Consider the following 56,949-nt stretch of genomic DNA (forward strand, 5'->3'; position numbering starts at 1 on the left):
TCGGCGATGTCCGCCATGCCCATAGGTGCACCCGGGTGGCCGGAATTTGCTTTTTGTACGGCGTCCATGCTGAGTGCGCGGATGGCGTTGGCAAGCTCTTTACGAGAGGACATGTTTTACTCCAGAGTGATTACAGTTCAGCGGACAGCATGTCTTCCAGCTTTTGCTGGTCAACGGCGAACAGACGAATACCTTCGGCCAGTTTTTCAACGGCCATGGCGTCCTGATTATGCAGCCAGCGGAATTCGGCTTCGGCCAGCGGGGCAGGTTGGTGGAAGGCTTCGGTGGATGGCGTCAGTTTGCGTTCTACCGGTTGCTCGCTTTGTTTGAGCTGCTCCAGCAGGTTCGGCGCAATAGTCAGACGATCGCAACCGGCCAAAGCCAGGATCTGCTCAACCTTGCGGAAGCTGGCACCCATAATCACGGTCTGATAGCGGTGCTGTTTGTAGTATTCATAAATGTTGCGCACCGATTTGACGCCCGGATCCTGCTCGGCGTCATAGTCTGCAGCAGGCTGTTTGGCCTGGTACCAGTCATAAATACGCCCCACGAACGGGGAAATCAGGAACACGCCGGCTTCGGCACAGGCACGGGCCTGGGCAAAAGAGAACAGCAGCGTCAGGTTGGTGTTGATGCCTTCTTTTTCCAGTTCTTCGGCGGCTTTGATGCCTTCCCAGGTGGAGGCCAGCTTGATCAGAATACGCGACTTATCAATACCCTGTTCCTGATACATGCCGATCAGCTTACGCGCCTTGGCCACGCACATGCCGCGGTCGAAGGACAGGCGTGCGTCCACTTCGGTGGAAATGCGGCCCGGCACGCTTTTGAGAATTTCGACGCCGATGTTCACCGCCAGCTTGTCGCTGGCGTTGATCAGTTGGGTTTCTTTATTGCCACCTTGCTGGCGGGCATAGTTCAGAGCTTCGATGATCAGTGGCTTATATTGAGGCAGCGCAGCGGCTTTCAGAATCAATGAAGGGTTAGTGGTGGCATCCTGCGGTTCGAACTGGCGGATGGATTCGATATCGCCGCTGTCGGCTACCACCGTGGTGAGCTGCTTGAGTGCGTCTAATTGGTTCATTAATAAGCTCCTTGACCAAACGTCAATGTAGGGAAATGAGAACGTTTTTCATCGTAGGCTGAACACACTGCATCAGAAGCCCGATGATTAAAATGCGCTTTTTCTGATTGTTGCGATGGATAAGAACAATGGATCCCGAAACGAGCCAGGTAGGGCGCGGTTTTGCAGCCGCTTACCGCTCCTGCGAAGGCGGTGTCAGTATGGGCTGACCGAGGGGAAAAAGATGTGGCATAGCGCACTCGCAATAAAAAAGGGTTCAGCACCCGGCTGAACCCTGTGGTATTTCCCTTCCTTATTATTTGGTCAAGTTAACGTCAATCGCCTGATAGAAGGCATTGGTCGTATCTGCTACATCCCACACGGCGAGGATGACGTGCGAACCGCTGCGGTCTGCAGGTATGTTGCACTGGTGGGTGACCTGCGCGGCTGGAATCGCACCGCCGTCGTTCTGTTGACAGAACGGCGTCAGGTCAAAGGACGCACGGGTCAGTGGCTGTGACGCATCCCAGTTCGGCTTGGTAATGAAATAACGCCAGCTGGTGGTGCTGTGGCGAGCGGTCAGTCTCCAGGTGAAGGAGTTGGCGCCGGTGTGCAGATTGATCTTGTTCCAACGGGTTGGCGTTTGCTGATCCAGTTCGAAGAAGGTGGATTTGTCGGCACTGGCGATATGCCCGTCAGCCGGACCCGCCTGTGGGAAGCCTTTCAAGCCTTCAACGCTCTGTGGCTCATATTGCACACTGCCGCATTGGGTATTGAGCTGCAGTTTGCACTGATAGGAGCGGCTGGCCGGCGTTTCGACGTAACCGTGGGCGGCGGCCTGTTGTGATACGCCGAACAACGCGGCGCTCAGCAGGCCAAGGGACATAAGGGTACGGGAAGTATTGTTCATAAGTCACTCCTGACTGAAGTTGTATTGTAAGTTGGGTTTATTTTCACCGACAAAAAGAGAGGTTATTAAAAAATTAAAAACATCATTCTTGGCGGCTTGTTTTATTTTTACCCTTAGACTCAGCTGTCAGGGTGGAATGTTTTATAGGCTATTAACTAAAATTATTATGATGATTGTCTTTTATTTCTTGATTGAATTTATTTAAACGCTGCTGTCTAAAAAAACGGCGTCATGATGAATTTTATTTAAAGTGTTGATGAATAGTCTTTCAGATGACGTGCTGCAATATAGAGTATATTGCTTGTGGTTTTGCTTACTCTTGTGTGACTTGAACGACTTTTACGCGCCAACCACTTGGGAATTTAGTGTCATTTTTTTCTTATTTTATGTCAAAGAGGAATTTGTATGACTAGATTATCCCTGGATGCGATTAAAATAATCAGCACCATCAAAAGTACCGGCTCTTTCTCAATGGCGGCGGAGGCGTTGCATAAAACCCCTTCGGCAATATCTTACCGGGTTTCCAATATAGAAAGTAAACTCTGCGTGAAACTTTTTCATCGTAATGGCCCGATGATTACCCTGACGGATGAAGGGGAATTCCTGCTGCAGGAAGGTGGCTGGATTTTAAATGCGGTACAGGATCTGGAAAGTAGGGTAAGAAACATCCCAAAGTTCGATAATAATATCCGCATCGTGGTTGATAATTTCTTTCCGCTGGAAACGCTCACCCAGGATATCCGCGACTATATCCAGCACAGCCCAAACGCCAACATATCCGTGCAGCGTGAAGCGCTGAATGGCACCTGGGATGCGTTGAAGAACAACCGGGCGGATTTGATTATTGCCATCGGCCAGATCCCGGACAGCGTGCAGGCCAAGACGCTGATGCTCGGCAAGCTGAATTTTGTCCTGTGCGTTTCTCCTTCTCATCCCTTTGCGGCGCAGAAAAAGCCGGTGGATAAAAACCAGCGGCTGAACGATATCGTGGTGGGCATTGCCGACAGCAGCCACGAGCTGCCCAAGCGTAACCATGGCGCCATGCCGTTGCAGCGCCAACTGATGGTATGCGACGTCGAGAGCAAATTGGCGCTGTTGAAGCGGGGTATTGGGCACGGCTTCTTGCCGCCGGCGCTGATAGAAAAAGAGCTGGCCAGCGGCGAGTTGGTGACGGTACCGGTCGATATGCAAAAAGGCGATGAAATGATTTGGCTGGCCTGGCATCCGGCCAGCAAAGGGGCCGGTTTTAGCTGGTGGCATGAGCGGCTGACGCGCAAAAGCGACGTCTTCAGTCTGCTGGGGCGGGAAGTAATACGTGATGGGGGTTATCCTTGGTGTAACAACTGAGGGAGTGACCACGAAGGGATGCGAAAATTAAACGTTTAAAGCAGTAAAAACCCCGTCGCCATCAGCCCCGGGGTTTTTTTATGTCGTCGCTGACCGTTACGCCACGCGACCCACTTTCAGCCAGGCGGTATCGGAACCCGGCACGGCAGTGATATAGCCCCACTTGGCCTGCCAGACATAGCCCTGATACGACACCAATGCTCCTTGGTTATAGGTGGTACCGGCAACGTAGGCCGGGGCGCTCATGATTGGCAGATTACCTGGGCCAACGCCGGTATAGCGCAAGCCGGTGCCCATATCCAACTGGCTGTCGTCATAGTCCGGTGCGTTGAAGTAGCGGTCGAGTGAGGCCAACAGATCGCCATTGCGGTTGTCCTGGCCCAGGTGCCAGAACATCACGCCGCCCAGTTGCTGCTGTTTGATGTACTTCGCCTTGTACTTGAAGCTTTCAGCATCGTCATAGGTGACGAACAGGCCATTGGCCGCGTGGTACAGATACGGCGTTTTGGTTTTATCGTTCCACAGGCGCTGATAGCCGTAGTTGCCCAACAGCATTTGCTCCAGCTGGCGGTAAGAGGCGATGCGGGGATCCTTGTCGCGGACGCACTCTTCACAGCCGACCAACCAGTAATCGGTGCCAGGGAAGGGATCTTCCCCCGGCGTGCTGTGGCTGCTGTACTGGCCGCCGTTAGTGGCGCTGACGCCTTTGAACGCCCGGCCGTAGAACGGCACGCCCATGACGATCTTGCTGCTCGGCACGCCTTCCAGCATCAGATGTTGCTGTACGGCGGCGTCTACCGTCAGGCTGAACGGGCTGGGGAAGGCGCGAGTCAGCTCTTCCCAGCTCCAGCCGAGATTGGCTTCACGCAGCGCGTTATAGAAGGTTGGCCCGGCGCTGTCGCCGAACAAGCCTGCCTGGTGGTTGGTGATTTTTTCCCATGGACCGGCCAGATCGTAGGTCATCAGGTTGATGTAATCGAGTGAGGCGACGATCTGCGGCAGTTTGCTGTAGTAGCGCGACAGGAAAAACGCGCCACCTGCACCGGCGATGGTCAGTTGGTAAGGCAGCGCCTGACGGCCGTCGGCCTGGGTTTGCTGATTGAGCAGGGTGCGGATTTCCTGCAGCGCGGCGACAAAACCGTCGACCTCGCTGCTCTGTGGGTATTCCCAGTCAATGTCTACGCCGTCAAAGCCATAGTCTTTCATGATGCGGACGCAGGATTGCGCAAATTTGGTGCGTGCCGCTGGGGTTTTGACCGCGTTGACATAGTTGGCATGGGACACCCCCAGATCGTTGGAGTAATACCAGCCGCCGATAGAGAACATGATGCGCAGATTCGGGTTATGCGCCTTCAGCGCAGTCAAACGGCTAACCACATCACGCGCCTTGGCGTCGTTGGTTTCCGGATCCCAGGCGCACTCCAGATTGCTGTTAATGTCGAGGAACGAGAAATTAATGTGGGTCAGTTGCCTGGCCTTGGCCGGTGTAATATTGGACACCGGGAAAGGTACGATTGAAGTATCGGACTCGGTATAGTGATTAATTTGGTTAGTAGGAATGAAATAATAACCAATAACGGCTTTACGTTCTGACATGGTATTTCTCCAGAGTTAAGGTTTTTGTCATTGAGAGTGAATCTCCCGCCGCTATTAATGTTTATTTATCGGATAAAGAGAAGTCGAAATAAATCACAATAAAGATGAATTTTTTATCGGCTTGCCCAGTTATTTGTCAGGGTGGTGTTGTGCCATGGGTGAGCATGAATGAATTTGACTTTAGAGGCTGTATTTATTCATTTGCTTTGTTATAGCATCCTTAACTAGATTCTGATGGTACCGATATTCCACCGGCCGTGATTGGCGTTTAATTAAAATAAAATAGGAGTGTAGCTATGTCCAGCTTAGAGCCAGACGCTGTTGGCTTAATTATTCAGCGAGCATGTGAATATCTTCAGCCGGTGATGAATGCCATTTTGGCAGGGCTCATGGCGCTATTGCACGGGGCTTATCGCAATGTCGGTATGCGGCGCCGTTTATTAAATGCAGGCATGTGCGCGTTATTGGCCTGGACGGTGCGCGACGCCTTGGCGCTGACCGGGCTGGAATTAAAGTGGGCGAACCTTGCCAGCGTGCTGATTGGTTTTCTTGGGGCTGATTATATCAGCGCATTAATTAAAAGATTTATTGGCAAAAAAACGGGGTTTAAAGATGATAAATGAAATTGAAGACATTCGTTTTACCGCACGCAGCGAGACCAATTTAATGGACGTGCATCCGGATCTGGTGCGGGTGATGCGGCTGGCGCTGCATTATTCGCTGGTGCCTTTTTCCATCACCGAAGGGCGTCGCAGCATGGCGCGTCAGCGTGACCTGGTGCGCGGTGGGCAAAGCCAGACGCTGAAAAGCCGCCATTTGACCGGCCACGCGGTGGACGTGGTGGCCATGCCGGCAGGCGTAGTGTCCTGGGAGTGGGACTATTATGCGCAAATCGCGGTGGCGGTCCGTCGTGCCGCGCGAGAGTGTGCGGTTGCCGTTGAGTGGGGCGGGGAATGGAAGACGCTGAAGGACGGGCCGCACTTCCAGCTTTCCTTTAAGGATTACCCGGCATGAGCGGTTGGCTGAGCAGGCTGGCGCAGGGCGGATTGCTGCTGTTGTTGTTGGTAGCCATCTGCCTTGGCGGCTACAGCTCGCTGTTGTCGCACCGGCTGGAGCTGGCGCGGCAGCAGGCGTTAGAGCAGCAAAAGACCCTGGCGCAGCAGGCGGGGTTGATTGCCACGCTGCAAACTCAGGATGCACAGAATCGTGCGCTGATGGCGGCTCAGCAGCAACAGGAGCAGCAGCTGCGGCAGCAAAGCGATGTTTATCAGAGGAAATACCGTGAAGCGATTAAAAATGACGCCTGCGCTGGGCAGCCTATGCCTGGCGCTGTTATTGAGCTCCTGCGCCCAACCGCCGCAGCCGGCAGTGCCGGTGGTACTGTTGCCCCCTGAAACGGTGTTTATTCCGTGCGAGCAGCCGCAACTGCTGGGCAATACCTGGGGCGATGCGCTGAGTTATACCCTGGCGCTACAAACCTCGTTACAAATCTGCGCAGGCCGGGTGGCCACGCTGAATGCCTGGCGCGCCCAACTGCCAGCGCACTGATGGCAGTGTTTTTCTTCTTCGTCCTGTGGTACTTCTTTTTTTACTTTTATAAAACTATTTCGATCAAGGTTTTGGCCCGCTTCAAAGTTTGTGACGTTTCTCTCACTATACTACAAGGCTGCGTCCTGCCATTGTACGTGAGCGCCAACCCTTCGGGCCGCGCCCCAAAAAACCGTACTTAGCGTTGTCGGGTTTGAACATAGGCACGCTATGTCCAGCATCCTCCGCCTTGATTACGGGCTTTTGGGTCTGCGACGCTGGCACGAAAAATGGCAGGACACAGCTTAATAGCCTTACCTCAACATAAAAGCAAAAAGCATAGGAACCTACAATGGACGAACAGCTCAAACAGAGTGCGCTTGATTTCCACCAATATCCGGTCCCAGGGAAGATCCAGGTATCCCCCACCAAGCCGCTGGCAACGCAACGCGATCTGGCGCTGGCCTATTCGCCGGGCGTCGCGGCACCTTGTCTGGAAATCGCTGCCGATCCGCTGGCGGCCTACAAATATACCGCGCGTGGCAACCTGGTGGCGGTCATTTCCAACGGCACGGCCGTGCTGGGCCTGGGCAATATCGGTGCGCTGGCCGGTAAACCAGTGATGGAAGGGAAGGGCGTCCTGTTCAAGAAATTTTCCGGTATCGACGTGTTTGATATCGAAGTCGATGAGCTAAACCCTGACAAGCTGATCGACATCATCGCCGCGCTGGAGCCGACCTTCGGCGGCATTAACCTGGAAGACATCAAAGCGCCGGAGTGTTTCTACATCGAGCAGAAACTGCGCGAGCGCATGAAGATCCCGGTGTTCCACGACGATCAGCACGGTACCGCGATCATCACGACCGCCGCAGTGTTGAACGGCCTGCGTGTAGTGAAAAAGAATATTTCCGACGTGCGGCTGGTGGTTTCCGGAGCCGGCGCCGCGTCGATCGCCTGCCTGAACCTGCTGGTGGCCCTGGGGCTGCGCCAGCAGAACATTACCGTCTGCGACTCCAAAGGGGTTATCTACAAAGGCCGTGACGCCAATATGGAGCAGACCAAGGCGGCTTATGCGATTGAAGATAACGGCCAGCGTACGCTGGGTGACGCTATCCCTAACGCCGACATCTTCCTCGGTTGTTCCGGCCCGGGTGTCTTGACTCAGGATATGGTGAAAACCATGGCCAGGGATCCGTTGATCATGGCGCTGGCCAACCCGGAGCCGGAAATCCTGCCGCCGCTGGCGAAAGCCGTGCGCCCGGACGCCATTATCTGTACCGGCCGCTCCGATTACCCGAACCAGGTAAACAACGTGCTGTGCTTCCCGTTCATCTTCCGCGGTGCGCTGGACGTGGGGGCGACCACCATTAACGAAGAGATGAAGCTGGCCTGCGTGCATGCGATTGCCGATCTGGCGCTGGCAGAGCAAAGCGACGTGGTGGCGTCGGCCTATGGTGATCAGGATCTGTCATTTGGCCCTGAATACATCATTCCCAAACCTTTCGATCCGCGCCTGATTGTTAAAATCGCTCCGGCAGTGGCCAAGGCGGCGATGGAGTCTGGCGTGGCGACGCGGCCGATCGAAGACTTTGATGCGTATGTCGAAAAGCTGTCTGAATTCGTTTACAAAACCAACCTGTTCATGAAACCGATCTTTGCCCAGGCGAAGAAGGAAATGAAGCGGGTGGTGATGGCGGAAGGCGAAGAAGAAAGGGTACTGCACGCCACTCAGGAATTGGTGTCGCAAGGCTTGGCCTATCCGATTCTGGTGGGGCGCCCGAGCGTGATCGAAATGCGACTGAAAAAACTCGGCCTGCAGCTGACGCCGGGTAAAGACTTTGAAGTGGTGAACAACGAGTCCGATCCGCGTTTCAATGAATACTGGGGCGAGTACTACCAGATCATGAAACGCCGCGGCGTTTCGCAGGAGCAGGCGCGCCGTGCGGTGATCGGCAACCCGACGCTGATTGCCGCCATCATGCTGCATCGTGGCGAGGCGGATGCGATGATCTGCGGCACCATCGGCAGCTATCACGAGCATTACGACGTGGTTGAAAAAGTATTTGGCTTCCGTGAGGGCGCCCATGTCGCCGGGGCGATGAATGCGCTGCTGCTGCCAAGCGGCAACACCTTTATCGCCGACACCTATGTCAATGACGATCCGACGCCGGAGCAACTGGCGGAAATCACCCTGATGGCGGCGGAAACCGTGCGTCGTTTCGGCATTGAGCCGAAGGTCGCGTTGCTGTCCCATTCCAGCTTTGGTTCTTCCGATAACCCGGCAGCCTGCAAGATGCGTAAAACGCTCGAGTTGGTGAATCAGATGGCGCCGGAGCTGGAAATCGACGGCGAGATGCACGGCGATGCCGCGTTGGTTGAGAGCATTCGTAATGATCTGATGCCGGACAGCCCGCTGAAAGGCTCGGCCAACGTGCTGATTATGCCGAACATGGAAGCGGCGCGTATCAGCTACAACCTGCTGCGTGTGTCGTCTTCGGAAGGGGTTACCGTGGGGCCGGTGCTGATGGGAGTAGCGAAACCGGTACACATCCTGACGCCAATCGCCTCGGTGCGCCGCATCGTCAACATGGTGGCGCTGGCGGTTGTGGAAGCGCAGACCGAACCGTTATAAGCCCTCGGCATTAAACCGCCCCCTGACGCCTTGGCGCAGGGGGCTTTTTTATGCCTTGCAGAGTGCCGCGATCTGGCGAATATCCTTTGGCGTAGTCCGGCAGCAGCCGCCAATCAGCCGTGCGCCGATGCGTTGCCATTCTCCTACCTGATCAATCAGGCTGCCGTGCTCGCCGCCGCAGGCGTGCCAGGTTTTGCTCACCGCGTCGTAATGTTCGCCGGAGTTTGGATAGACCAACAGCGGTTTATCGGTCAGCACGGCAAATTGGCGCAGCGCCGGGGCCACATTTTCCAGCGCAATGCAGTTGATGCCAATCGCCAACGCCTGCGGATTGCCGTGCAGCGCTGCCAGCACCTGCGTCAGCGGCGTGCCGTCGCTGAGGTGTTGGCTGTCGCGCAGGGTGAAGGCAAACCAGGCGCCGAGCGTCGGGAATTCTTGCAACAGCGTGAGCAACGCCTGCAGCTCACTGAACGAGGGCAGGGTTTCACAGGCCAACAGATCTACGCCGGCCTCGGCCAACGCACGGATGCGTGGGCGGTGGAAGGCGATCATTTCTTCCTGCGGTAATGCGTAATCGCCGCGATATTCAGAGCCGTCGGCCAGATAAGCGCCATAGGGGCCGACCGAGCCGGCGATCGGCAAGGGGGTTGCCTGCGGGTGCTGAGCCAGAAAGTCGCTGCGCGCCTGTTGCGCCAGGTGCACGCTTTTGGCGATCAGCGCCAGTGACTGCTCGGGATCCAGCCCCCGGCGCAAAAAGCCCTGTGGCGTGGCCTGATAGCTGGCGGTGATGGCGCACTGCGCTCCCGCGTTGAAATAGTCGAGATGAACCTGATAAATCAGCTCGGGGTTTTCGATCAGCACCTTGGCCGACCACAGGGGATCACTGAGGTCACAGCCGCGAGCCTCCAGTTCGGTCGCCAGTGCGCCGTCAAGAATCAGCGTGTTGTGGGTGGCCAACAGCGTGGCGACGGGGTTGTTAACCGACATGATTTTCTCCCAAAGATGTTTTTTGCCCGCTGCGGCGGGTCAGATAATAGGCGGCGTAGCACAGTGCGACGAACGGCAGCCCGCAGTAAAGCGCGATGCGCTGCTCCGGATCGAACGCCAGTCCGATACAGGCCAGCAGGCACAGGGAAAAACCGACGATCGGCGTTAACGGATAGCCCGGCGCGCGGTATTTCAGGCCAGCGATCGGCTGGCCGCTGCGCAGATAGTGGCGGCGGAAAGCGTAGTGTGAGGCGCAGATGCTCAACCAAACCGCCACCACGGCAAAGCCGGAAATGGCCGACAGGGCAACAAACACCGTGTCCGGCGCAATCACGCTGGTTAACAGCGCCAGTACGCCGCCAAGCATGCTGAAGGTCAGCGCATTGATCGGAATGCCTCGTTTATTGACGCGAGAAAAATAGGCCGGCAGGGTGCGCTGGTTGGCCAGCGACCACAGCATGCGGCCCGAAGCGTACAGGCCTGAGTTGGCAGCAGACAGGATGGCGGTCAGGATGACGAAATTAAAAATATCGGCGGCATAGGGCACGCCGATGCGTTCAAACACCAACACAAACGGGCTTTTGACAATCCCGGCCTGATCCATCGGGATCAGCGCAGCCAGAATAAACACCGTGCCGACAAAGAACAGCATCAGGCGGATCACCGTGGTGCGTATCGCCCAGGGCACCACCTTTTCCGGATTTTCGGTTTCGCCTGCGGCAATGCCGATAAGCTCCGTGCCGGAGAAAGCGAAGTTGACCGCCACCATCGTCATCAGGATCGGCAGGGTGCCGTTGGGCAGCCAGCCGGAGGCGGTCAGGTTATGCAGAAAGGGAGCCGGGGTGCCGTCTTTCATCGGCAGCAGGCCAAACATGGCTGCTCCGCCGAGGATGATAAACGCCAAAATAGTGATCACCTTGATCAACGAGAACCAGAATTCGCTCTCCGCGAAGAAGCGAGTGGTGACTACGTTGAGCAGGAAAATGGCCGCGCAGAAAATCAAACACCACAGCCAAACCGGTGACTGTGGGAACCAATACTGCATGCAGAAACCGGCGGCGGTCAGGCTGGAACCGAGTGCGACGGTCCAGGTGAGCCAATAGAGCCAGGCCACGGTATAACCGGTCGCCGGACCAAGATAGCGGGAGGCGTAAACGTGGAAGGCGCCGGTTTCCGGCATCGCCACGGAAAGCTCGCCCAGGCACAGCATGACCAGATAGACCACCAGTGCGCCAATCAGATAGGCCAGCAGGGTACCCAGGGCGCCGGTGGTGGAAATGATATAGCCGGTGTTGAAAAACAACCCGGTACCGATCACGCCACCCAGCGACAGCATCACCAGGTGCCGGGCCTTCATGGTGCGTTTGAATTGCCCTTCGGCGGGGACAGGTGAATGCATGGTATTTTACCCGTATAGACGTCTAAGCTGCTAAATGGCTATTGGTTATACCCGCAATACTTCATGAAATCAATGCGTAGTCAGGGATCCAAAAGTAAAAAAATAGTTATCGATGTCGCAGGAAAGGGGGTTGTCTATATGCAAATGATAATTATTATCTATAATGTCGCCACTTTTTATGACAGGGCAGCATCATGAGACTTTTGATTTTATTGGCCGCGCTGGCGCTCGCCGCCTGTAACCAAACCCCGGTTTCCTCGCCAAAAACTACCCTTGATAGTTTGGGCAAAATTACGGATTTGCGCAGTGGAGAAAGCCTGTCACCTGACCAGCTTCTGGCCCGTTTGGCCGCTCAACCGCGGGTCATTGTCGGCGAAAAACACGATAACCCCTATCACCATCAGATTGAGCTGTGGCTGGTGCAAAACCTGCCGCAGCAGCGTCCCCAGGGTAGCGTGCTGATGGAAATGATTAACCCGAATCAGCAAGACAAGGTTAACCAGGTGAAACAGTGGCTGCAGGGGAACCCCAGCGTTCGCGACGGACGCGTAGCGGAGTTGATCGGCTGGCAGTCGGGGTGGAAATGGTCGCTGTACGGCGATGTGGTAATGGCGGCGATGCGTGCACCCTATCCGCTGTGGTCGGCTAACCTGGATCGCGATGAAATCATGGCTTTTTATCAGCAGCCAAGTTTCCCGCAGGGCCAACTGTCGGTGCGTCCGGTGGTGCAGAAAGCGCTGGAGGAAACTATTCGCACTTCGCACGGCGGCAAGATTGAACCTCAACAATTGCATGCGATGCTGGCGATCCAACAGCAGCGTGACCGCCGCATGGCTGAACGCCTGCTGGCCGCGCCCACTCCCGCGCTGTTGATTGCCGGTGGCTACCATGCCGCCAAATCCGTAGGAGTGCCACTGCACGTGCAGGATTTGCAACCGGCTGCGTTGCCAACGGTACTGATGCTGGCGGAACCCGGGGTGCAGGTCGACAAACAGGTGGCCGATTACCTGTGGATCACCCCGGCCGTAAAATGAATCTGTTAAGGCAGTGAAAAGGACTGTTAATAGTAATTACAAATGATTATCATTAGCAAATGTGATCTGCAATCATTCGCAATTAAGTAATCTAATGTCCCTATGCTAAGTCAGTCTTTCTCATTTTCGGCCCCTGCGATGCCGCAACCACGCTGGGCGCGCGGTTTTGTGTGCGCTATCGCGGCACATGTGGCGCTGGTACTGTTGTTTTACTGGCCGCCACGCTCGCTGCCGCCGATGCAATTGCCGCCTCCGGCGGTAATGATGAGCTGGGCCGCGCAGATTGAAGCGCCGGAAAGTCCCGAACCCTTACCGCTAGGCGTACAGCAGGCGCAGTCGTCTGCTGCACAACCGGCTGAACAGCAAGAACAACCCGACTTACCAAAGCTGGCAAGGGCTGAAAAAACCAAGATTGCCGTGGCCGAAAAGAAGCGAACTGAACAGCGGCCGCCGCAGAAAACTCAGCCGAAGCCCGAGGAGCAGGCAAAAGAGACCAAACACGCTGCGGCCTCCAGCGCCGCGGCACCTAAAGCGTTGAATGTTGCCCGGCAGGCGGCGGCACCGCTGAACAGTGATTCCGCCAGTCAACTGCAGGCCAAGCTGTCGTGGGAAAGTCAGGTTAAGGGGCTGCTGAACCGCATCAAACGCTATCCGTCGGATGCACAGCGCCGCCGCCGTACAGGCATGCCGCAGGTGGTCTTTACGGTGGATGCGCAGGGCCGGGTGTCTGATTTGAGATTGCAGGCGTCGTCAGGCACCGCCTCGCTGGATCGGGAGGCACTGGCGGTGGTGATTCGGGCGCAGCCTTTGCCGCAACCGCCGGTGGAGATGCTTCAGCAGGACAAGGTTCGGGTGACGATGCCCATCGATTTTAATCTGGCGGCGTTGCACGCCGTCCAATAGTTTATGCCGACGGCAGCGGCCTTTTGTTTGCTGAAACAAAAGCAGGCGTTGCCGATGTCAAACCATCGTGAGGGACTATGAAATATCCACTTTTGCCGGGTCGTTGTTGGCGTGCGGCAACCTCTGTCGTGATCTCATTAAGCTTAATGGGCCAGGCCGTTCAGGCGGCACCGCAGGCTCCCAGCGCGGAAATCATCCCGAAAAAGTTGACCGCCCAGGGTGAAACCCGGGTAGATGATTACTATTGGTTGCGCGACGACAGCCGCCAGAATAAAAAGATGCTGGATTATTTGACGGCGGAAAACCGTTATACCGAACAGATGATGCAGCCGTACAAAAAACTGCGCGATACGCTGTACCAGGAAATGCTCGGCCGCATGAGCCCGGAAGATCGCTCGGTACCTTATCAACTGAACGGTTACCGCTATCAGGAAAGCTATGCGGCGGGCAAGGATTTTGCCCTGTACCAGCGTCAGGCCCTTACCGCCGATGCGCCATGGCAAACCTTGCTGGATGCTAACCAGCGCGCGACAGGGCAGGCTTATTACCGTGTTGGCGGTCTGGAGATCAGCCAGGACAATCAGCGGATGGCGATCGCCGAAGATTATCAGGGGCGCAGGCAGTACCGTATTTCGTTGCGTAATGTCGACAGCGAGAAATGGGCCGCGGAAGTGATTGAAAACACCTCTGGCGACATGGTGTGGGCCAACGATGGCAAGACGCTGTTTTATATTCGCAACCATCCGCAAACGCTATTGCCGTATCAGGTTTATCGCCATCAGTTCGGTACGCCGGTCACGGACGATAAACTGGTGTATCAGGAAGATGACGCGGCGTTTTATCTGAGCCTGGCTCATTCCTCTTCCCGCGACTACGTCATTATTACCATCAGCGGCAACACTACCTCTGAGGCGCGGCTGATCGATGCCAACCAACCGCTGAAAGCGCCGGTGCTGTTTGCCGCCCGTAGGAACGGCCATGAATATTACCTCGACCATTATCGCGGCGAGTTCTATTTACGCTCCAATCACCAAAGCCCGCATTTTGGTCTCTATCACACCGCGGCGCTCGATAAACCGTGGCAGACGCTGATTGCGCCGCAGGAAAAGCGCGAGGTCGAAGGTTTCACCTTATTCCGCGACTGGCTGGTGGTGAAAGAGCGTGGCGATGGCCTGGTACAGCTACGGCAAATCAGTTGGGACGGCAAAACCCAGCGCAGCATTCCGTTCGATGATGCCAGCTACATGGCCTGGCTGGGCTATAACCCCGATCCGGACAATCAGCACCTGCGCTACGGCTATTCGGCGATGACCACGCCGACCAGCACCTACGAATGGGATCTTGATAAAGGCACTCGTACCCTGTTGAAACAGCAGGAAGTGAAAGGGGTTGATCCCAGCCAGTACCACAGCGAACGGGTGTGGATCAGCGCGCGTGACGGTGTGAAGGTACCCGTCTCGCTGGTTTACAACCGTGCGATGTTCAAACCGGGGCACAGCCCGCTGCTGGTGTACGGCTATGGCGCCTATGGCATGAGTATGGATCCGGCCTTCAGCGCCAACCGCATCAGTTTACTGGATCGCGGTTTTGTTTATGCGCTGATCCACGTGCGTGGCGGCGGTGAATTGGGGCAGAACTGGTATCAGCAGGGCAAACTGAGCCATAAACCCAACACCTTCAGCGACTTTATCGATGCAACCCAGGCGTTAATCAAACAGGGTTACGGCCAGCCGGGGCGTATCTATGCCATGGGGGGCAGCGCCGGCGGCTTGCTGATGGGCGCGGTGATCAATCAGGCGCCGCAGCTGTATAACGCGGTGGTGGCGCAGGTGCCTTTCGTGGATGTTTTGACCACCATGCTCGACGACAGCATTCCACTGACTGTCGGCGAATATGAAGAGTGGGGTAACCCAAATCAACCAGAAGCCTATGCGCTGATGAAGTCTTATAGCCCCTACGACAACGTACGCAAGCAGGCGTACCCGAACCTGTTGGTGACCAGCGGCCTGTATGATTCGCAGGTGCAATATTGGGAACCGGCAAAATGGGTGGCCAAACTGCGTCGCTTTAAACAGGGCGATTCGCTGCTGCTGCTGGCCACCGATATGACGGCCGGGCACGGCGGAAAATCGGGCCGACTGACGCGGCTGGAAAATAGCGCCTTGGAATACAGCTTTATTTTGGCGGTGGATCAGAAAACGCGGAAATAACCCTTCTGGCCGCCAGGAAATAACCTGGCGGCTTATTAAAACGATAAAGCGTTAATTTTACCGTCGATTTCGGCGGGCTTTGTGCTGGGCATTGTCGGCCATAACATCTTTTTGGTCATTTCTGGGGAACTATGAAAATTAAATTACTGGTAAGCCTGATCGGTGCGGGAATAGCGCTGAGCGGGACGGCGACGGCTGCGCAAGACGGGGCAGACAATGGCAAGGGCAACGTGGTGTTTAGCCCGTTGAACGTTTCGGCTGCGACAGAAAGCGACCGTAGCGAAAAGGAGGCGTTGGAAAAACCGGGTGCCTTCAGCTCACGAGGGGAAAATAAGAATCTCGAATCGGTAGACAGCATTTTGCGCAGCATGCCGGGCACCTATACCCAAATCGATCCGGGCCAGGGATCGGTTAGCGTCAATATCCGCGGCATGAGCGGCTTTGGCCGCGTTAATACCATGGTGGACGGTATTACCCAGAACTACTACGGCAGTTCGCCGAGCGATGCAGCCCATGGCGGGTTACCCACCAGCCAGTTCGGTGCGCTGATCGACCCCAATTTTATCGTCGGCGTTGATGTAGCGCGCGGCAATGCGACGGGCTCCGCCGGAGTGAATGCGTTGGCAGGCAGCGCCAACTTCCGCACCCTGGGTGTGGATGACGTGGTGTTTTCCGATAATCCCTTTGGCGTGCGCACCAAATTTTCCGTGGGCAATAACGGCATTGGCCGCAGCGGCATGATTGCCGTGGGTGGGAAAACCGGCGCCTTTGGTGAAGGCGGCAGCCTGGGCGCGATGGCAGCCATCAGCGGCAGTTCCATCACGTCTAATTACAAAAACGGCTCCGGTTTTGACAGTGAAGAGTTTAACGTTGATAAAACTTATCGACAGAACCCTAAATCCCAGTTATTCAAAGTCGATATTAAGCCAGACGCTTTTAATAGCATCGAATTGTCGGCCAGGACCTACCAGAATAAAATAACCCGCCGTCATATCGACAGTAATGACTTCTATATTAAATATCACTATGCGCCTTTCTCCGAGCTGATTGATTTTAATCTGACAGCCAGTACCAGCCGCGGTGAGCAGAAATTCATGTCTGACAATATGGCAGGGTTTAGCGACAGCAAGGCGAAAAATATCTCGGACGCGCTGGACGTCAATAACACCAGCCGTTTCAGCCTGCAGGAAGTCGATTTTGCCTTCAGCTATGGTGGCAAGCTGATCCGTAACGAATACAAGAAGCACGCATCCGGGCTGGTAACCGACGATAACCAGGCGGAAAGTTCGCCGGTGGGGATCGCGGGTAAACAAAATATCGCCAGCCTTTACAGTGGGCTGCAGCTTAACTACGGCATCTGGCAGAGCAACTTTGATCTGAACTACAGTTCCTATGATATTTCCGGTTATAAACCTGCCTGTGATGAGCGAGTGGCCTGCTTCCCGCAGGGGGCCAGCAATATCAATTTGAAAGAGCACGGTTTTAATCCGTCGGTGCTGTTATCAGCGCAGGTGACGCCATGGTTGCAGCCGTTTGTCAGCTACAGCAAGTCGATGCGCGGGCCGAATATTCAGGAGGTATTCTTCGCCAACAGCGGCGGGCAGTCGATGAACCCGTTCCTGAAGGGCGAAACCGCTGAAACCTACCAGGCCGGCTTCAACGCCAATGCTCATGACCTGTTGTTCAAGCAGGACAGCTTCCATCTGAAGGCGGTGTATTTTGAATCAAAGATCAAAAATTACATTTCCAGCCAAAACTACATGGTGTGCAGCAATCGTCGCAAGTGCAACCGAGCTCAGTCGACGCAGGAAGAGTGGGATAACGCCAATGAGAATGTCGTGATGACCATGTACAGCAATGCTTATGAGCCGGTCAGAATGCGTGGGGTGGAAGTAGAGGCAATGTATGATGCCGGTTTCGCCTACACCAAACTCTCCCTGAGCAAAGAGCACACCAGCCAACCGACCAATCAGGCCAGCAACGAATTCGGTGCCGGTGACATCAGCGAACTGCCGGAATTTTATTTTACTTTAGATTCTGGGGTTCGTTTGCTGGACGAGAAACTGACGCTGGGCGGATTGGTCAAATACACGGGTAAAGCGGTTCGCCTGTCGCCAAATTCGGATCGGGACGAAAATGAGCAATTGCTGAAAGAGCCTGCGCCGCACATCCCGACGATTATCGATCTGTACAGCACCTATCAGTTCAACCGTAACCTGCTGTTGAAATTCAGCGTGCAGAACCTGATGGACAGAGACTATTCCGATGCGTTGAACAAGATGAACTCGATGCCGTCCCAGTCACAGGACTTCACACCGACCAACACCGCCCGCGGCCGAACCTATATCTTCGGCGGGGAGGTGCGATTCTAAGCTGAGTACGGGCGCAATCACTGCGCCCGTTTTGCCTGCTGCAACCACTTGTCCAGCTCGTTGGCGAACTGCTGACGGTCGCGCTGGTTCAGCGTATTCGGGCCGCCGGTCTGGATACCGCTGGAGCGCAGGGTGTCCATAAAGTCGCGCATGTTCAGGCGCTCACGAATGGTGTCCGGCGTATAGCGTTCCCCGCGCGGATTCAGCGCCACCGCGCCTTTTTCGATCACCTCGGCAGCCAGCGGGATATCGGCGGTGATCACCAGATCGCCTTTCTCGCAGCGGCGCACGATTTCGTTATCCGCCACGTCAAAACCGGCCGCCACCTGCAGAGTGTGGATATGCCTGGAAGGCGGCGTTCTCAGCGGTTGGTTGGCGACCAGCGTTACCGACATGGCGGTACGATCCGCCGCGCGGAACAGTACTTCTTTGATCACGTTGGGACAGGCGTCCGCATCGACCCAAATCTGCATTATTCCGGCTCCTTCAACCAATCGCGCACCGGCAGGAAATCACGGTACAGCGCCGCTTCCGGGCTGTCTTCCGCCGGTTGATAGTTGTATTCCCAGCGTACCAGCGGCGGCATCGACATCAGGATGGATTCGGTACGTCCGCCGGTTTGCAAGCCAAACAACGTGCCGCGATCCCAGACTAAATTGAACTCGACGTAGCGGCCACGGCGATACAGCTGGAACTGACGTTGGTTATCGCCCCAACTCAGCGCCTTGCGTTTTTCCACGATCGGCAAATAGGCATCGAGGAAGCCTTCGCCCACCGCTTGGGTAAACGCGAAGCAGGTAGCGAAGTCGGGCGTGTTGAGATCGTCAAAGAACAGGCCGCCGATGCCGCGCGCTTCGTTGCGGTGCTTGATAAAGAAATAGTCATCGCACCACTTTTTGTATTTGGGATACACCTGCTCGCCGAAGGGGGCGCACAGCTGTTCGGCGGTGCGGTGCCAATGAATGGCATCTTCTTCAAAGCCGTAGAAGGGGGTCAGATCAAAGCCGCCGCCAAACCACCACACCGGTTCTTCTCCCGGCTTTTCCGCAATGAAAAACCGCACGTTGGCGTGGCTGGTCGGGATATAAGGGCTGCGCGGGTGGATCACCAACGACACGCCCATCGCCTGGAAGCTGCGGCCGGCCAACTCGGGGCGGTGCGCGGTAGCGGAGGCGGGCAGGGTGGCACCTGAGACGTGTGAGAAGTTGACGCCCGCTTGTTCGAACACCGCGCCGTCGGTCAATACCCGGCTGCGGCCACCGCCGCCTTCTTCCCGCGTCCAGCGGTCTTCGTTGAAAACGGCGCCGCCGTCGGCCTGAGCCAGCTGCGTGCAGATGCGGTCCTGCAGTGCCAGCAGGAAGGATTTTACTTCTGCGATGGTCGATAAACTCATACGGATTAATTCACAGCGTCTGACTGAACAAGCCGCAGAGTATACCTTTATTCACCGTGGCTGGCAGTATCAGCCGGGTTTTCGTTGGTGTGAATCGTAATAGCTGAAGAAACTGATCACGCCGTCGGCGATGGCGCGGGCGATTTTCTCGCGGAATGCGGTGGTGCCAAGCAGGCGTTCTTCCGCCGGATTGGTGATAAACGAGGTTTCGACCAGTACCGATGGAATCGACGGGGATTTCAGCACCGCGAACGCCGCTTGTTCGGTGCTGTTGCTGTGCAGATGATGTACCGGACGGATCTGGCCGAGCACGTGGCGGCCGAGCGTCAGGCTGTTGTTGATGGTATCGGTTTGCACCAGGTCGAACAGCACCTGCTGCAGATAGTTGTCCTGATTTTTGTATTTGCCGCCGGCCACGTCATCGGCGGCATTTTCGCGGTTGGACAGATAACGCGCCATGGCGCTGCTGGCACCGCGATTGGACAGGGCAAACACCGAGGCGCCGGAGGCTTCCGGGCTGGTAAAACCGTCGGCATGGATAGAGATAAACAGATCGGCCTGATGCTGGTGGGCAATCTCCACCCGCTGAAACAGGGGGATAAACTCGTCTTCTTCCCGCGTCAGGCGCACTTCAACGTGTTCCTGTTCGTGCAGAATGCGACGCACGTGGTTGGCAATCTCCAGCACCACGTGTTTTTCCTGCGAACCTTCTCTGCCGACGGCGCCCGAATCGATGCCGCCGTGACCGGGATCGATCATCACCAGCCTTTTGCTGCCGCTGGGTTTGGGCGCCGTTTTAGCGGGTTGCTTGCGCAGCATGCCGCCGGTTTCGGCTTGGGCCGTTTGGCTCTTGCTGCCGAGCAGCACCAGCGCCAGACCCGAAAGCAGTAATTGACGTCGCGTGGGGGAAACGGGGAGCGGTTTAAAATTGAGGAAGGGTTTAACCTGCTTTTTCATAACGCTACGCTCCATCGACAAATTCTATTTTGCGACGTTATATCGTATTGATAATCATTAATCGACCGGATAACTATGTCCATTTATTACGCGAGTTACCGGGGATTTCTGCATTATTGCCCGGGGAAATCGCAGTTTGATATTGCGTAAGTGAATAATCCCGCGATAATCAGATAAACATCTTAATTAACAGCGGCGAACATCGATGGAAATTCGCGTATTTCGACAAGACGACTTTGAAGAAGTCATTACCCTGTGGGAGCGTTGCGATCTGCTGCGGCCGTGGAACGATCCTGAGATGGATATTGAGCGCAAACTGAATCACGATCCGGATCTGTTTCTGGTCGCGGAAGTGGGCGGGGAAGTCGTGGGATCGGTGATGGGGGGATACGACGGTCATCGTGGCTCGGCGTATTATCTCGGGGTGCATCCGGATTATCGCGGACGCGGTATCGCCAATGCGTTGATCAGCCGGTTAGAGAAAAAATTGATCGCGCGCGGTTGCCCGAAGATCCAACTGATGGTGCGGGAAGATAACGACACGGTGATCGAGATGTACGAGAAACTCGGTTACGAGATCCAGAGCATTACCAGCCTGGGCAAGCGGCTGATCGAAGATCAGGAATATTGAGCGATATTTTGGGCGGTGAGGCTTCACCGCCCAAACTGCGCGTTAGGGCAGTTTTTTGATGGTTTTCACGTCGACTTCCACGTTGCTCCAGTCTTTATCCACTTTCCCTTCCAACTGCACTTTATCTTTCGGGGTGATGGTCTGACCGTTCCAGCGTTTTTTGTCGATCTCGACCGTCAGCGTGCCGCTGGCGTCGCGGAAGGTATAGGTCTCGTCGCCGACGCGTTGCTCAATGTTGCCTTGCAGCATCACCCAGGTGTCATCACTCATTGATTTGACCTTGTCGACGGTGGTCAACGCGGCGCTAGGGCCGGAAAATCCGCCTTGCTGCGTGTTTTGGGTGTGCGTTTGCGGTGCCGCAGGATCGAGGAACCCGCCTTGCTGAGCCAGAACCGGTGCGCTGCACAGAGCAATTAATGCTGCCAGGGTATATTTTTTCATCTGAAGCTTCCTTATCTCAATCTAGAATCAAAGCCCTGCCAATCAGGACTGCTGGTTTGATGGGGTTAAGTAAAGCATGAAAATCTTAAGGGGTTCTTAAGCGCGCGCATTGAAAACAATAAACACGGCACCCATTTGAAAAATCATCATGATATTGGCAAGGAATCGATGTTGAAGCCACTTCCACCCCGTTTTTCCCCCGACGATTACGATCAGCACGGTGCGTTGCGTTTGCCGCTGTGGTTTTGGGGCGTACTGATTTTACAGGCCCGTACCTGGATCCTGTTTGTGATGGCCGGGGTTTCGCGCCAGCAGGGGGAAGGCCTGCTATCGCTGTTTTACCCGGACACCCAATGGTTCTGGTATGGCATCGTGCTGGGGCTGCCGGCGGCGTTGGCATTTTTGATTGCTCCGCGTCGTCACCAGTGGCCACGGCTATGGCGTGCCTGGCGCTGGGTATTGATTGCTTCGCTGCTGGCCGCGCTGGGTGGTTCCCTGTTTAGCCTGTGGCAGCAAGACGACAATCCTTCGGCGTTGGACATCGTGCTGGCGTTGCTCGATGCGTTGGCGCTGGCTTACTTGCTGCTGAGTGCGCGTCTTAAGGCCTGTTTCGTGGTACAGGATGAGGCGGGTTAATTGCCGCACAGTGCGGCACTTTTCTCATTTTCCGCACTCCAAGCTCGCAACCGATGGCGATGCGTGGACAGTTGTGAGAGGCTGACACGCAACAAAACGCCAAGTGCGGCAGGGCAGAGCAGGCTGTGCCCCGTCATTGATGTTAAGGAGCTAAAAATGAATGTTCGCCCACTGTTGTTAGGGCTTCCGCTGTTACTGACCGGCTGTTCGACGATGTCCAATTTCTCTTGGTCCAGCCTGTCGCCATTTAACTGGTTTGGCAGCAGCCTCGAAGTCAGCGCCAAGGGCGTTGGCGACCTCAACGCCGGTACCCCGATGTCGGAAAGCGCTATTAACGACGGGTTGAACGGCGATTACCGCCTGCGCGGTGGCATGGCCACCAGCCAGGGCAAGATAGTTTCCTACTACCAGGCGATGGACGGCAACGACGTGAAGCTGGTGATCACCGGGGAACCCAAGGGCCACGTGCAGCGCGTGGACGTGATGGACAGCAAAGTCGCGACCGAGTGGGGCAGCAAGCTGGGCACGCCGTTCAGTGACCTGTACAGCAAGGCGTTCGGTGCCTGTAAACCGGCCGACGGCGACGATGCCGGCAAGGTCGAGTGCGTCGCACAGCAGAGCAAGTACGTCACCTATATCTTCGACGGCAAGTGGGCCGGCCCGCAAGATATCATCCCACCGGATGACACGCTGAAAAGCTGGACGGTCAGCAAGATTATCTGGCACGCCAAACCGCAATAAAGCTTCCCCCCTGGGCGCCCGATCCGCGGCGCCCCTGATTTATCTGGTTTCCATCCCCGCTGAACGTTAAATCACCGCTACTTTTGGGCGAGATTGCCCGGTTATGGGTAACCCTATTTTCTTTGCGCTGATGCAAGGCAATCCCGTTTTCATCGGGTATGATACTGCGCATTCGTAACAGGAAATCTAGACATATACCCTATGGCTTTAAAGTTGCAGCCAGGCTGCCAGCTCGCTCACCCCAGGCGCTTACTTGAGTAAGTAACCGGGGTGAGCGACAAATCTGTCGGGAACAGATTTGAACGCTGCTTGCAGCGGCCCCGAAGGGGCAAGACCTACGGAGGGGTCTTGTAAGCAGGTAACAACGCTGCGACTTTAAAGACGACGGGTATACAGCAGCCTGTTACTCGATTTCGATTTTGAGGATAACGATAATGACCCAGGTTCAGAGCGGTATTTTACTGGAACACTGCCGCTTCGCCATTTTTATGGAAGCCACCGTGCAGGGCGAATTCGCCGATTTGCGCCAGGGCTGCAAGCAGTTTTGCCAGACGTTGACCGAGCTGCAACAGCAGTTTCCCGATGCGCATTTGGGCGCGGTGATCGCCTTTGGCTATGACGTCTGGCACGACCTTTCCAGCGGTCAGGGCGCAAAAGAGCTGAAGCCATTCACCCCGCTGGGCAAAGGGTTGGCCCCGGCCACCCAGCGCGATCTGTTGATCCACATCCAATCCTTGCGTCATGACGTTAACTTTACGCTGGCGCAGGCGGCGCTGGCAGCGTTCGGCAACGCCATCAAGATTGAAGAAGAAACCCACGGATTCCGCTGGGTGGAAGAGCGCGATCTGAGCGGCTTTATCGACGGCACTGAAAATCCGCAGGGCGACAAACGTCCTGAAGTGGCGGTCATCGCCGAAGGTGAAGAAGACGCAGGTGGCAGCTACGTGCTGGTGCAGCGTTATGAACATAACCTGCGTCAGTGGCAGCGCTTTACCACCGAGCAGCAGGAACAGATTATCGGCCGCACCAAGTACGACAGCGAAGAGTTGCCGCCGGAGCAGCGTCCTGACACCTCGCATGTCAGCCGTGTCGATCTGAAAGAAGACGGCAAAGGCCTGAAGATTTTGCGTCAGAGCCTGCCTTACGGTACTGCCAGCGGTAAACACGGGCTGTATTTCATCGCCTATTGCGCCCGCCTGCATAACATCGAAAAACAGCTGCTGAGCATGTTTGGCGATTTGGACGGCAAACGTGATGCGATGCTGCGTTTCAGCCGTGCGGTGACCGGCAGCTATTACTTTGCGCCTTCGCTGACGCGCCTGCTGTCGCTTTAACCTTTCCTCCGGGGTCGGCCATGCCGGCTCCGGATTAACTTCCTCCTCTGCCACACCGCTCTGCCCCTGCCTTATAGCGTTTGATGCTTGAAAATCACTAAACGGTATATAAAAGCGTTACAGCTCCGCACCTAGTTATAAATACACTGGTCAACATCAGGGCGAAAGCCCGGCGGATTGATTCAGCTATAAGGTGCACAATGAAACAAACACGGGTTAAAAATTTCATGCTGAAAGGATGGTTGGCGGCGGCGCTGTTAGCCAGCGGTACCGTTTCGGCCGCTGAGCTGCTGAACAGCTCCTATGACGTTTCCCGTGAGTTGTTTACCGCGCTGAACCCGGGTTTTGAACAGCAGTGGAACCAGCAGCATCCGGGCGACAAGCTGACCATCAAACAATCTCACGCCGGCTCTTCCAAGCAGGCGCTAGCCATATTGCAGGGGTTACGTGCCGACGTCGTGACCTACAACCAGGTGACCGATGTGCAGATCCTGCACGATCGCGGCCAACTGATCCCGGCTGACTGGCAGGCTCGTTTACCGAACAACAGCTCCCCTTTCTATTCCACCATGGCTTTCCTGGTGCGCAAGGACAACCCAAAAGGCATCCATAGCTGGAACGATTTGGTGCGCGACGATGTGAAGCTGGTGTTCCCGAACCCGAAAACCTCCGGCAACGGCCGTTATACCTATCTGGCTGCCTGGGGAGCCGCCAGCCAGGCTGACGGCAACGATCAGGCCAAAACCCGTGCCTTTATGACCCGTTTCCTGAAAAACGTGCTGGTGTTTGACACCGGCGGTCGCGGTGCGACCACTACCTTTGTGGAACGCGGCCTGGGTGACGTGCTGATCAGTTTTGAGTCGGAAGTGAACAATATCCGCAAGCAGTATGGCGAAGACAAGTATCAGGTGATCGTGCCGCCGGTCGATATTCTGGCGGAGTTCCCGGTCGCCTGGGTCGACAAAAACGTGGAAAGAAACGGCACTGAACAGGCCGCCAAAGATTATTTGAATTACCTCTACAGCCCGGCTGCGCAGCAGGTGATCACCAGCTTCTACTATCGCGTGTATGACAAGCAGGCGATGGCGGCCGCGAAGGGCCAGTTCCCGCAGACCAAACTGTTCCGTGTAGAAGATCAGTTTGGTGGCTGGCCACAGGTGATGAAGACGCATTTCTCTACCGGTGGCGAGTTGGATCAACTGTTAGCGGCAGGGCATAAGTAATGTTGTTGTCCAGCAAACGGGTTCTGCCTGGGTTTGGTCTCAGTCTGGGAAGCAGCCTGTTTTACACTTGCCTGATCCTGCTGCTGCCGCTCAGCGCACTGGTGATGCAGCTGGCGCAGATGAGCCTGGCGCAATATTGGGAAGTGGTTTCCAACCCGCAGGTGGTTGCCGCCTATAAGGTCACGTTGCTGGCGGCGGGCGTCGCCAGCTTGTTCAACGCGGTGTTCGGCATGCTGATGGCCTGGATCCTGACTCGCTATCGTTTTCCGGGGCGCACGCTGCTGGACGGCCTGATCGACCTGCCGTTTGCGCTGCCGACGGCGGTGGCTGGTTTGACGCTGGCGGGGCTGTTCTCCACCACCGGGTGGTATGGCCAATGGTTGGCGCATTTTGACATCAAGGTGACGTTCACCTGGCTCGGTATCGCGGTGGCGATGGCCTTCACCAGCTTGCCCTTCGTGGTGCGTACCGTTCAACCGGTGCTGGAAGAGCTGGGGCCCGAATATGAAGAGGCCGCAGAGACCCTGGGCGCAACCCGCTGGCAGAGTTTTCGCCGCGTGGTGATGCCGGAGCTGGCACCGGCGCTGCTGGCCGGTACGGCCATTTCCTTTACCCGCAGCCTGGGCGAGTTTGGTGCGGTGATTTTCATCGCCGGCAACATCGCCTGGAAGACGGAAGTGACCTCGCTGATGATTTTCGTTCGTCTGCAGGAGTTCGATTATCCGGCGGCCAGTGCGATTGCCTCGGTGATCCTGGCGGCTTCGCTGCTGTTGCTGTTCAGCATTAACGTTCTGCAAAGCCGCTTTGGCCGACGCATCGGGGGGCACTGATGGCGGATATCTCTGAGTTCAACGGCGTCGAACGCCCGCGCGTCAATTGGGGCAAGTGGACGCTGATCGGTATCGGCGTGCTGTTTTCGGTATTGCTGCTGGTGGTGCCGATCATTTCGATTTTCGCCGAAGCCTTTTCCAAGGGCGCTGGCGCGATGTGGAGCAACCTGGTCGATCGCGACATGTTGCACGCTATCTGGCTGACGGTGCTGATTGCCCTGATTACCGTGCCGTTCAACCTGGTGTTCGGCACCTTGCTGGCCTGGCTGGTGACGCGGTTCACTTTCCCGGGCCGCCAGCTGCTGCTGACGTTGATCGACATCCCGTTTGCCGTTTCACCGGTGGTGGCGGGGCTGATTTACCTGCTGTTTTACGGCAGCAATGGCCTGCTGGGCGGTTGGCTGGATGCGCACAATATCCAGATCATGTTTTCCTGGCCGGGCATGGTGTTGGTGACCATTTTCGTGACCTGTCCGTTCGTGGTGCGTGAGCTGGTGCCGATGATGCTGAGCCAGGGTAGCCAGGAAGACGAGGCCGCCATTTTACTGGGCGCTTCCGGCTGGCAGATGTTCCGCCGGGTGACGTTGCCGAACATTCGCTGGGCGCTGCTGTACGGCGTGGTGCTGACCAACGCGCGCGCCATTGGCGAATTCGGCGCGGTGTCGGTGGTGTCCGGTTCTATTCGCGGCGAGACCTTTAGCCTGCCGCTGCAGGTCGAGTTATTGCAACAGGATTACAACACTGTTGGCTCCTTTACCGCCGCCGGGTTACTGACCCTGATGGCGATAGTGACCCTATTTTTGAAGAGTGGCCTGCAATGGCGTCTGGAACGTCAGAATGCACGTCTCGAGCGGGAGGAAAGTCATGAGCATTGAGATTAACGGTATCAACAAGTTCTTCGGTCGTACCAAGGTATTGAACGATATCTCGCTCGATATTGCCTCCGGTGAGATGGTGGCGTTGTTGGGGCCGTCGGGCTCCGGCAAAACCACGCTGCTGCGCATTATCGCCGGGCTGGAAAACCAGAGCGGCGGCAAGCTGGGCTTCCACGGCACCGACGTCAGCCATGTGCATGCGCGCGATCGCCGGGTGGGTTTCGTGTTCCAGCATTACGCGCTGTTCCGCCATATGACGGTGTTCGACAACATTGCCTTTGGCCTGAGCGTGCTGCCGCGTCGTGAGCGCCCGAATGCCGCGGCGATCAAACAAAAAGTGACCCAACTGCTGGAGATGGTGCAGCTGGGTCATTTGGCCAACCGCTATCCCTCACAGCTTTCCGGCGGCCAGAAGCAACGCGTAGCTTTGGCTCGTGCACTGGCTGTAGAGCCGCAGATTCTGCTGCTGGACGAACCTTTTGGTGCGCTGGATGCCCAGGTGCGTAAAGAACTGCGCCGTTGGTTGCGTCAGTTGCATGAAGAGCTGAAGTTTACCAGCGTATTCGTCACCCACGATCAGGAAGAGGCGATGGAAGTGGCCGACCGCATCGTGGTGATGAGCCAGGGCAATATTGAGCAGGTAGGTTCGCCGGAAGAAATTGTCCGCGAACCGGCCAGCCGCTTTGTGCTGGAGTTCATGGGCGAAGTGAACCGCCTGAGCGGCGAAATCCGCGGCTCGCAGCTGTTCGTCGGTGCGCACCAGTGGCCACTGTCGTTCCAGCCGATGCATCAGGGCAGCGTGGATCTGTTCCTGCGGCCTTGGGAGATGGAAGTGGGCACCGAGAGCAGCGAACGCTGCCCGTTGCCGGTGCAGGTGCTGGAGGTTAGCCCGCGTGGCCACTTCTGGCAGATGACCGTTCAGCCGATCGGTTGGCACCAGGAACCTATCAGCGTGGTGTTGCCTGACGGCAACGAGCCGCCGGTTCGCGGTGGCCGTTATTACGTCGGCAGCCTGAATGCGCGCCTGTACGCTGGCGATCGGCTGCTACAACCAGTTGCGTTAGCTAAAAGCGCCTGATAGTTTTTACCTCCCAACATCATTTTAAAGGCAACCCTGGGGTTGCCTTTTTACATTACGCACTTCAACACACAGGCAAAGCACGTGACAACGCTCGAACAATGCATCGGCAATACCCCGCTGGTAAAATTACAACGTCTGGCCGCAGGACTGGGCAGCGAGGTTTGGGTCAAGCTGGAAGGCAATAATCCGGCGGGCTCGGTGAAGGACCGCGCCGCGCTGGCGATGATCCAGCAGGCGGAATTGCGCGGTGAGATTAAACCCGGTGACCGGCTGATTGAGGCCACCAGCGGCAATACCGGCATTGCGCTGGCGATGATCGCGGCGTTGAAAGGCTACGCTTTGACGCTGCTGATGCCGGAAAACATGAGTCTGGAACGCCAGGCGGCGATGCGCGCCTACGGGGCCGAGCTGATCCTGGTCAGCCGGGAAGTGGGCATGGAAGGGGCGCGTGACCTGGCGTTGGACATGCAGAATCAGGGGCAGGGCAAGGTGCTGGATCAGTTCAACAATCTGGACAATCCCTACGCCCACTTCACCACCACCGGCCCGGAAATCTGGCAGCAGAGCCAGCAGCGGGTCACCCATTTCGTCTCCAGCATGGGCACCACCGGCACCATTACCGGGGTGGGAGGCTACCTGAAGAGCCAAAATTCGCAGGTGCAGATCATTGGCCTGCAACCGGCGGAAGGCAGCAATATTCCCGGTATTCGCCGCTGGGCACCGGCCTATCTGCCGGGTATTTTCCGCCCGGATCTGGTGGATCAGGTATTGGATATCGAGCAAACCGACGCCGAGCAGACCATGCGTCAGCTGGCGCAGCGCGAAGGCATTTTCTGCGGCGTCAGCTCCGGCGGTGCGGTAGCCGGTGCGTTGCGGATCGCAGCGGCGAACCCGGGCAGCGTGATTGTGGCGATCATCTGCGATCGCGGCGATCGCTACCTCTCCACCGGCGTTTTCGGTTGAGGGTTACTCCCTTTCCAACGCATGTATCGGATCCATCCCGGCAGCGCGTCTTGCCGGGAAGAAGCCAAAAATCACCCCGATCAGCGTCGAACAGATAAACGCGGCGATAATGGACTCGGTGGAATACACCATCGTGAAATTGTCGCTGAATTGACTGAACACCACGCCAATCCCCAGCGACAGCAGAACCCCCAATGTGCCGCCCAGCAGGCACACCAGTACCGCCTCAATTAAAAATTGTTGCATGATGTCGCTGGCGCGGGCACCGACCGCCATACGCACGCCGATTTCGCGGGTGCGTTCGGTCACCGACACCAGCATGATATTCATTACCCCAATGCCACCCACCACCAGAGAAATCAATGCGATCATCGACACCAGCAGCGTCAGGGTGGCGGTGGTTTTCTCAATGGTTTGGCGAATGCTGTCGGTATTCATCACAAAGAAGTCCTTGCCGCCATGGCGCTGGCTCAGCAGACGGGTGACGCCGTCTTCGGCGCTGGTGAGATCGATATCGTCGTTCACCCGCACGGTGATGCTTTTCAGGTAGCTCTGGCCCAGCATGCGTTTCATGGCAGTGGTGTAGGGGATCCAGACGTTCAGATTCTCGTCGCTGCCGAAACCGCTCTGTTTTTTGGCGGCGACGCCGATAATGCGACACGGCAGCGAGCCGAGCAGGATCACTTCGCCAAGCGGGTTGGCGCCGTGAGGAAACAGTTTGTTGCGGGTGTTTTCGTCAATCACCGCTTCCTGCATCAACTGGTCGACGCTATGGCGGTTAAACGCCATGCCGCTGTCGATGCTGTAACCGCGCACCAGAAAATACTGCTCACCGACGCCATTGACCGTGCCGCTGACCGACTGATTGCCATAGCGGAAGGTGGTGCTGCTTGAAACGGTCGGCGTGACGCTGTGCACGTAGCCCTGCTGCGCCAGCGCATCGGCGTCGGTGGCCCGCAGCGTCTGTACTGCAGCAGAACGCATATCGCCGAAATCTTTGCCCGGATAGACCTCCAGCGTGCTGGTGCCCATGGCGTTGATGTTGGCCAGCACCTGCTGCTGAGAGCCTTTGCCCAGCGCCACCACCGATACCACCGAGGCGATACCGATGATAATGCCGAGCATGGTCAGCAGGGTGCGCAGGCGTTGGGAGGCCATCGCCAGCAGCGCCATTTTGAATGCCTCGTACAGGCGATCGCGTTGCGATTGCCAGCGGCTGACGGCGTTATCCAGCGATATCGGTAGGCGTGCCACGGTGTGGGGCGTTGTTTTCCGTCGGTCGGCGACAATCTCGCCGTCGCTAAGCTCAATGATGCGCTGAGCATGTTCGGCAACCTGCATATCGTGAGTGACAATCACCACCGTATGGCCGCGAGCGTGCAGGTCTTTCAGGATGCTCATCACTTCTTGCCCGCTGTGGCTGTCCAGCGCGCCGGTGGGTTCGTCTGCCAAGATTACCTCGCCACCGTTCATCAATGCGCGAGCGATACTGACGCGTTGCTGCTGGCCACCGGAGAGCTGGCTGGGACGATAATTCAACCGTTGCGCCAGGCCGAGCCTTTGCAGCAGATCTGCGGCGTGTTGTTGGCGTGCGCTGCGGGCATGGCCGGCATACACCGCAGGGACTTCCACGTTGCCGTGGGCGCTAAGATCTCCCAGCAAATGATAGCGTTGGAAGATAAAACCGAAATGTTCGCGGCGCAGTTCGGCCAGGCTGTCGCGATCCAGCCGTGCGGTACTGCGGCCGGCCACCTGATAATCCCCTTCGCTTGGGCGATCGAGGCAGCCGAGAATGTTCATCAAGGTTGATTTACCCGAGCCGGAGGCGCCCACGATGGCCACCATCTCGCCTTGGGCAATGCTGAGATTGATCTCCTTGAGCACGGTGACGTTTTGGTCACCGGCCTGAAAACGGCGGCTGATATCGTGCAGTTGCAGTAGGGGTTGTGGGGTCATCATCACATCCCCATCGGTGGCGGGCCCATACGACGGGCGGGGCTTTGGCTCGTGGCATTGGCCTGGCTGACGATCACTTTCTCACCGGCCAACACGCCGCTGATAATCTGTGCGTCGACGTTATTATTGATACCGACCTTGACCGGACGGCGGGCGATATTGCCCTGCTTATCCACCACCTGTACCCAGTCGCCTTCCAGCGCGGTAGCCGGGATCACCACTGCATTTTCCGCTTTGGCCAACACGATATACACCTGCGCAGTCATTGAGATGCGCAGCGCGCCGTCCGGGTTTGCCACATCAAACAGGCCGTTGTAGTAAATTGCGGTGCTGGAGCTGGAAGTGTTGCTGGACGTGCTGGTGCTGGTCGAAGTGGTTTCGTCGTTGATCGAGTCTGGTGCCGGTTCTATGGCCCGCAGCTGGGTGCTATAACGCTTGCCCGGTTCGCCGAGGATGGTGAAATAGACCGGCATGCCGGTTTTCACCTTGACCACATCGGCTTCGGATATTTGCGCTTCGACAGTCATGGTCGCCAACTGAGCGACTTTGACGATGGTGGGGGCGCTTTGGACGGCGTTCACCGTTTGGCCTTCTTCGACCGGTAACGCGACGATGGTGCCGTCGATCGGCGAGGTGATTTTGGTGTAACCGAGGTTAACCTGCGCGGTGTTGACCGCGATTTGCGCCTGAATGATCTGCGCATCCAGCGCGTTGATATCGGCGCGGGTGGCAATCAACGTGGCCTGAGCGCTGTCCAAATCTGCGCGGACCCCGACGCCACGCGCCACTATGGTCTGCTGGCGCTGATAAACCAGTTGATTGTTGTGCAGCGCCGCCATTTTGGACGCGCGCTGTGCCTGAACGTTCTTCAATGCCGCTTCCGCGTCCCTCAGGGCGTTCTGCTGGGTTAAGTCATCAATCTCAGCCACTCGCTGGCCTTTATGCACTTTGTCGCCCAGCGACACGTACAGGGCCTTAATCTGGCCCGATACCTGAGCGCCGACGCTAACCTGTTTTTGCGCTTCTATCGTACCGTCGGCCAACACCGTTTGTTCCAGGTCACGGGTTTGTGCTACCGCTGTGATATACCGGGGCGTTTCTGTAGCGTCGTGGGATCGGAAGTAGAGAAATAGGGCGATAGCGGCCACAATAACAGTGGGCGGCAGATAGCGTTTTAAGCGTTGAAACGATGGCATGAGGAGAAGCTTCCCTGGCATAAAGCGTGGCGAAAATCTGTTGGCACTAATTTAACGCGCCGTCGGCCGGGCTGCGGTTAAGTGGCATTCAGGAATATGTAAGGATTGAGTAAAACCGGCTGCGAAGCAGGCAAATAGGCGTGAAAATGACGAAAATCCGCGAAGGAGTAAGGCATGAAAATTTTATTGGTCGATGATGACCTCGAGCTCGGCACCATGCTGAGTGAATATCTGACTGGCGAAGGTTTCAATGCCACGCTGGTGTTGACCGGCAAAGCGGGCGTGGAAGGCGCGCTGTCTGGCGATTACACCGCAATGATCCTCGACATCATGCTGCCGGACATGAGCGGCATCGACGTGCTGCGCGACGTGCGTAAAAAGAGCCGTATGCCAATCATTATGCTGACGGCCAAAGGCGACAATATCGACCGGGTCATCGGGTTGGAGATGGGGGCCGACGACTACATGCCCAAGCCATGCTATCCCCGCGAACTGGTAGCGCGCCTGCGTGCGGTGCTGCGTCGTTTCGACGAGCGCCCGGAAGAAGTGGACGACGAAATTGCCATTAACTTCGGTGAGCTGACCCTCAATCCATCGACCCGCAGCAGCGAATGGCGCGGTAAACCTTTCGATCTGACCGCTTCCGAATTCAACTTGCTGGAGCTGTTGCTGCGCGCGCCTGAACGCGTGGTATCAAAAGACGAGCTATCGGAAAAAGGGTTAGGGCGCCCGCGCGAAGCCTATGACCGCAGCGTTGACGTTCACATCAGCAACATTCGCCAGAAGTTGGGGGCGTTGACGGATAACGCGCTCAGCATTGAAACGGTGCGCAGCATCGGCTACCGCATTCGGTAATGGCCATGCGCGGAAGACTATTCTGGAAAATCCTGCTCGGTTTCTGGCTGACCTTTATCATCATGACCCAGGCGCTGTGGGTCGCTTTTTCTTTGTATGGCGATCGCTATGAGCCGCCGGAAAACGCGATGGCCCGGCGTGCGGTTACGCTGCAACTGACTTCGGCCGCCACCCAATTGCGCGAGGGCGGACTGCCGGCATTGAATGCCATGCTGAAAGACTGGTCGGATGATGACCGACGCTTGCTGTCCGTAACGCCGATGGCGCAGCCGCCTGCAGCGGAGGAACCGGTATTTGAGGGGCGCCGCAGGTTAAAGGAGGTGACTGCGTGGGTGAAAGATTCGGGTGGCACGGGCTATCTGTTGAGTTACGACATGCGGGCCCTGCGGGAAGAATATAGCCCGAACCGGCGTCCGCACGTGTTCAATATCCCTATGCCGATGCTTTGGGTGGGGGGGCTGGCGGGGCTGCTGTTCAGTACGGTGCTGGCCTGGAACCTGACCCGGCCGATGCGTAAGCTGCGCGATGGTTTTGACCGCGTAGCCCAGGGCGACTTATCGGTGCGTTTGTTCCCGGCGATGCGCCGGCGGCATGATGAACTGTCCGAGGTAGCGCGCGATTTTGACAGCATGGCCGAACGGCTGGAGCTGTTGGTCAGCGCCCGCGAACAGTTGCTGCACGACGTTTCGCACGAGCTTCGTTCACCGTTAGCCCGGTTGCAGTTGGCCATTGGCCTGGCGCGGCAAAATGCAGGCAACGTCGAGAGCTCGCTGCAACGCATTGAGCATGAAGCGGGGCGGCTGGATAAAATGATTGGCGAACTGTTGGCGCTGTCACGTGCCGAGAGCAACAGTCTGCCGGACGAAGAGTATTTCGATCTGTACGGGCTGGTGGATGCGGTAGTGAGCGACGCGCGTTACGAAGCGCAAATCCCTGGCGTCGAGATTGTGCTGCAGGCCAGTTCGGACGTGGAGTACACCGTTAAGGGCAATGCCGAGCTGATGCGGCGCGCGGTGGATAATATCGTGCGCAACGCGTTACGTTTCTCCAGCCATGGTCAGCGGGTGACGGTGGTGTTGACGCGAATCGACCAACTGTTCCAAATAGAGGTCAGCGATCAGGGGCCTGGGGTGGAAGAGACGAAGCTTTCCAGCATCTTTGATCCGTTCGTCAGGGTAAAATCGGCGATGTCGGGCAAGGGTTACGGACTGGGACTGGCGATCACCCGCAAGGTGGTGCTGGCACATGGCGGACAGGTTGAGGCGCGCAACGGCGAACAGGAAGGATTGGTGATTACTCTGCGCATTCCGCGTTGGCAGTAATAATACCCTTCGCCTTTAGAACCGCCGCGTTGTTGGCTGCTTGTGCGCACACCAGTCACTTACTTGAGTAAGCTCCTGGGGATTCACCCGCTTACCGCCTGGCTGCAATTCGAAATTCGTTGGGTATTCTCAGTTGTGCAATAGGCGTTATCGGCGCATGCAGTTTGAAAATGCCTCGGAGCGTACGTGCAGTACGTACTGGTTCAGCCTGGTGACATAAAAAAACGGCGCCAAGGGCGCCGTTCTTATTTCATTCGCAATTACTTCTTGATGCGGATGATTGGGGTCTCACCAACGGTTACGTTACCGGTCAGTTTGATCAGCTCTTTGATCTCGTCCATGTTGGAGATAACCACCGGCGTCAGGATAGACTTGGCTTTCTCTTCCAGCAGGGCCAGGTTGAACTCGATAACGACGTCACCTTTCTTGACGCGCTGGCCTTCTTCAGCGATGCGTTTGAAGCCTTCGCCTTTCAGTTCAACGGTGTCGATACCGAAGTGGACAAACAGCTCGATGCCGCTGTCGGATTCGATAGAGAAAGCATGGTTGGTTTCGAAAATTTTACCGATAGTACCGTCAACCGGGGCAACCATTTTGTTGCCGGTAGGTTTGATGGCAATACCGTCGCCAACGATTTTTTCAGCAAATACTACGTCAGGCACATCTTCGATATTAACGATTTCGCCAGAAAGTGGAGCTACGATCTCGATAGTGCCCGTGTCTTTCTTGTCATCAGAAACCAGAGATTTCAGTTTATCGAACAAACCCATGATCTTCTCCTAAGCATTAAATTGGGCGGCGTTCCAGTGTCGTGGAAGTTTAGCAGAGCGTCTTTTCTTCGATGAATTTATTCACGCAATTCATCAGATCTTGCGCCGTTGGCTGTGCCAAGGCTTGCGCTGCCAACGCCTTCACATCTTCGAAATTAGTATTACGAATAATTTTCTTGATGCGCGGGATTGAAATCGCACTCATGCTGAACTCATCCAGCCCCATGCCCAATAACAACAGTGTAGCACGCTCATCGCCAGCCAGTTCACCGCACATACCGGTCCACTTGCCTTCTGCATGAGATGCATCAATAACCTGTTTGATCAGGCCAAGCACTGATGGGGACATCGGGTTATAGAGATGAGAAATCAGCTCATTGCCGCGATCTACCGCCAGAGTATACTGGGTTAGATCGTTTGTCCCAATACTAAAGAAGTCGACTTCTTTCGCCAGGTGATGAGCAATCACTGCCGCGGCCGGTGTTTCCACCATTACGCCCACTTCAATGGTCTCGTCAAAGGCCTTGGATTCTTCACGCAGCTGCGCCTTAAGCGTCTCGATTTCACCTTTCAGATCGCGGACTTCTTCCACGGAAATGATCATCGGGAACATGATGCGCAGTTTGCCGAACGCGGAAGCGCGCAGGATGGCGCGCAGTTGCGCGTGCAGGATTTCTCTGCGGTCCATGGCGATACGAATCGCGCGCCAGCCGAGGAACGGGTTCTCTTCTTTCGGCAGGTTCATGTACGGCAGGTCTTTGTCGCCGCCGATGTCCATGGTACGGACGATCACGGCCTGTGAGCCCATGGCTTCCGCAACGGCTTTGTAAGCCTGGAACTGCTCGTCTTCAGTCGGCAGTGAATCGCGGTCCATGAACAGGAATTCGGTACGATACAGGCCAACACCTTCTGCGCCGTTGCGCTCTGCACCGGCGACGTCGCGCACGGTACCGATGTTGGCACAGACTTCAACCTGATGACCGTCCAGCGTAATCGCCGGCAGATCTTTCAGCTTGGCCAGATCGTTTTTCTCGGTGACGTACTGGTTCTGTTCGGCTTTCAGCTGATCGATAACGTCAGCGGTCGGGTTAACGTAAATTTTGTTGTTAACCGCATCCAGAATCAGATAGTCGTCGTTCTTCACCTGCTTGGTCACGTCGCTGGTGCCTACGATTGCCGGCAATTCCAGGGAGCGAGCCATGATGGAGGTGTGGGAAGTCCGGCCGCCGAGATCGGTAATGAAGCCCAGCACTTTGTCCAGGTTCAACTGTGCGGTCTCAGACGGGGTCAAATCGGTAGCGACCAGGATAACTTCGTCCTGGATGGCGCTCAGATCGACGATAGCCAGGCCCAGAATATTCTGCAGCAGGCGTTTACCGATGTCGCGTACGTCAGCCGCACGCTCTTTCAGGTATTCATCGTCGAGTTCTTCCAGTGCTTTCGCCTGGCCTTCGATGATGGTGTAGGCCGCAGCGTCTGCAGAAGCCAACTCATCTTTGATTAGGGCTATGATTTCCTGCTCAAGCTCTTCGTCTTCCAACAGCATGATGTGGCCTTCGAAGATAGCTTCTTTCTCTTCGCCGAAGGTTTCGCCAGCTTTGGTCTTGATCGCTTCCAACTGCTCGGACGCTTTGGCGCGGCCGGCAAGAAAACGTGAGACTTCCTGCTCTACATCATCTGCAGAGATTTTCTTCCGGTTGATGACAATTTCATCTTCTTTCAGTAGGAGAGCCTTACCAAAAGCGATACCCGGTGATACTAAAATGCCTGAAATCATAACCCTACCTTACTCTTGACTGGTGTTAACTAAGAAGACGGGCCGATTACTCAAGCTCTGCCATCAGTTTTACCAAGTGCTCAACGGCTTTCTGCTCGTCTTCACCTTCAGCGGAGATGGTCACTACGGTCCCTTGAGTCAGCCCCAGAGTTTGCAGTTTGAACAGGCTTTTGGCGCTGGCGCTTTTCCCGTTAGAGGTCACGGTGATGTCAGAAGTGAAGCCTTTGGCTTCTTTAACGAACTGAGCGGCAGGGCGAGTGTGCAGACCATTCGGAGCGGTAATAGTAACTTCTTGCTGGAACATTGATGTTTCCCCAACTTATTGGTGTGTCGTGGAGCTAAAGTTTAGCCCAAGGGTATGACTTTAGCTTGTCTGGTTAGCGCCTGACTATGGTACAGGGGCGAGCATTGATGCAACAGAAAACGACGAGTTTGGCACTTCAGATCAAAAAATTTGGCTTCCGCCGTCGTTTCAATCCGCGCTTCATTATGCCGTGTTTAACGCATCAGCGACAAATGAGTAAATCGATTCAGCCTAAACAAGAAATGAAGGGCGATTAATTTTGCGCATCGAAATAATGCACCGTTAAATACTAAAGCTGACGGGTAAAATCAATCTTTGACTGCTATAAACTTTGATCCAGCCCACAAAAAAGCACCCCGAAAGGTGCTTTTTTAGCGATTTATGCGCGGCTGGCACTACTGTTGCAATTCTTGCTCGGTGAACAAATCGGCGAACAGGGCGGTGCTCAAATAACGTTCGCCGGAAGACGGCAAAATCACCACGATGGTTTTGTCGGCGAACGCCGGTTCTTCGGCCAATTTCACCGCTGCGGCTACCGCGGCACCGGAGGAAATGCCCGCCAAGATGCCTTCTTCGTCCATCAGGCGGCGCGCCATGCTGATGGCCTCGTCGTTGGTGATTTGTTCCACGCGGTCCACCAGATCGAGATCCAGGTTGCCGGGGATAAAGCCTGCGCCGATGCCCTGAATTTTGTGCGGGCCCGGTTTGATTTCTTCACCCGCCAGCGCCTGGGTGATGACCGGTGAATCGGTTGGCTCCACCGCCACGGTGGTGATCGCCTTGCCCTTAGTGTTTTTGATGTAGCGGCTGACACCGGTCAGCGTGCCGCCGGTACCGACGCCGGAGATGAATACGTCAACTTCGCCATCGGTGTCGTCCCAGATTTCCGGGCCGGTAGTTTGTTCGTGGATCGCCGGGTTAGCCGGGTTGCTGAACTGCTGCAGGATAATGTAGCGGTTCGGATCGGTGGCGACGATTTCTTCCGCCTTGGCGATCGCGCCCTTCATGCCTTTTGCGCCTTCGGTCAGCACCAGGTTGGCGCCCAGCGCTTTAAGCAGCTTGCGGCGTTCGATGCTCATGGTTTCCGGCATGGTCAGCGTCAGCTTGTAGCCACGCGCCGCGGCGACAAACGCCAGCGCGATGCCGGTGTTGCCGCTGGTCGGCTCCACCAGTTCTTTACCGGCGACCAAAATGCCACGTTTTTCTGCGTCCCAAATCATATTGGCACCGATGCGGCATTTAACGCTAAAGCTGGGGTTGCGTGATTCAACCTTGGCCAGAATGCGTCCGTTGCCGATACGGTTCAGACGAACCAGCGGCGTATGGCCGATTGTTAATGAGTTGTCTTCATATATCTTGCTCATAGCCCGTCCTTTAACTCTATGAAAAATGTGGGGAACGTCGAAAGCATACGCTAACAGTACCGGCAGGGAAGTAAAGAATTGGTATATCTATATGTTATTAGGAAATAAGTTTTAAGCACAAGGATAAGGGCGCAAATTGCGCGCCCTGTCGAAGAATTAATCGTAATGCGGCCAATAAAACGGCTCAGGAACGGACGAATTGTGGGCGATAACGATCGACCCACATGGCGGTGGCACCGCAAACCGCGACCGGCAGGATCACCAGATTAAGGATGGGGATCATGGTGAACAGGCTGACCATGGCGCCAAACTGCAGGTTGTCGGTTTTATGCTGGCGCAGCGCGCGACGCATATCGGCGAAGCTTACCTTATGGTTATCGAACGGGTAGTCGCAATACTGGATGGCCAACATCCAGGCGCTGAACAGGAACCACAGCACCGGCGCCACCGTTTGGCCGATGCCCGGGATGAAATAGAGTATCAACAGCACCAGCGCGCGCGGCAGGTAGTAGGCCAGCTTGCGCCATTCGCGCGCCATAATGCGCGGCAGATCTTTCACAATGCCAAAAATGCCGGTATCAGGCAGCGGTTTGCCGGTCAGGCTGCCTTCCAACTGTTCGGCCAGCAAGCCACAGAACGGGGCGGCAATCAGGTTGGTAATGGTGCTGAACAGATAGCTGAACACCAACAGGACGGAGATCACCGCCAGCGGCCACAAAACGTAGCTTAGCCACTGCAACCAGGTCGGCACATGGCTCATCATGCTGGGGATCCAGTCACCAAGCTGACTGAACAGCCACCAGAAGGCGGATCCCATCAACAGCACGTTGACCAGTAACGGCAAGACGACATAGCGTTTAATCCCCGGGCGTGAAATCAGGCGCCAGCCTTCGGCAAAATAATGAAGGCCGCTGGTGGAGTGAGAAGGTGACTGCGAATAGGACATATCTTAAGTTATCTCTTTGTCTGAACAGGCATCGCTATCATATCGGGATGATTTTCTACTGGCTAGGGTGACATTGGCTGAAAAAACAGCAAAAAAAGGCAGAATAATCATCTTTATTGGCATAAAGTTCAGCACGGACTTGCACTTGTGTGCTTGGGCAAATAGAGTTAAAGAGTGAATGTTTGCCGCGGTGGCAATGTATTGGAACAACAGAGATAGCAATGATGCAGGATTTGCGTCTGATATTAATCGTTGTTGGCGCGATCGCCATAATAGCGTTGTTATTGCACGGTCTTTGGACCAGTCGTAAGGAACGCTCATCGCTTTTTCGCGATCGCCCAGCCAAACGTTCCAAAAAGGAACGTGAACAATCCCCGATCGACGATCTCGATGAAGGCGTGGGAGAGGTGCGTGTACGCTCCGCTCACCCGCAAGATGAGCCGTCCTTTGGTCATTTTGATGCCGCTCGCGAAGAACCCGTGGTTGCGCCCAAGCCCGCTCCGGCGGCTGAGCCAGCACCGCGTGCCGTTCAACCGGCTGCTCATCAGTCTCCGCCACCGCTGTCTCAGCGACCGGATTATGATGACATCCTGCTGGACAACTACGCGCAGGATGAAGACGACGAGCCGCAGCAGCCTGCGCCGCGCCGTGAACCGCGCGTTGACGATCTGCCGCCAGTGGCGCATGCAGCGGAGCCGGCGTTCCACGCCGAACCTGCTCATCAGCCACAGCCGGAAGAGAAGCCAGCGGTGGTGCACGAGCCTCAGCCTGCACCTGCTGCCGTCAAACCGGCAAAACTGAAAGAAACCGTACTGGTGCTGCACGTTACCGCACATCAGGGTGGCGTAATCGGCGGCGAAGTTCTGCTGCAGAGCGTGCTGCAGGCGGGCTTCCAGTTTGGCGAAATGGGCATCTTCCATCGCCATATCAGTCCGGCAGGCAGCGGTCCTGTGCTGTTTAGCCTGGCGAATATGGTTAAACCAGGGTCCTTTGATCCTGAGATGATGTCCGATTTCTCGACGCCGGGCGTATCGATGTTCATGATGGTGCCGTCGTATGGCGACGCTAATCAGAACTTCAAGCTGATGCTGCAGTCGGCACAGCGGATCGCCGACGACGTGGGTGGTGTGGTGCTGGACGACGAGCGCCGCATGATGACCCCGCAGAAGCTGGAAACCTACAAAGCGCGCATTCGTGAAGTGTTGGATAACAACGACTAAACGGCTGCTACGCGCACTGAACATCCGTAACAACAAAGCCCCCGCCTGCCGGGGGTTTTTTATCTTTGATGGTGAGCCATGGAATCGATAATCCAACAAATCAATCAACTACGAACCTCACTGCGCCATCACGAATATCAATATCATGTGCTCGACGCGCCGGAAGTGCCGGATGCGGAATACGATCGCCTGATGCGTGAACTGCGCGACCTGGAAAGCGCACATCCTGAGTTGATCACCGCCGACTCTCCCACCCAGCGCGTGGGCGCGGCTCCTTTGGCGGCGTTCGATCAGGTACGCCATGAAGTGCCGATGCTGTCATTGGACAACGTTTTTGACGAAGAGAGCTTCCTGGCGTTCTACAAGCGGGTGCAGGATCGCCTGAAGAGCAGCGAGCCGCTGACCTTCTGCTGTGAACTGAAACTGGACGGCCTGGCGGTCAGTTTGCTGTACGAAGACGGCGAGCTGGTGCGCGCTGCCACGCGCGGCGACGGCACCACCGGTGAAAACATTACCTCCAACGTGCGTACCATCCGCGCCATTCCGCTGCGTCTGACCGGTGACAACATCCCGCGTCGGCTGGAAGTGCGTGGCGAAGTCTTTATGCCGCAGGCCGGTTTCGAGCAGATGAACGAAGAGGCGCGTCGCAAAGACGGCAAAATCTTTGCCAATCCGCGTAACGCCGCCGCCGGGTCGATCCGTCAGCTTGATCCACGCATCACCGCCAAGCGTCCACTGACCTTCTTCTGCTATGGCGTTGGCCTGCTGGAAGGGGGCGAATTGCCGCGCAGCCACTGGCAGCGGCTGATGCAGTTCAAAGCGTGGGGCTTGCCGGTTAGCGATCGCGCCAAATGTTGTACCGGCAGTGACGAGGTATTGGCATTCTATCGTCAGGTTGAGCAAGACCGTGCGCAGCTCGGCTTTGATATCGACGGCGTGGTGGTGAAGATCGACGATATCGATCTGCAAGAAACGCTCGGCTTTGTGGCGCGTGCGCCACGTTGGGCAACGGCGTTCAAATTCCCGGCGCAGGAACAGATTACCCTGGTGCGCGAGGTGGAATTCCAGGTTGGTCGTACCGGGGCGATTACTCCCGTGGCGCGCCTGGAGCCGGTGCTGGTTGCCGGGGTGATTGTCAGCAACGCCACGCTGCACAATGCCGACGAAATTGAACGTTTGGGCCTGCGCATTGGCGACACGGTGATCGTGCGCCGCGCGGGTGACGTGATCCCGCAGGTGGTTGGGGTGATGACCGATCGCCGCCCTGCAGACGCGCGTGAAGTTGTATTCCCGCAACACTGTCCGGTATGCGGTTCCGATGTCGAAAGAGTCGAAGGCGAAGCGGTGGCACGCTGCACCGGCGGGCTCATTTGCGCCGCACAGCGTAAAGAAGCACTGAAGCATTTCGTTTCCCGCAGAGCGTTGGACGTCGACGGCATGGGTGACAAAATCATCGAACAGCTGGTGGAAAAAGAGTACGTCAAGAACCCGGCCGATCTGTTCCGCCTGTCCGCCGGCATTCTCACCGGGTTGGATCGCATGGGGCCGAAATCAGCGCAGAATCTGGTCAACGCGCTGGAGAAGTCCAAGCAAACCACCTTCGCCCGTTTCCTGTATGCGTTGGGCATCCGTGAGGTCGGTGAAGCCACGGCCGCCAATCTGGCCGCGCATTTTGGCACGCTGGAGAAGCTGTTTGCGGCTGACATCGAGGCTTTAAAAGAAGTGCCGGACGTCGGTGAAGTGGTGGCGAAACACACGCGGCATTTCCTGGACGAGGAGCTTAACCAGAAGGTTATCAATGAACTGATCAGCGACGAAATAGGCATCAACTGGCCGGCGCCGGTGGTGATAGTGGCAGACGAAATCGACAGCCCGTTTGCCGGTAAAACCGTGGTGCTGACGGGCTCGTTGAGCCAGCTTTCACGCGATGAGGCCAAAGATCGCCTGACGGCATTGGGCGCCAAGGTCAGCGGCAGCGTCTCGAAGAAAACCGATTTGGTGATTGCCGGGGAAGCCGCCGGTTCCAAGCTGGTGAAGGCGCAAGAACTGGGCATTGCGGTGATCGACGAAGCGGAAATGATCCGCCTGTTGGGTGCCTGATGGAAAAAGAAAACCTGCTGGAAATCGCCAACACCGTGATGCCGTTCGGCAAATACCAGGGGCGGGTGCTGATTGACCTGCCCGAGGAGTACCTGCTGTGGTTTGCTCGCAAGGGGGAGTTCCCGAACGGCAAACTCGGCATGCTGATGGAAATGACGCTGGCGATTAAAATCGAAGGGCTCGACCACCTGGTCAAGCCGCTGAAGAAAAGTTGAGTAGTCGGGCGCGGCAATCGTCGCGCCCGTTTGATTATCCCCGCGCCGTTTCGGCGTTTGGCACCGCCTGTTTTTCCTGCTGTTTCTTTTGATAGCGCCGCGCCAGCACGGCGCAGGTCATCAGCTGTACCTGGTGGAACACCATCAGCGGCAGCACCATAATCCCCACGGTAGCGGCCGGGAACAGGATATTGGCCATCGGGATACCGTTCGCCAGGCTTTTCTTCGAGCCGCAGAACACGATGGTGATCTCATCGGCTTTACTAAAGCCCAGCCAGCGCGCCATGTAAGTGTTCACCACCAGCACGATCGTCAGCAGCACCAGGCTGCCGACGATGATAAACACCAGCGAACCCAACCCGACCTGATGCCAGATACCGTGGGTGACGGCTTCGCTGAAGGCCGCGTAAACCACCAACAGGATCGAAGTCTGATCGGTCTTGCCAATCAGCTTGCGGTTGCGTTCAATCCATTTGCCAATCAGCGGGCGCGACAGGTGACCGGCCACAAAGGGCACTAACAGCTGCAGGACGATGGAACCCACCTGCTGCAGGCTGCCGGTTTCACCGTGAACGTTCATCAGCAGCCCCACAAGCAGCGGCGAAACGAAAATCCCCAACAGGCTTGACGCTGAAGCGCTGCATACCGCCGCCGCCACGTTGCCGCCTGCCAGCGAAGTAAAGGCGATGGCCGATTGCACGGTGGCGGGCAGAATGCACAGATAAATAAAGCCGGAATACAGCTCGGGGCTGACGTTGACCGGCGACCACCATTTAAACAGCACGCCCAGCGCCGGGAAAATAATGAAGGTGCTGAACATCACCCACAGATGCAGCCGCCAGTTGTTGCTGCCAGCCAGAATGGCTTCGCGCGACAGCTTGGCGCCGTGCATAAAGAACAGCAGGGCGATGGCGGCGATGGTCAGTGCATTCAGCCAGCCGACGAACTCGCCGCGCGCAGGCAGGAACGAAGCCAGCAGCACGGTGGCGATCAACGTCAGGGTAAAGCGATCGGGCAAGAATCTCATGGCGGCGTACTCGGATGAAAAATCAATGCGCCCATTGTCGCGCGGCGGGATATAATAATTAAATTGATTTATTTAATTAATTTATGAATAAAAAACATGAATTACTCGATTAAGCAGCTCAAGGTGTTTGTCGCCATTGCCCGCCACCGCAGCTTCAGCCGGGCCGGTGAGGCCATTGGTCTGACGCAGTCGGCGGTCAGCCACAGCGTGAAAGAGCTGGAAGCGGAGGTCGGCGTTCGCCTGCTCGATCGCACCACTCGCGAAGTGGTGCTGACCGACGCCGGGCAGCGGCTGGCCAACCGCGTTGAGCGCTTGCTGGATGAGCTGCAGTCGTCATTGCTGGATGCGCGCAGCTTCGGCGTGCAGCGCAGCGGTACGGTACGGGTGGCGTCCAGCCAAACCATCTCCGCACACCTGATGCCGCAGTGCATTGCGGCAGGGGAAAAGCAGTATCCGGATATTCGCATTATGCTGCGCGATCAGGCCCAGCAACAGGTCCTGCACAGCATTCGCAACGCCGAAGTGGATTTTGGCATCGTGGTGGATCCGGTCCAGGCGGTGGATCTGGACTGCGAACCCATCCTGCACGAACCCTTCCTGCTGCTGTGCCGTAACGATCACCCCTTCGCCGGGCTGGCCGAGGTGCACTGGTCGGCGCTGAACGGCAGTCGTCTGGTATTGCAGGACTATGCGTCCGGTAGCCGGCCGCTGATTGACAGCGCGTTGCGCCAGCAAGGCGTGGAAGCGCAGGTGGTACAAGAGATAGGCCACCCGGCAACGTTGTTCCCGATGGTGGCGGCAGGTATCGGCATCAGTATTTTTCCTGCGCTGGCGTTACCGCTGCCGGAAGGAGGGCAATTAAAGGTGCGTCGGCTGATGCCGGAAATCAACCGCGCGCTGATGCTGGTGCGGCGTAAAAACCGTTCGCTGACACCCGCGGCGGAAGCCATCTGGCAAGTGGTTGGCCAGCAGGCGGCATTGTTGCAGCACCAACGCCGACAACAGGCGGACTACTGAGTCAGATATACACGTCCACGGCGTTGGCCGCCGTCGGGCGGTTGATGCCATCGCCCTTGGCAGGGACAATGCTCTCATTGGCCTTGGCCATCTGCTCGGCCTGCTGTTTTTCCATCTCTTCTTTTTGAATCCGCGCGATCTCGGCCTGCAGCATCTTGATCTGCGCCTGGATCAGCTGTTTCTGTTTTTCGATCTCTTTGGGATCGCTGTCTGAATCTTTCAGATCCACCAGTTTTTGCTGCAGAGCCTGAATCTGTTTGTTCAGCACTTTGATGCGTGCTGAAGCGCTGCTGTCGGAAACGCTAATCCGGTCGCTACCGCCCGCCGCTTTGGTTTCATTAGACTTGTCGCCTTCAGGTTGCTGATGTACCGGCTTGGCCATCAGCACCTGGCCTGTATTACCGGGGGCGCTAAAAACGTTGCTGACGCCGGGTACGGTATTTTTCACCGGAACAATCATGGTAATGCTGATCGACATAATGCTCTCCCTGAGTCTTGATATGGCTACTCAGGGTATCGGCAGCCTGGGGAAAAACTTTACCCGCGAATTTGCCGCAGGCGCGGCCAGCGTTGTAACCAGCCCTTGCCGACAACCCGCTGTTCATAGGCATCGAGGTCGCCGTTTTTGGCATTGAAGGTAATAGTGTCGGCAAACAGCCCCTCGAGACCGAACGGCGCGACCAGCGTAATGCTGTCATCTGCATTCAGGCGTGCACCCACGGCTGTTTCCACCTCGGTCCAAAAGCTGATGGCGTCTTCGCTATTGCGATAAGGGGCTCGACCGCTACGCAAATGCATACGCGCCTGGTTTTTCACCGACCAGGGCTGTGGCAGCCACTCTTGCAGCCGCGTTTCCAGCATGTGGTCACGTTCCGCTTCCGGGCGCTGTGGGTCGAAATGGATCACGTCGATGTCGTTGAGCGGCGTTGGCGTAGCGTAACCGTGGCGCTGATCCCACACCAGATTGCGCACAAAACCGGCCCCCAGGCACCAGTCATTCAGCCCGAGTCGTCGCGCGGTGCGCAATGCCATCATTCTTTCGTTATCTTGCTGTAACCATTGGATAATTTTCTGCTGCAGACTCATTACCGCTCCTTAGTTGCGGCTACTGTAACCCGAAGCGACCGCAGGCGGAATGCCGTGCATGATTTTAGTGCACGCCACTGCAGCGTGGATAGCCCGAGATATGGGGACAATAGGCTGATTTCCGGCAAAAAATAATTTCACACGCCCACTGACTACACTTGGTACAGGGTTTGCAACTTCCACCGACCATTCAGGGCAGAACAGGGGGCGCTATGTATCAGGCCACGCTTAGCCGGCGCAGCTACCTTTTCAACGATTTACGCCAGTTGTTGGCCAAGGCATCACCGGCACGTTCCGGCGATTATCTGGCGGAGGTGGCGGCGGACAGCGCAGAAGAACGCATGGCGGCGCGCATCGCGTTGGCGGATGTGCCGCTGAAAACCTTTCTTCAGCAACTGCTGGTGCCTTATGAACATGACGAGGTCACACGGCTGATTGTCGATAGCCACGATGCGTTGGCCTTTGCGCCGATATCGCACCTGACGGTGGGGGATTTCCGCGATTGGCTCTTGAGCGAGCAGGCGGACAGCGCGATGTTGGCACGGGTAGCAGCAGGCATTACGCCGGAAATGGCGGCGGCAGTGAGTAAATTGATGCGCAATCAGGATCTGATCCTGGTGGCGAAGAAGTGCCGGGTCATCACGCGTTTTCGCAATACCCTCGGCCTGCCGGGGCGGCTCAGCGTGCGATTGCAACCGAATCACCCTACCGACAGTCTGCAGGGCATTGCCGCCAGCATGCTCGACGGCCTGCTGTATGGTTGCGGGGATGCGGTCGTCGGCATCAACCCGGCCAGCGATAGCCTGCCGCTGCTGGAAAAGCTCAACTACATGCTGGACGACGTGATCCAGCGCTTCGCCATTCCGACGCAATCCTGCGTGCTGACCCATGTGACCAATACGCTACGGTTGATGGAGCGTGGCGTCCCTGTGGATTTGGTGTTCCAGTCGATCGCGGGTACCGAAGCGGCCAATCAGGGGTTCGGCATCAATCTGGCGCTGCTGGCGGAAGCGCAGCAGGCGGCATTGAGCCTTAACCGTGGCACTTTGGGCAATAACGTGATGTATTTCGAAACCGGGCAGGGCAGCTGTTTGTCGTCCAACGCACATCATGGCGTCGATCAGCAAACCTGCGAAGCGCGCGCCTATGCGGTGGCGCGTCATTTCTCCCCGTTGTTGATCAACACCGTGGTCGGCTTTATCGGCCCGGAATATCTGTACGATGGTAAACAAATTATCCGCGCCGGCTTGGAGGATCATTTTTGCGGCAAGCTACTCGGTCTGCCGCTAGGGTGCGACGTGTGTTACACCAATCACGCGGAGGTGGATCAGGACGACATGGACACGCTGCTGACGCTGTTGGCCACCGCCGGGCTGACTTTCCTGATTGGCGTGCCGGGTGCCGACGACATCATGCTCAATTATCAAAGCACCTCATTCCACGACGCGCTCTATATCCGCGAGCTGCTGGGGTTGAAGCACGCACCAGAGTTTGCCGACTGGCTGACTAAAATGCAGATTACCGATGAACGGGGTCAACTGCGCGATACCGCCGCCAATCACCCTTTGCTACTGGCCTTGCAGGGAGAGAAACGATGAGCAAACCGGTGCACGTTAACCGTTGGGACGCGCTGCGCGCCTTTACCGATGCGCGCATTGCATTGGGGCGTACCGGCTCCAGCCTGCCTACGGCGGAGTTGCTTAAATTCGGTCTGGCGCATGCGCAGGCGCGTGATGCGGTACATCAGCCGTTTGATAGCGACACGCTGGCCGGGACATTGCAGGAGCAAGGTTGGCAAACCCTGACGGTGCACAGTCAGGCCGCCGATCGCACCGCCTATCTCCGTCGGCCGGACCTCGGGCGGCGTTTGGCTCCTGACAGCCGCAGCCTGCTGCTGGGCCTGCCGGAAAAACCGGCCGATCTGCTGCTGGTGGTGGCGGACGGTTTATCCTCCAAGGCGGTGCACCGTCAGGCGCTACCGTTGTTGCAGGCGCTGCGACCTTATCTCGATGGACTGGGGCTTTCGGTTGCCCCTGTGGTAATGGCACACCAATCGCGGGTCGCGCTGGGGGATGATATCGGCGAGTGTTTGCAGGCCAGAGCGGTGGCGATGTTGATCGGCGAGCGGCCGGGCTTATCGTCGCCGGACAGCCTTGGTATCTACCTTACCTGGGGGCCGAACACCCGGCGGCGTGAGTCGGAGCGCAACTGCATCTCCAACGTGCGTCCGGAAGGGCTGGATTATCCGCAGGCGGCGTTCAAACTGGCCTGGCTGCTGGAGCAGGCTTTCCAGCGTCGGCTGACCGGGGTGGAGCTGAAAGATGAAAGCGACAACCCGGCGCTGCAAGGACAGGTTTCCCCGCGTTACTCCCAGCTCGGCGGCTGACCGATGCTTTGTTTTAGCAGGGTAATAAACAGGTTCAGCCGCGCGGATACCTTCGCCACCGGCCGTAACAGGTAAATGCCCTGTTGCTCCTGGCGCGGGTCTTCCAGCACCTGCAGCAAGCGGCCGGCCTGAATATCCGGCCCGACCACCCAGTTGGGCAAAAAGGTGAGCCCCAACCCCAGCAGCGCCGCCTGGCGTTGAGCGGTAAAGTCGTCACAGCGCAGCACCATGCTGCAGCGGCTCATCAGAGGAACGCTGAGGATCTGCGCCCAACAGGCCGGTTGTTGCTTATGGTAGCGGGCAATCAGTCGATGCTGCGGCAATGCATTGAGGTCGGCCGGCTGTCCGTAACGAGCGATATAATCAGGGCTGGCGCACATCACCCAGCGCTGGGTCGCGATGCGGCTGGCGTACAGCCCGCTGTCTTTTTGCTCGCCGATACGAATGGCGGCATCCAACAGTTCCTGGGTCGGATCGGTTTGGCGTTCGGTCAAATCCAGGTCGACAAACAGTTGCGGATAGCGTTCGGCCAGCGTCGGTAACAGCGGCAGGATATAGGTTTTGCCGAAGGTGGGCAGACAACTGATACGCAGCGTGCCTTGCGGCATATCGTTCCACGAAGCCAGTTCGGCACGGATGTCGGTGATATCCGTCAGCAGCGTACTTGCTCGCGCCTGCAGCCTTTCGCCCGCATCCGTCAGCATCAAACCCCGCGTAGAGCGGATAAACAGCGTGGCGTCCAGCGCGTTTTCCAGCGCATCAATGTGGCGTACCAGCGAAGAAGGCACCATTCCCAGCTTGCGAGCGGCGGCGGAGAAGCTGCCCAACAGGGCGACCTCGAGAAATATCGGCAGATGTTCAACATAGCGGGCGTCATTCATCTTTGCATTATATGCAAAAGTGTTTCTTATGAATACCAGGTTCTCCGGCCGTCGCAATGCGGCTACTCTTTTTTCGGGCTTACGGAAAGCGATGGCATGCCGTGAACCCCGCCGCACAGAGAGAAAATGCATAAAACTCGCGGTTTTTAGAACTTTAAATACAGAATTTCCCCCAGGTTCCAGCGTGTGCCTGCGGTATTGATGATGACTTCAACACCAGATTAACCGTTCAAATTGATGCCCTGTTTACCAACAATGATTAGTGAATCTAAACCGTTGTTGACATTGGGCATCGCCGGCCTGCCGTGCCGGTTTTTTTGTCGCCGTTGGCTGAATCGTTCCAACTGAACGCGTTGCCGGCGACATCTTTGTTCACCTACGGGTGGGCATTTTTGAACGCGCGGAGCATTTCACTCCGCGCTGGTGGAGGAGTAGTTATGAACGAAGACCATGGGTGTTCCTGCGCGCAGCATTTGGCGCAAGGGTTTGCCAGGCAGTCGCTGAGCGTTGGGGAGGGCGAGATCTATCAAATCTCGCTGATGAGCGCACTGATCAGCGGCGTTTACGAAGGGGAGGTCACCATTGCCGAATTGCTCAAGCACGGCAACTTTGGCCTGGGAACGTTCAATCACCTCGACGGCGAACTGATCGCCTTCGACCAGGAAATTCACCAGTTGCGCGCCGACGGCAGCGCACGACCGGCCAGTTTGCAGCAGAAAACCCCGTTTGCCGTTGTCACCTTTTTCCAACCTAGCGTTACCCAACACTTCGACAGTCCGATCACCAAGGCGCAGTTGCACCAGTGCATCGATGAGCAGGTGGCTTCGCCGAACCTGTTCTGCGCGCTGCGCGTCGACGGCGAGTTCAGCCATGTGGAAACCCGCACCGTGCCGCGTCAAGAGCGGCCTTATCGTCCGATGCTGGAGGCGATAGAAGAGCAGCCGACCTTTGCCTTCCATCGACGTCAGGGCACCCTGGTCGGCTTCCGTTCGCCTGATTATATGCAGGGCGTTGGCGTGGCCGGTTATCACGAGCACTTTGTCACCGACGATCGCAACGGTGGCGGTCACGTGCTGGATTACCAACTTGACCACGGTCGCCTGCAATTTGGCGTGATCACCCGCCTCAATCTTCAATTGCCGCATGATGCGGATTTTCTGCGCGCCGACCTCTGTCCCGAGGATTTGGATAGCGCAATTCGTTCTGCCGAGGGTTAATTCCGCGACAGTCCTGGGTGTATTTTCAGGAGGTATTCCATGAACAAGGCAAAAACAGACAATAACTGGGCATGTGGCGCAGATTTGGTGGTGAAAAATCTGGAGGCGCAGGGGGTTAAACACGTATTCGGTATTCCGGGCGCCAAGATTGACCGGGTATTCGATTCGCTGGAAGACGCGCCGTCGATAGAAACGGTGGTGGTGCGCCACGAGGCCAACGCGGCGTTTATGGCGGCGGCGGTGGGGCGTTTGACCGGCAAGGCCGGGGTGGCGTTGGTGACCTCCGGGCCGGGCAGTTCCAATTTGATCACCGGGCTGGCGACCGCCACCTCGGAAGGGGATGCGGTCGTGGCGTTCGGCGGGGCGGTGAAGCGTGCCGACAACCTCAAACAGACCCACCAGAGCATGGATACCGTCAGTATGTTTCGGCCAGTGACCAAGTATTGTGCCGAAGTGCATGCCGGTTCGGCGATTTCTGAAGTGATTGCCAACGCTTTCCGCCACGCCGAATTCGGCCGTCCGGGGGCGTCTTTTGTCAGCCTGCCGATGGACATCGTCAATGAGCCGGTCAGCGCCCCGGTGCTGGCGGGATGTCGGTTGCCGCGAATGGGGGCCGCCGCTGCCGAGGATATTCGCGCCGCGGTTAAGCTGATCCAACAGGCGAAGTGCCCGGTGTTGTTGCTGGGGCTGCAGGCCAGCCGCCCGGAAAACAGCGAGGCGGTGCGCCAACTGCTGCATCGCACTCATATGCCGGTAGTGGGGACCTACCAGGCGGCAGGGGTGATCGACGTTAATCACTTTGCACGCTTTGCCGGCCGCGTCGGCTTGTTCAACAACCAACCGGCCGACCAGCTGCTGCAGAAAGCCGATTTGGTGGTCAGCGTCGGCTATGGCCCGATCGAATACGATCCCTGCATGTGGAACAGCCAGGGGCGATTGAAACTGGTGCATATCGACGTGCTGCCGGCCGACATCGATACCTGCTATCGTCCGGACGTCGAGCTGGTGGGCAATATCAGCGCCACGCTCGACATGATGACCGAAGCCTTTAACAGCGTGGTGAGCGTGCCGGCCGAAGTGGAATCGATCCTCAGCGATCTTGGTCGCCAGCGTACCGAACTGGCGGAACGTGCCGCACGGCGCGGTGGTATGCCAATCCACCCGCTGCGCATCGTCAAAGAGCTGCAGGATATTGTCAGCGACGACGTGACGTTGTGTGTGGACATGGGCAGTTTCCACATTTGGATTGCGCGTTACCTTTACAGCTTCCGTGCGCGCCAACTGCTGATTTCCAACGGCCAGCAGACCATGGGGGTGGCGCTGCCGTGGGCCATCGGCGCGGCGCTGGTGCGGCCGGGCGACAAAGTGGTGTCGATTTCCGGCGACGGCGGTTTTATGCAGTCGAGCATGGAACTGGAAACCGCCGTGCGGCTGAAAAATAACATCGTGCACGTGATTTGGGTGGATAACGCCTACAACATGGTGGAAATGCAGGAGGTGAACAAATACCGCCGCAAATCCGGGGTGGAATTCGGCCCTATCGATTTTAAAGCCTATGCCGAGGCGTGCGGGGCGGTCGGGTTTGCGGTGCAGTCGGTGGATGACCTGCGGCCCATGTTACGCAGGGCGATGGAAATCCAGGGGCCGGTCGTGGTGGCCATTCCGGTCGATTACGCCGACAACTACAAGTTGATGGCGCAGATGAACTTCAGCCAGATGATTTAATTTCATCAGGCGTAAAAACCACGGGGAATGCCGTACGCGGCGCTCCCCGTTTTTTATGCCTAAAATTTGTTCTTTACATCCCTAACTTCATGATTTATTGGTATCCATCGAGTCTATTTTCTATACCGGGGATGGCAGGATGAAAACAAAAACACTCACAATGACGCTGGGATTATTGGCTTTGGCAGTGATGGGCGGTGCGCGCGCCAGTACGCTGGTTTATTGTTCTGAAAGCTCACCGGAAGGGTTTAACCCGCAGTTGTTTACCTCGGGCCCGACGGTGGACGCCAGTTCGGCGACGATCTACAACCGATTGGTGGACTTCAAAACCGGCACCGTTGAGCTGCAGCCCAGCCTGGCCGAAAGCTGGCAGGTGAGCGAAGACGGCAAAAATTACACTTTTCACCTGCGCAAGGGGGTGAAATTCCAGAGCAATAAATACTTTACCCCCACCCGCGATTTCAACGCCGACGACGTCATCTTCTCCTTCATGCGGCAAAAAGACGCCAATAACCCTTATCACAAGGTTTCCAACGGCGCTTACACCAACTTTGAGTCGATGGAGTTCGGCACGTTGATCAACAACATTGTCAAAGTGGACGATAATACCGTGCGCTTTGAACTTTCGCGCGCAGAAGCGCCATTCGTGGCCGATCTCGGCATGTATTTCGCCACCATTCTCTCCGCCGAATATGCCGATGCGATGCTAAAGGCCGGTACCCCGCAGCGGGTGGACAACGACCCGATCGGCACCGGTCCCTTCCAGTTGGTGCAGTACCAGAAGGATGCGAAGATCCTCTATAAGGCGTTCGACCACTATTGGGAAGGCAAACCCAAGGTTGACCGCCTGGTGTTCTCAATTACCCCGGATGCGGCGGTGCGTTATGCCAAACTGCAAAAAAATGAGTGCCAGGTCATGCCGTTTCCTAACCCGGCGGATCTGACACGCATGCGTCAGGATCCCAATATCCAGGTCATGGAGAAGTCCGGTCTGAATATCGGTTTCCTGGCGTTCAATACCCAGAAAAAACCGCTGGATAACGTCAAGGTTCGGCAGGCGCTGGCGCTGGCGGTGAACAAACCGGCGATCCTCGAAGCGGTGTTCCACGGCGCGGGCCAGCCGGCGAAGAACCTGTTGCCGCCGACCCAGTGGGGCAGCAATGACAAGATTGAGGATTACCCGTATTCCCCGGAGAAAGCCAAAAAGTTACTGCAAGAGGCAGGGCTGGGGCAGGGCTTTGCGATAGATCTGTGGGCGATGCCGGTACAGCGGCCCTACAACCCGAATGCCAAGCGCATGGCGGAGATGATCCAGTCCGACTGGGCGAAGATTGGCGTGAAGGCCAAGATTGTCACCTTCGAGTGGGGCGAGTATCTGCAGCGGATAAAAAATGGCGAGCATCAAACGGCATTGATGGGCTGGACTACGGCCAATGGCGATCCGGATAACTTCTTTGGCCCGTTGTTTACCTGCGTGTCGGCCAACGGCGGTTCGAACTCGGCCAAGTGGTGCTATCCGCCGTTCGACAAGTTGATTTCGCAAGCGCGTGAGGAAAACGATCACGCCAAGCGGGTGGCAATGTATGAACAGGCACAGGTGATGATGCATGATCAGATGCCGGCGTTGATGATTGCCCATTCGACCATTTTTGAACCGGTGCGCAAAGAGGTGAAAGGCTACGAGATCGATCCCTTCGGCAAACACATCTTCAAACAGGTTTCGCTGGAGAAATAATAAAAAAGGGGCTGCATGGCAGCCCCTTAGGTCGTTGGCAATCGGCTCTGCTTTTTTATGGTAGGGGCGCTGCATGCTGCGCCCAGTTGCATAAACACTGGATTTAATCGGGTCGAACATGTTCGACCCCTACCGGTTTAGCCCCTTAGTGGGGGTTAGCAGTCTTGATTAAGCTGGCCGTTTAGAAATGGGTATTCACGCTCATATAGTAAGTACGACCCGGTTCGTTGTAGGTGGCGGCACCTGCACCGGCAATGTTAATGGCACCGGTGGTTGGGTCACCCACGTTCTGCGAGTTACCTTCGCGGAACTGACGTTTGTCGAACAGGTTGTCGATACCCGCCGTCAGGCTGATGTTTTTGGTCACATCATAGGTCGCGCTGGCACCTACCACGGCGTAAGGGCTGACTTCCTTGGTTTCAGTACCGCTGACCGGTTTACCCTGGTAGTTGTACTTCTTCGGTTTCTGACGGCCGTACCAGGTCAGGGTCGATTGCATCGACAGATCCTGGGTCGCTTGCCAGCTCAGCGTCGAGTTGATGGTGAACTTGGGGATCACCGACAGGTAGTCGCCGGTGCTCTTGTTCTTGTTCTCGATCATATAGGTGGCGTTGTTGCTCCAGGAGACGGTCTCGCTGACCGGCACGTTCAACGTGCCTTCCAGGCCCTGGACTACCGCTTTCGGCACGTTTTCCCATTGGTACACGGCTGTGCCGGTGCTGCTGGTGCCGATACGGCTATTGCCCGCTTCGATTTTATTGTGGTAATCGTTGCGGAAATAAGTCACGCCGGCCAGCCAGCCTTCATTGTGGAATTCCAACCCGACTTCTTTATTGACGCTGGTTTCTGCCTTCAGGTCGTCGTTACCCAGCAGATAGCAGCCATTTTTGACATCGCTGGACGAACAACCCTGACCTTTGCTGTACAGCAAATAGTTCTGGTTGGTCTGGTACAGGTTAGGCGCTTTGTAGGCGCGGGCGATGCCCATTTTCAGGGTGAAGTTGTCGCCCAGTTCCTGTGACAGGTTCAGCGACGGGCTCCAGTTGTTACCGGCTTCGGAGTGCAGATCGTAACGCAGGCCCGGCGTCAGCATGGTGCTGTCGGTCAGCTCCATGTTGTCTTCGGCAAACAGCGAGAAGATATGGGCGGATGCGTAAGGGCTACGAGTACCGCTACCTTGACCGGGAATGGTGCCCCCCATCATCGTTTGGCTGGTGGATGAACCGTCCTTCATGCGTTGCTGGTTCCATTCGGTACCCAGGGTGGCGGTTTGCGTCACACCCAGTTCAAATGGCACGCTGACTTCGCTGTGCGCCAGGAAATCGTCCAGCTTGGTGGTGCCGAAGCCTTCGTTTTTAGCGTCGAAGATACCTTCGGTACCGCCGGCCAACCCTTCGTTCAGGCGGGTATTGCGGGTGCGCTCGAACTGAACGTAGTTATTGGTGCTGACGCCATTGTCCCAGGCACCGCGGTGGTTAAGGCCGAAGGTCTCGCGATAGATACGGTTGGTTTCTTTGCCGTAGTTGCTCTGTACCAGCGCATTGGTGTTGGTGTTCTGAGTGTCACCGGCGTACAGGTTGCCCTGACGGCCATAGGAATACTCAAACTCCAGCGACTGCAGGTGCGCGAAGTCCCAGTGCAGCAAGGCGTCGATATTTTTATCTACCACCCCTTCACGGCCGGAAGGAATGCTGCTGGCGTAGGCACCCACTCGCTCGGATTTATGCGATTCGTTAATGTCCCAGGCATCGGCCTGAGTTTTGCTGTAACCCCCGAACAGGCGGAAGCTCAACTGGTCGGTCAGCGGGCCGGACAGGCTGAAGTCGGTACGCTTGGTGGAGCCTTCCTGCTTGTGCTCCGGCACGTCGAAATAGGTGTTCAGCGAGCCGTGCAGCTCTTTGGTGTTCTTCTTGGTGATGATGTTGACCACGCCGCCGGCGGCGCCGTTACCGTAACGGGCTGCCGCGGGGCCGCGCAGCACTTCGATACGTTCAATCATTTCCGGCGGGACCCAGGCGGTATCGCCGCGGGTATCACGCTCACCGCGCCAGCCCTGACGCACCGAGTTGCGGCTGCTGGCCGGTTTGCCGTCAATCAGGATCAGGGTATTTTCCGGGCCCATGCCGCGGATATCGATCTGGCGGTTGTTGCCGCGCTGGCCGCTGGTGGAGTTACCGGTCAGGTTAACGCCGGGCATGGTGCGGATCAGCTCGCTGATATCACGGGCAGGTGGGCGCTTTTTGATTTCGTCGGCGGTAATGGTAGAAACCCCAGGTGCCTGCAAGTTTTGCTTGGCGGCAGTGACGACAATAGTGTCTTCGGCGGCTTCTTTTTTACTTTTGGCGACCTTGTCTGTTTCTGGGCTGGTGTCAGTTTGCTGTGCGGCGTGTGCAAAAGCGGACGCGCCTAACCCTAACCCGATGAGTGTGGCTAAGGAATAACGTGATAATTTGCTGTTCATCTGAGAGTTCCTACCTTGCTGCCTTTCTCCGGGCACCGAAGCAGTAGCTCTCCGGCTATGAGAAGGGCGGTTGTAGTTTTTTGTTTTCGGAAAGAGAAACCCAATCGGCCAAGACGCAGCGGCCACGACATTGGATTCAGCGCTTAAATTCGGCATCCGTCCCTGTTGAAGAATACCTGCCCTGTTTACGAGCCTACACACACTATTGCAAACGCAAATAATTATCAATAGTATTCGACTTACCGTTTTCTTGGGCAGCGCCTCGCGCCGCGAAATTACCGGCTTTCCTGAAGCTGCCAGCTAAATA

53 protein-coding genes are annotated in these 56,949 nt (G+C 56.6%); 31 read left to right on the plus strand and 22 right to left on the minus strand.

The window, feature by feature from the left end:
- The 3 genes from AC1RKC_RS23120 to cbp21 form a co-directional block, all read right to left on the minus strand.
- A partial coding sequence (locus AC1RKC_RS23120) for a thiamine pyrophosphate-binding protein (protein WP_133160067.1) occupies positions 1–113 on the minus strand: 113 nt, incomplete at its 3' end.
- A gap of 17 nt (positions 114–130) precedes the next feature.
- A complete protein-coding gene (gene tal / locus AC1RKC_RS23125; protein ID WP_046372969.1) occupies positions 131–1,081 on the minus strand; it encodes a transaldolase in 951 nt (316 codons plus the stop codon).
- A gap of 295 nt (positions 1,082–1,376) precedes the next feature.
- Positions 1,377–1,970 carry a chitin-binding protein/chitosanase CBP21 gene (cbp21, locus tag AC1RKC_RS23130; protein WP_020828023.1) on the minus strand — a complete coding sequence of 198 codons (594 nt, stop codon included), beginning with the start codon at positions 1,968–1,970 and terminating at the stop codon, positions 1,377–1,379.
- A gap of 405 nt (positions 1,971–2,375) precedes the next feature.
- Between cbp21 and AC1RKC_RS23135 the strand changes: the two genes are divergently transcribed.
- A complete protein-coding gene (locus AC1RKC_RS23135) occupies positions 2,376–3,317 on the plus strand; it encodes a LysR family transcriptional regulator (RefSeq protein ID WP_020828022.1) in 942 nt (313 codons plus the stop codon).
- Between the two features lie 96 nt (positions 3,318–3,413).
- Here the strand turns inward: AC1RKC_RS23135 and chiB are convergent, their stop codons facing one another.
- The gene (gene chiB, locus AC1RKC_RS23140; RefSeq protein WP_115058347.1) at positions 3,414–4,913 is read right to left on the minus strand and encodes a chitinase ChiB; all 1,500 of its coding nucleotides are present in this window, start codon (positions 4,911–4,913) and stop codon (positions 3,414–3,416) included.
- Between the two features lie 296 nt (positions 4,914–5,209).
- On the opposite strand from chiB, the gene AC1RKC_RS23145 reads away from it, so the two are divergent.
- The 5 genes from AC1RKC_RS23145 (at position 5,210) to maeB (ending at position 9,072) form a co-directional block, all read left to right on the plus strand.
- Entirely contained in the window at positions 5,210–5,536 is a 327-nt protein-coding gene (locus AC1RKC_RS23145; RefSeq protein ID WP_020828020.1) for a phage holin, lambda family, read from the plus strand.
- Between the two features lie 10 nt (positions 5,537–5,546).
- Positions 5,547–5,927 (plus strand): L-Ala D-Glu endopeptidase ChiX, encoded by a 381-nt coding sequence (chiX, locus tag AC1RKC_RS23150; RefSeq protein WP_461545427.1) that lies wholly within the window; start codon positions 5,547–5,549, stop codon positions 5,925–5,927.
- Entirely contained in the window at positions 5,924–6,307 is a 384-nt protein-coding gene (locus tag AC1RKC_RS23155) for a DUF2570 family protein (protein ID WP_046372973.1), read from the plus strand. The genes chiX and AC1RKC_RS23155 overlap by 4 nt, the downstream gene beginning before the upstream one ends.
- Positions 6,297–6,461, plus strand: a complete 165-nt coding sequence (gene lysC, locus AC1RKC_RS23160; RefSeq protein WP_162302858.1) for an Rz1-like lysis system protein LysC — start codon at positions 6,297–6,299, stop codon at positions 6,459–6,461. The genes AC1RKC_RS23155 and lysC overlap by 11 nt, the downstream gene beginning before the upstream one ends.
- A 331-nt stretch (positions 6,462–6,792) precedes the next feature.
- Positions 6,793–9,072, plus strand: a complete 2,280-nt coding sequence (maeB, locus tag AC1RKC_RS23165; RefSeq protein ID WP_020828015.1) for an NADP-dependent oxaloacetate-decarboxylating malate dehydrogenase — start codon at positions 6,793–6,795, stop codon at positions 9,070–9,072.
- Between the two features lie 48 nt (positions 9,073–9,120).
- On the opposite strand, the gene mmuM is transcribed toward maeB, so the two are convergent.
- Together mmuM and mmuP are read right to left on the minus strand one after the other, a co-directional pair.
- Positions 9,121–10,059, minus strand: a complete 939-nt coding sequence (gene mmuM / locus AC1RKC_RS23170) for a homocysteine S-methyltransferase (protein WP_414618679.1) — start codon at positions 10,057–10,059, stop codon at positions 9,121–9,123.
- Positions 10,049–11,458 carry an S-methylmethionine permease gene (mmuP, locus tag AC1RKC_RS23175; protein WP_020828013.1) on the minus strand — a complete coding sequence of 470 codons (1,410 nt, stop codon included), beginning with the start codon at positions 11,456–11,458 and terminating at the stop codon, positions 10,049–10,051. Before mmuP ends, mmuM begins: the two co-directional genes overlap by 11 nt.
- A 194-nt stretch (positions 11,459–11,652) precedes the next feature.
- Between mmuP and AC1RKC_RS23180 the strand changes: the two genes are divergently transcribed.
- The 4 genes from AC1RKC_RS23180 to AC1RKC_RS23195 all read left to right on the plus strand — a co-directional run bounded on the left by AC1RKC_RS23180 (position 11,653) and on the right by AC1RKC_RS23195 (position 17,977).
- Positions 11,653–12,492, plus strand: a complete 840-nt coding sequence (locus AC1RKC_RS23180; RefSeq protein WP_404780093.1) for a ChaN family lipoprotein — start codon at positions 11,653–11,655, stop codon at positions 12,490–12,492.
- Between the two features lie 138 nt (positions 12,493–12,630).
- Complete coding sequence (locus AC1RKC_RS23185) at positions 12,631–13,395, plus strand: TonB family protein (protein ID WP_493092755.1); 765 nt, start codon at positions 12,631–12,633, stop codon at positions 13,393–13,395.
- A gap of 77 nt (positions 13,396–13,472) precedes the next feature.
- Positions 13,473–15,605 carry a S9 family peptidase gene (locus tag AC1RKC_RS23190; RefSeq protein ID WP_308530404.1) on the plus strand — a complete coding sequence of 711 codons (2,133 nt, stop codon included), beginning with the start codon at positions 13,473–13,475 and terminating at the stop codon, positions 15,603–15,605.
- 131 nt (positions 15,606–15,736) lie between these two features.
- Positions 15,737–17,977, plus strand: coding sequence for a TonB-dependent receptor domain-containing protein (locus AC1RKC_RS23195; RefSeq protein WP_493092756.1), 2,241 nt, complete (start codon positions 15,737–15,739; stop codon positions 17,975–17,977).
- A gap of 17 nt (positions 17,978–17,994) precedes the next feature.
- Here AC1RKC_RS23195 and AC1RKC_RS23200 read toward each other — a convergent pair whose 3' ends face one another.
- From AC1RKC_RS23200 to amiA, 3 genes are all read right to left on the minus strand, one after another.
- The gene (locus AC1RKC_RS23200) at positions 17,995–18,450 is read right to left on the minus strand and encodes a YaiI/YqxD family protein (protein ID WP_020828008.1); all 456 of its coding nucleotides are present in this window, start codon (positions 18,448–18,450) and stop codon (positions 17,995–17,997) included.
- Entirely contained in the window at positions 18,450–19,370 is a 921-nt protein-coding gene (gene hemF, locus AC1RKC_RS23205) for an oxygen-dependent coproporphyrinogen oxidase (RefSeq protein WP_020828007.1), read from the minus strand. The genes AC1RKC_RS23200 and hemF overlap by 1 nt, the downstream gene beginning before the upstream one ends.
- Positions 19,371–19,439: 69 nt before the next feature.
- Positions 19,440–20,327: an N-acetylmuramoyl-L-alanine amidase AmiA gene (gene amiA / locus AC1RKC_RS23210; protein WP_046372981.1), complete on the minus strand. Its 888-nt coding sequence runs from the start codon at positions 20,325–20,327 to the stop codon at positions 19,440–19,442.
- A gap of 205 nt (positions 20,328–20,532) precedes the next feature.
- On the opposite strand from amiA, the gene AC1RKC_RS23215 reads away from it, so the two are divergent.
- Complete coding sequence (locus tag AC1RKC_RS23215) at positions 20,533–20,958, plus strand: GNAT family acetyltransferase (protein WP_020828005.1); 426 nt, start codon at positions 20,533–20,535, stop codon at positions 20,956–20,958.
- Between the two features lie 42 nt (positions 20,959–21,000).
- Here AC1RKC_RS23215 and AC1RKC_RS23220 read toward each other — a convergent pair whose 3' ends face one another.
- Entirely contained in the window at positions 21,001–21,399 is a 399-nt protein-coding gene (locus AC1RKC_RS23220) for a YgiW/YdeI family stress tolerance OB fold protein (protein ID WP_020828004.1), read from the minus strand.
- Between the two features lie 171 nt (positions 21,400–21,570).
- Between AC1RKC_RS23220 and AC1RKC_RS23225 the strand changes: the two genes are divergently transcribed.
- The 8 genes from AC1RKC_RS23225 to cysM all read left to right on the plus strand — a co-directional run bounded on the left by AC1RKC_RS23225 (position 21,571) and on the right by cysM (position 29,082).
- A complete protein-coding gene (locus AC1RKC_RS23225; RefSeq protein WP_046374996.1) occupies positions 21,571–22,035 on the plus strand; it encodes a DUF2919 domain-containing protein in 465 nt (154 codons plus the stop codon).
- Between the two features lie 156 nt (positions 22,036–22,191).
- Positions 22,192–22,776 carry an RpoE-regulated lipoprotein gene (locus AC1RKC_RS23230; protein WP_046372982.1) on the plus strand — a complete coding sequence of 195 codons (585 nt, stop codon included), beginning with the start codon at positions 22,192–22,194 and terminating at the stop codon, positions 22,774–22,776.
- Positions 22,777–23,210: 434 nt separating this feature from the next.
- Positions 23,211–24,110 carry a Dyp-type peroxidase gene (locus AC1RKC_RS23235; RefSeq protein WP_046372983.1) on the plus strand — a complete coding sequence of 300 codons (900 nt, stop codon included), beginning with the start codon at positions 23,211–23,213 and terminating at the stop codon, positions 24,108–24,110.
- Positions 24,111–24,310: 200 nt separating this feature from the next.
- Positions 24,311–25,333, plus strand: coding sequence for a sulfate ABC transporter substrate-binding protein (locus AC1RKC_RS23240; RefSeq protein ID WP_020828000.1), 1,023 nt, complete (start codon positions 24,311–24,313; stop codon positions 25,331–25,333).
- Positions 25,333–26,163, plus strand: coding sequence for a sulfate/thiosulfate ABC transporter permease CysT (cysT, locus tag AC1RKC_RS23245; RefSeq protein WP_020827999.1), 831 nt, complete (start codon positions 25,333–25,335; stop codon positions 26,161–26,163). Before AC1RKC_RS23240 ends, cysT begins: the two co-directional genes overlap by 1 nt.
- Positions 26,163–27,038: a sulfate/thiosulfate ABC transporter permease CysW gene (cysW, locus tag AC1RKC_RS23250; protein ID WP_020827998.1), complete on the plus strand. Its 876-nt coding sequence runs from the start codon at positions 26,163–26,165 to the stop codon at positions 27,036–27,038. The genes cysT and cysW overlap by 1 nt, the downstream gene beginning before the upstream one ends.
- Positions 27,028–28,116, plus strand: a complete 1,089-nt coding sequence (cysA, locus tag AC1RKC_RS23255) for a sulfate/thiosulfate ABC transporter ATP-binding protein CysA (protein ID WP_020827997.1) — start codon at positions 27,028–27,030, stop codon at positions 28,114–28,116. The genes cysW and cysA overlap by 11 nt, the downstream gene beginning before the upstream one ends.
- A gap of 84 nt (positions 28,117–28,200) precedes the next feature.
- Positions 28,201–29,082, plus strand: a complete 882-nt coding sequence (cysM, locus tag AC1RKC_RS23260; protein ID WP_115060974.1) for a cysteine synthase CysM — start codon at positions 28,201–28,203, stop codon at positions 29,080–29,082.
- A gap of 3 nt (positions 29,083–29,085) precedes the next feature.
- Here the strand turns inward: cysM and AC1RKC_RS23265 are convergent, their stop codons facing one another.
- Positions 29,086–31,038 carry a MacB family efflux pump subunit gene (locus AC1RKC_RS23265; RefSeq protein ID WP_493092763.1) on the minus strand — a complete coding sequence of 651 codons (1,953 nt, stop codon included), beginning with the start codon at positions 31,036–31,038 and terminating at the stop codon, positions 29,086–29,088.
- A 2-nt stretch (positions 31,039–31,040) separates the two neighbouring features.
- Entirely contained in the window at positions 31,041–32,234 is a 1,194-nt protein-coding gene (locus AC1RKC_RS23270) for an efflux RND transporter periplasmic adaptor subunit (RefSeq protein WP_493092757.1), read from the minus strand.
- Positions 32,235–32,408: 174 nt separating this feature from the next.
- On the opposite strand from AC1RKC_RS23270, the gene AC1RKC_RS23275 reads away from it, so the two are divergent.
- Entirely contained in the window at positions 32,409–33,089 is a 681-nt protein-coding gene (locus AC1RKC_RS23275; protein ID WP_020827993.1) for a response regulator transcription factor, read from the plus strand.
- Between the two features lie 5 nt (positions 33,090–33,094).
- Positions 33,095–34,411 carry an ATP-binding protein gene (locus AC1RKC_RS23280; protein WP_493092758.1) on the plus strand — a complete coding sequence of 439 codons (1,317 nt, stop codon included), beginning with the start codon at positions 33,095–33,097 and terminating at the stop codon, positions 34,409–34,411.
- Between the two features lie 260 nt (positions 34,412–34,671).
- Here AC1RKC_RS23280 and crr read toward each other — a convergent pair whose 3' ends face one another.
- Genes crr through ptsH form a run of 3 tightly spaced genes read right to left on the minus strand, consistent with a single transcriptional unit; the run spans position 34,672 to position 37,262 of the window.
- Positions 34,672–35,181 (minus strand): PTS glucose transporter subunit IIA, encoded by a 510-nt coding sequence (gene crr / locus AC1RKC_RS23285; protein WP_012146162.1) that lies wholly within the window; start codon positions 35,179–35,181, stop codon positions 34,672–34,674.
- A gap of 49 nt (positions 35,182–35,230) precedes the next feature.
- Positions 35,231–36,958 (minus strand): phosphoenolpyruvate-protein phosphotransferase PtsI, encoded by a 1,728-nt coding sequence (gene ptsI / locus AC1RKC_RS23290; RefSeq protein ID WP_020827991.1) that lies wholly within the window; start codon positions 36,956–36,958, stop codon positions 35,231–35,233.
- Between the two features lie 46 nt (positions 36,959–37,004).
- On the minus strand, positions 37,005–37,262 hold the full coding sequence (ptsH, locus tag AC1RKC_RS23295; protein WP_004936458.1) for a phosphocarrier protein Hpr: 258 nt from the start codon (positions 37,260–37,262) through the stop codon (positions 37,005–37,007).
- A gap of 107 nt (positions 37,263–37,369) precedes the next feature.
- Between ptsH and AC1RKC_RS23300 the strand changes: the two genes are divergently transcribed.
- Positions 37,370–37,519, plus strand: a complete 150-nt coding sequence (locus AC1RKC_RS23300; RefSeq protein WP_020827990.1) for a hypothetical protein — start codon at positions 37,370–37,372, stop codon at positions 37,517–37,519.
- Between the two features lie 138 nt (positions 37,520–37,657).
- Here AC1RKC_RS23300 and cysK read toward each other — a convergent pair whose 3' ends face one another.
- Both cysK and cysZ read right to left on the minus strand, forming a co-directional pair.
- The gene (cysK, locus tag AC1RKC_RS23305; protein ID WP_044552772.1) at positions 37,658–38,626 is read right to left on the minus strand and encodes a cysteine synthase A; all 969 of its coding nucleotides are present in this window, start codon (positions 38,624–38,626) and stop codon (positions 37,658–37,660) included.
- Positions 38,627–38,810: 184 nt separating this feature from the next.
- Positions 38,811–39,572, minus strand: a complete 762-nt coding sequence (gene cysZ, locus AC1RKC_RS23310) for a sulfate transporter CysZ (RefSeq protein ID WP_020827988.1) — start codon at positions 39,570–39,572, stop codon at positions 38,811–38,813.
- A gap of 221 nt (positions 39,573–39,793) precedes the next feature.
- Between cysZ and zipA the strand changes: the two genes are divergently transcribed.
- The 3 genes from zipA to AC1RKC_RS23325 all read left to right on the plus strand — a co-directional run bounded on the left by zipA (position 39,794) and on the right by AC1RKC_RS23325 (position 43,107).
- A complete protein-coding gene (zipA, locus tag AC1RKC_RS23315; RefSeq protein ID WP_020827987.1) occupies positions 39,794–40,792 on the plus strand; it encodes a cell division protein ZipA in 999 nt (332 codons plus the stop codon).
- A 78-nt stretch (positions 40,793–40,870) separates the two neighbouring features.
- Positions 40,871–42,892 carry an NAD-dependent DNA ligase LigA gene (ligA, locus tag AC1RKC_RS23320; RefSeq protein ID WP_493092759.1) on the plus strand — a complete coding sequence of 674 codons (2,022 nt, stop codon included), beginning with the start codon at positions 40,871–40,873 and terminating at the stop codon, positions 42,890–42,892.
- Positions 42,892–43,107, plus strand: a complete 216-nt coding sequence (locus AC1RKC_RS23325; protein WP_020827985.1) for a DUF3820 family protein — start codon at positions 42,892–42,894, stop codon at positions 43,105–43,107. The genes ligA and AC1RKC_RS23325 overlap by 1 nt, the downstream gene beginning before the upstream one ends.
- Before the next feature lie 34 nt (positions 43,108–43,141).
- On the opposite strand, the gene AC1RKC_RS23330 is transcribed toward AC1RKC_RS23325, so the two are convergent.
- Positions 43,142–44,134, minus strand: a complete 993-nt coding sequence (locus AC1RKC_RS23330; RefSeq protein ID WP_048760964.1) for a bile acid:sodium symporter family protein — start codon at positions 44,132–44,134, stop codon at positions 43,142–43,144.
- 96 nt (positions 44,135–44,230) lie between these two features.
- On the opposite strand from AC1RKC_RS23330, the gene AC1RKC_RS23335 reads away from it, so the two are divergent.
- On the plus strand, positions 44,231–45,151 hold the full coding sequence (locus AC1RKC_RS23335; protein WP_046372988.1) for a LysR family transcriptional regulator: 921 nt from the start codon (positions 44,231–44,233) through the stop codon (positions 45,149–45,151).
- A gap of 1 nt (position 45,152) precedes the next feature.
- Here the strand turns inward: AC1RKC_RS23335 and AC1RKC_RS23340 are convergent, their stop codons facing one another.
- Both AC1RKC_RS23340 and AC1RKC_RS23345 read right to left on the minus strand, forming a co-directional pair.
- The gene (locus AC1RKC_RS23340) at positions 45,153–45,629 is read right to left on the minus strand and encodes a FlxA-like family protein (protein WP_261102463.1); all 477 of its coding nucleotides are present in this window, start codon (positions 45,627–45,629) and stop codon (positions 45,153–45,155) included.
- 59 nt (positions 45,630–45,688) lie between these two features.
- Complete coding sequence (locus AC1RKC_RS23345) at positions 45,689–46,237, minus strand: nucleotidyltransferase family protein (protein ID WP_046372990.1); 549 nt, start codon at positions 46,235–46,237, stop codon at positions 45,689–45,691.
- Positions 46,238–46,449: 212 nt separating this feature from the next.
- Between AC1RKC_RS23345 and AC1RKC_RS23350 the strand changes: the two genes are divergently transcribed.
- Both AC1RKC_RS23350 and eutC read left to right on the plus strand, forming a co-directional pair.
- Positions 46,450–47,835 carry an ethanolamine ammonia-lyase subunit EutB gene (locus tag AC1RKC_RS23350; protein ID WP_493092760.1) on the plus strand — a complete coding sequence of 462 codons (1,386 nt, stop codon included), beginning with the start codon at positions 46,450–46,452 and terminating at the stop codon, positions 47,833–47,835.
- On the plus strand, positions 47,832–48,623 hold the full coding sequence (gene eutC / locus AC1RKC_RS23355) for an ethanolamine ammonia-lyase subunit EutC (RefSeq protein WP_130015414.1): 792 nt from the start codon (positions 47,832–47,834) through the stop codon (positions 48,621–48,623). Before AC1RKC_RS23350 ends, eutC begins: the two co-directional genes overlap by 4 nt.
- Here eutC and AC1RKC_RS23360 read toward each other — a convergent pair.
- Entirely contained in the window at positions 48,602–49,504 is a 903-nt protein-coding gene (locus tag AC1RKC_RS23360) for a LysR family transcriptional regulator (RefSeq protein WP_020827978.1), read from the minus strand. The two genes, eutC and AC1RKC_RS23360, sit on opposite strands and share 22 nt — an antisense overlap.
- Positions 49,505–49,941: 437 nt before the next feature.
- On the opposite strand from AC1RKC_RS23360, the gene budA reads away from it, so the two are divergent.
- The 3 genes from budA to AC1RKC_RS23375 all read left to right on the plus strand — a co-directional run bounded on the left by budA (position 49,942) and on the right by AC1RKC_RS23375 (position 54,181).
- The gene (gene budA / locus AC1RKC_RS23365; protein WP_020827977.1) at positions 49,942–50,721 is read left to right on the plus strand and encodes an acetolactate decarboxylase; all 780 of its coding nucleotides are present in this window, start codon (positions 49,942–49,944) and stop codon (positions 50,719–50,721) included.
- 39 nt (positions 50,722–50,760) lie between these two features.
- Positions 50,761–52,446 (plus strand): acetolactate synthase AlsS, encoded by a 1,686-nt coding sequence (gene alsS, locus AC1RKC_RS23370; protein WP_046372994.1) that lies wholly within the window; start codon positions 50,761–50,763, stop codon positions 52,444–52,446.
- Positions 52,447–52,585: 139 nt separating this feature from the next.
- The gene (locus AC1RKC_RS23375) at positions 52,586–54,181 is read left to right on the plus strand and encodes an ABC transporter substrate-binding protein (RefSeq protein WP_046372995.1); all 1,596 of its coding nucleotides are present in this window, start codon (positions 52,586–52,588) and stop codon (positions 54,179–54,181) included.
- 181 nt (positions 54,182–54,362) lie between these two features.
- Here AC1RKC_RS23375 and AC1RKC_RS23380 read toward each other — a convergent pair whose 3' ends face one another.
- Complete coding sequence (locus AC1RKC_RS23380) at positions 54,363–56,642, minus strand: TonB-dependent siderophore receptor (protein WP_122079953.1); 2,280 nt, start codon at positions 56,640–56,642, stop codon at positions 54,363–54,365.
- Positions 56,643–56,949: the final 307 nt, after the last annotated feature.

Source organism: Serratia sp. GW822-FHT06E05 (assembly GCF_058799445.1).

Excerpts from the sequence above, each read along its gene's own strand:
- tal (WP_046372969.1), bottom strand. The coding sequence starts at position 1,081 with ATGAACCAATTAGACGCACTCAAGCAGCTCACCACGGTGGTAGCCGAC.
- cbp21 (WP_020828023.1), bottom strand. The coding sequence starts at position 1,970 with ATGAACAATACTTCCCGTACCCTTATGTCCCTTGGCCTGCTGAGCGCC.
- AC1RKC_RS23135 (WP_020828022.1), top strand. The coding sequence starts at position 2,376 with ATGACTAGATTATCCCTGGATGCGATTAAAATAATCAGCACCATCAAA.
- chiB (WP_115058347.1), bottom strand. The coding sequence starts at position 4,913 with ATGTCAGAACGTAAAGCCGTTATTGGTTATTATTTCATTCCTACTAAC.
- AC1RKC_RS23145 (WP_020828020.1), top strand. The coding sequence starts at position 5,210 with ATGTCCAGCTTAGAGCCAGACGCTGTTGGCTTAATTATTCAGCGAGCA.
- AC1RKC_RS23155 (WP_046372973.1), top strand. The coding sequence starts at position 5,924 with ATGAGCGGTTGGCTGAGCAGGCTGGCGCAGGGCGGATTGCTGCTGTTG.
- maeB (WP_020828015.1), top strand. The coding sequence starts at position 6,793 with ATGGACGAACAGCTCAAACAGAGTGCGCTTGATTTCCACCAATATCCG.
- mmuM (WP_414618679.1), bottom strand. The coding sequence starts at position 10,059 with ATGTCGGTTAACAACCCCGTCGCCACGCTGTTGGCCACCCACAACACG.
- mmuP (WP_020828013.1), bottom strand. The coding sequence starts at position 11,458 with ATGCATTCACCTGTCCCCGCCGAAGGGCAATTCAAACGCACCATGAAG.
- AC1RKC_RS23180 (WP_404780093.1), top strand. The coding sequence starts at position 11,653 with ATGAGACTTTTGATTTTATTGGCCGCGCTGGCGCTCGCCGCCTGTAAC.
- AC1RKC_RS23185 (WP_493092755.1), top strand. The coding sequence starts at position 12,631 with ATGCCGCAACCACGCTGGGCGCGCGGTTTTGTGTGCGCTATCGCGGCA.
- AC1RKC_RS23190 (WP_308530404.1), top strand. The coding sequence starts at position 13,473 with ATGAAATATCCACTTTTGCCGGGTCGTTGTTGGCGTGCGGCAACCTCT.
- AC1RKC_RS23195 (WP_493092756.1), top strand. The coding sequence starts at position 15,737 with ATGAAAATTAAATTACTGGTAAGCCTGATCGGTGCGGGAATAGCGCTG.
- AC1RKC_RS23200 (WP_020828008.1), bottom strand. The coding sequence starts at position 18,450 with ATGCAGATTTGGGTCGATGCGGACGCCTGTCCCAACGTGATCAAAGAA.
- hemF (WP_020828007.1), bottom strand. The coding sequence starts at position 19,370 with ATGAGTTTATCGACCATCGCAGAAGTAAAATCCTTCCTGCTGGCACTG.
- amiA (WP_046372981.1), bottom strand. The coding sequence starts at position 20,327 with ATGAAAAAGCAGGTTAAACCCTTCCTCAATTTTAAACCGCTCCCCGTT.
- AC1RKC_RS23215 (WP_020828005.1), top strand. The coding sequence starts at position 20,533 with ATGGAAATTCGCGTATTTCGACAAGACGACTTTGAAGAAGTCATTACC.
- AC1RKC_RS23220 (WP_020828004.1), bottom strand. The coding sequence starts at position 21,399 with ATGAAAAAATATACCCTGGCAGCATTAATTGCTCTGTGCAGCGCACCG.
- AC1RKC_RS23230 (WP_046372982.1), top strand. The coding sequence starts at position 22,192 with ATGAATGTTCGCCCACTGTTGTTAGGGCTTCCGCTGTTACTGACCGGC.
- AC1RKC_RS23235 (WP_046372983.1), top strand. The coding sequence starts at position 23,211 with ATGACCCAGGTTCAGAGCGGTATTTTACTGGAACACTGCCGCTTCGCC.
- AC1RKC_RS23240 (WP_020828000.1), top strand. The coding sequence starts at position 24,311 with ATGAAACAAACACGGGTTAAAAATTTCATGCTGAAAGGATGGTTGGCG.
- cysT (WP_020827999.1), top strand. The coding sequence starts at position 25,333 with ATGTTGTTGTCCAGCAAACGGGTTCTGCCTGGGTTTGGTCTCAGTCTG.
- cysW (WP_020827998.1), top strand. The coding sequence starts at position 26,163 with ATGGCGGATATCTCTGAGTTCAACGGCGTCGAACGCCCGCGCGTCAAT.
- cysA (WP_020827997.1), top strand. The coding sequence starts at position 27,028 with ATGAGCATTGAGATTAACGGTATCAACAAGTTCTTCGGTCGTACCAAG.
- AC1RKC_RS23265 (WP_493092763.1), bottom strand. The coding sequence starts at position 31,038 with ATGACCCCACAACCCCTACTGCAACTGCACGATATCAGCCGCCGTTTT.
- AC1RKC_RS23270 (WP_493092757.1), bottom strand. The coding sequence starts at position 32,234 with ATGCCATCGTTTCAACGCTTAAAACGCTATCTGCCGCCCACTGTTATT.
- AC1RKC_RS23275 (WP_020827993.1), top strand. The coding sequence starts at position 32,409 with ATGAAAATTTTATTGGTCGATGATGACCTCGAGCTCGGCACCATGCTG.
- AC1RKC_RS23280 (WP_493092758.1), top strand. The coding sequence starts at position 33,095 with ATGCGCGGAAGACTATTCTGGAAAATCCTGCTCGGTTTCTGGCTGACC.
- crr (WP_012146162.1), bottom strand. The coding sequence starts at position 35,181 with ATGGGTTTGTTCGATAAACTGAAATCTCTGGTTTCTGATGACAAGAAA.
- ptsI (WP_020827991.1), bottom strand. The coding sequence starts at position 36,958 with ATGATTTCAGGCATTTTAGTATCACCGGGTATCGCTTTTGGTAAGGCT.
- ptsH (WP_004936458.1), bottom strand. The coding sequence starts at position 37,262 with ATGTTCCAGCAAGAAGTTACTATTACCGCTCCGAATGGTCTGCACACT.
- AC1RKC_RS23300 (WP_020827990.1), top strand. The coding sequence starts at position 37,370 with ATGCAACAGAAAACGACGAGTTTGGCACTTCAGATCAAAAAATTTGGC.
- cysK (WP_044552772.1), bottom strand. The coding sequence starts at position 38,626 with ATGAGCAAGATATATGAAGACAACTCATTAACAATCGGCCATACGCCG.
- cysZ (WP_020827988.1), bottom strand. The coding sequence starts at position 39,572 with ATGTCCTATTCGCAGTCACCTTCTCACTCCACCAGCGGCCTTCATTAT.
- zipA (WP_020827987.1), top strand. The coding sequence starts at position 39,794 with ATGATGCAGGATTTGCGTCTGATATTAATCGTTGTTGGCGCGATCGCC.
- ligA (WP_493092759.1), top strand. The coding sequence starts at position 40,871 with ATGGAATCGATAATCCAACAAATCAATCAACTACGAACCTCACTGCGC.
- AC1RKC_RS23325 (WP_020827985.1), top strand. The coding sequence starts at position 42,892 with ATGGAAAAAGAAAACCTGCTGGAAATCGCCAACACCGTGATGCCGTTC.
- AC1RKC_RS23330 (WP_048760964.1), bottom strand. The coding sequence starts at position 44,134 with ATGAGATTCTTGCCCGATCGCTTTACCCTGACGTTGATCGCCACCGTG.
- AC1RKC_RS23335 (WP_046372988.1), top strand. The coding sequence starts at position 44,231 with ATGAATTACTCGATTAAGCAGCTCAAGGTGTTTGTCGCCATTGCCCGC.
- AC1RKC_RS23340 (WP_261102463.1), bottom strand. The coding sequence starts at position 45,629 with ATGTCGATCAGCATTACCATGATTGTTCCGGTGAAAAATACCGTACCC.
- AC1RKC_RS23345 (WP_046372990.1), bottom strand. The coding sequence starts at position 46,237 with ATGAGTCTGCAGCAGAAAATTATCCAATGGTTACAGCAAGATAACGAA.
- AC1RKC_RS23350 (WP_493092760.1), top strand. The coding sequence starts at position 46,450 with ATGTATCAGGCCACGCTTAGCCGGCGCAGCTACCTTTTCAACGATTTA.
- eutC (WP_130015414.1), top strand. The coding sequence starts at position 47,832 with ATGAGCAAACCGGTGCACGTTAACCGTTGGGACGCGCTGCGCGCCTTT.
- AC1RKC_RS23360 (WP_020827978.1), bottom strand. The coding sequence starts at position 49,504 with ATGAATGACGCCCGCTATGTTGAACATCTGCCGATATTTCTCGAGGTC.
- budA (WP_020827977.1), top strand. The coding sequence starts at position 49,942 with ATGAACGAAGACCATGGGTGTTCCTGCGCGCAGCATTTGGCGCAAGGG.
- alsS (WP_046372994.1), top strand. The coding sequence starts at position 50,761 with ATGAACAAGGCAAAAACAGACAATAACTGGGCATGTGGCGCAGATTTG.
- AC1RKC_RS23375 (WP_046372995.1), top strand. The coding sequence starts at position 52,586 with ATGAAAACAAAAACACTCACAATGACGCTGGGATTATTGGCTTTGGCA.
- AC1RKC_RS23380 (WP_122079953.1), bottom strand. The coding sequence starts at position 56,642 with ATGAACAGCAAATTATCACGTTATTCCTTAGCCACACTCATCGGGTTA.